Below are 56,885 nucleotides of genomic sequence, written 5' to 3'. Positions count from 1 at the left end.
ATGCGCGCCGCGCTCTCGGAGACGGGCGGCCTTACCTGGATTCATCTCACCACCAACGACGAGCGGGCTCAGCTCTGGCTCAGCGGCGAGGCCCAGCTTTCCCCCTACGTCATCGATTCGCTGACCGCGACGGAGACGCGGCCGCGCTGCGACGCCGTCGGCGACGGCGCGGTGATCAACCTGCGCGGGCTTTCGGCCGAGGCGACCACGGCATCGGATCCGCTCGCCTCGATCCGTATCTATGCCATGGGCGGCTGCGTCTTCTCGGTGACGCGCAAGCAGCTCAACGCGCTCCAGCCGGTACGCGAGGAAGTCGAGAAGGGCACGATCCTCGATCCCGGCGACCTGATCGCCGCGATCGCGCAGGAGATCACCGAGCAGCTCGACCCCGTCGTCGCCGAGCTCGGCGATTCGCTCGACGATTGCGAGGAGCAGATTTCCGGCCACCGCGCCTTCGAGCTGCGGCGGATGGTCAACAAGGTGCGGGTGCAGGCGATCGGCTATCGCCGCTTTCTCAATCCGCAGCGCGCGGCGATCGAGAAGCTTGCCGGACTGCCTGGCGACTGGCTGCGCGAGGATGACCGCCTCCACCTCTCCGCTGCTGCCGACCGCGCCGCGCGCATGGCGGAGGAAGTGGAGAGCATCCGCGAGCGCGCCGCGCTGACCCATGAGACGCTCACCGATCTGCGCGGCGAGCTGCTCGATCAGCGCTCGCTGGTGATCGCGATCGTCGCGATGGTGTTTCTGCCACTGACCTTCCTCACCGGCCTGCTGGGGATGAACGTCGACGGCATCCCCTATGCGCACGAGCCCTGGGCCTTCTGGGGCGTGGTGGGGATGTGCCTCGCGATGGCGCTCGGCATCACCGGCTATTTCCTCCGCCGGCACTGGTTCGAATAGCGGGCCCCAAGGCCGTTATCCCGGCGAAAGCCGGGATACATTCGCCACTCCGCTGCAGCCAGAAGAGCTGCGGAGACCCCAATGAATTCCGGCTTTCGCCGGAATGACGGATGGTGGGTCTAGCGCTTCAGGAAGTCGAAGATCTGCCCGACCATCACGTCGAGCGACTTCTGGCAATGCGCCTCCACGTCCGGCGTCTCCACCGTGTTCACTGCAATCCCCATCGGCGTCGGCCAGCCGCGCAGTGCGTGGGTGATGGTGCGCAGCGCCTGCAGCGTCGAGACCGATGCCTGCCAGCCCGCCGCGGTGGCGATCAGACCCACCGGCATCCCGTCGAAATAGGCGCGGTCGTCGCGGCTGAGCAGTTCGACATAGTCGAGCGCGGTCTTCACCAGCCCGGAGAGCGTGCCGTGATAGCCCGGCGAGCCGATGATCACCGCATCGGCGCTGCGCAGCGTCTCGACGAAGCGCATCACCCTGGCGTCGGTGTCGCCATGCTCGGGCTCGAAATGCGGGAAGACAATGTCCGGCCCGGTGAGCAGGGTGGTGCGCGCACCGCGCGCCTCGGCGCGGGCGAGGGCGGCGGCGAGCAGGCGGCCGGTGCTGGACTGGGCGCGCAGCGTTCCACCCAGCGCGACAATGTGAGGCGTGTGCATGGTACCTCGCTAGAGCAAGCCGGCGCCGGGCGCCAGCACGGGCGCCGTCATTCGGGTTTGCCGCCCGGCTTCCATTCCGGCTTGGCGTCGCTGTTGGCCAGCGCGTGCAGCGGCTCGACCAGCGACTGGATCGCCTTGGTCATGAAGGCGATGTCGATGTTTGCCACCGTATCGTCCTTGCTGTGATAGGTCGGCACCACCGCCCAGCCCGAGATGGTGTGGGCGACGACACCCTTCTTCGCGAGCGAATAATTGTCCGAACGCTGGAAGAAGTTCTGCTCCGGATAGGGATCGGCGGTGACGAGGGCACCGTGCGCCTTGAGCGTCTCGCCCAGGGTCGAGCGCTCGAACCCGGTCATCATCATCGTGCCGGTGGGCAGCTTGGGATCCTGCGCGCCGATCATCTCGACCTCGACATTGGCGACGATCTGGTCGAGCGGCACCGGCGGATGCGCACCGAAATAGGTCGAGCCATAACCGCCGATCTCTTCCGACCCATAGGCGACGAACAGGATGCCGCGCTTGCTCCTGCCCTTCGCCGCCAGCGTGCGGGCGAGCTCGAGGACCGCGGTGGTACCCGAAGCGTCGTCATTGGCGCCGTGCAGGATCGTGCCGTCGGCCTGGACGCCGAGGTGATCGAGATGGGCGCTCAAGAGCAGCACGCCGGCCTTGGGGTCGGTGCCGGGCAGCCAGCCGATCGCGTTGGTGGTGGTGATGATCTTCTCTTCCACCGGCACGGTGAGCGCGACCTTGGGGTCCTTTTGCGCCGCGAGTGCGTCGAAGGCGGCTGCGGGCAGCACCACGATCGAGGGGCTGGGCTCGCGCGATTCGCCGTAGAGTCCGCCAGGCAGGCGCGGTTCGCCGTGGAGTCCCTTGATCATCGCCTTGGTGTCGTCGCTCTCGCGGACCAGCAGCAGTCGCGGCGTCTTGAACGATCGGGCAAGCCGGTAGAGCTGCATCACGGGCATCTCGCCGGTGATCAGCATCACCGGGGCAGGTGCCATGCGCGACATCGCCTTGACGGGCGTGAGCCGGGCGAAGCCCTCGCTGCCGGTGCCGTCGCCGACCAGCAGCACGGCGCCCGGCACGGCCTGGCCGTTGGCGGTGAGGGTGATCGGCGCCTTGAGCTTCGGCCGGCTGATCGGGGCCTTCTGCAGATAGCCGTCCATGCCAGGCGCAGGCTGGAGGCCGAAGCCGCGGAACTGCGCCGCCACATAGGCGGCGGCGATCGCCTCGTCGGGCGTTGCGCTGCCGCGGCCGCGCAGCTCGTCGCCGGCGAGGAAGGTCTCGTGCGCGCGCACCCAGTCGGCACTCACCTGTGCCTGTGCCGGTAGTGCCAGCAGACTCGCGGCGGCCCATGCCGCCAGCAGCAACCCACGCTTCATTCGCCATCCCCCCATACGGTTCGCACCGGGTGATGGGCCAAGCGGGCGCGGCGCGCAACCGGCGCCGCGCCCGCCTGGCCGTCAGAAGAACAGCTTGCGGATGCTGAGGGTCACCGCGCGGCCGGTGGGGTCGAGCAGATCGGGCTGGTAGTTGAGCGGTACCGCCCCGGTCTGGTCGGTCACCCGCTGGCGGCTGTTGAGGATGTTGGAGACACCCAGGCTCACCCGCGTGCCGCGCAGCCAGGGATGCGCGCGCACCAGCTTGAACTGCCGGCCGAGGTCCGCGAACACGCGCAGGTTGAACGTGCCGAGATCGCCGAAGTTGAGCTGGTTGGTGTTGTTCAGCCCGGTATAGACGCTGGTGCTGCTCTGCCACTTGAAGCCGAGCCGCATGCCGACGCCGTCCTTGGTGAAGCCCGCCTGTGCGTCGATCTGGTGCGCCGGCTGGCCGCCATTGTTGCCCGCGGCGTCGCCGTGCAGCAGGTCGAGGATCGGCACGCCGTCCCGGATCTTGATCTGATTCTTGAAATACCAGGTATGGTAGAGGCTGAACTGCAGCCGACCGGCCAGCGCGCCATTGGGACCGCCAAAGCCGCCGCGGCCGCGGAAGCCACCGCCGCCCGGGCCGCCACCGCCCGGTGCCGCGCCCGCCGGAGGGGCCGGCGGCGGACCGAACAGGCTGCCGCCGAACGGCGGACGCTGGCCGTTCTGGCCCTGCCCGAACAGCCGCGCCTGGCCTTCCGCGGGCAACGGCTTGCCCGCGGCGATCGCATCGGCGCGTTCCTTCTCGCGCTGGGCGCGCATTGCGGCGATCTTCTTCTCGAGCGACGACTTGATCGGCACCGACAGGTTGAAGCCCCAGCGCAGCTGCTGGGTGTTGTTCTCGGCGAAGTTCACCGCGCGATTGTCGATGCTCACCAGATCGCCGTCGGGGTCGCGGACGAAGCGATCCGGGAACGCCGCCTCGATCGCCGCCGTGGCGGCGGGGAAGGTGGCGATGTCGTTGCGGATGCGGCTAGTGACATAGTCGGCGCGGATCGAGAGATCGGTCTTCTCGAGCGGGCGCAGTTCCAGGCCCAGCTTCATGACGTGGCGCTTCTCCGCCTGCAGCGTCGGATTGCCGCCGGTGATCGTCGTGACCGTCACGGTCTGGCCGGTGCGATAGTCGAACACGCGGGTGTTCGGGCTGGCGACAACCGGGCCGCCGAGCTGGCTGGTGGTCGGCGCATCCTCGGCATCGGTCCAGGAGGCGAGCAGCCGCACCGGCTTGAACGGCGACCAGTTCACGCCGTAGCCGGTGGTGGTCAGCGTGCCGAAGTCCGACAGGTGCTGCACGGCGACATTGCCGTTGATCGTCAGGTCGCCGAGCGGCTGGAGCACGTCGCGGCGGCGGCTGGCGATCGGCAGGTCGATGTTGAGCTGGCTGCTGGCGATGTTGCGCGAGAGCGAGGCGCCGCTCGCCAGGCCGTTGCGGAAGGCGGTGCTGTCGAAGCCGCTGACGCTGCCGCCGATCCGCAGCGAGGTGGAGACGTCACCCGCCGGCAGCGCGAACAGCGGCCCGCGCAGCAGCGCGTCGAACGTGCCGACATTCGAGGTTGAGTTGCCGCGATCGGCCGGGCGTGCGGCGCCGAGCGAATCGAAGCCGCGATCGGTGATCGTTTTGCTTTCGACGCGATCATAATTGCCGGTGAGCGACCAGCTCCACGCGTTGCTCCAGGGCAGCCCGTCGCCGTTGAGCGTGGTGCCGAAGTGCGCGGTGATCGTGCGGCTGCTCGCGGTGAGCGGGCTGGGATCGGCGGTCAGCGCGAGCGGTGCTGCGCTCTGGGCGAGCGCCAGCCCGCGCAGTGCCTCGCTCTGCTGCACCTCCAGCGTGCCGTTGACCGTCGCGCCCACCTTCTCGTTCAGGTTGCGCGCGTAGCTGCCGTTGATGGTGAGGTCCTGGCTGGGGGCGACCAGCGTGCGATAGGGCGCCTGGTTGACGCCGCTGCCGTCGTTGAAGGTCTGCAGCACGTTGCGCTCGCTCTCCAGCAGGCCCGTCGTGCCCTGGTATTTCACGTCGAGATTGACGCGGCGATCGCGGTTGATCTTGAGGATGTCGGCCTGCACCTGCTGGGTGCTGTTGCCGCCTTCGGTCGGCACGCCGCCCTGCAGCTCGGTGGTGAGCGCGCGGAAGCGCTCGCGCAGCACGAAGTTGACGACGCGCTGGTCCGCCGAATAGCCGAACTTGAGCGCGACTTCCTCCGGCAGAATGTCGACCCGCTCGATCGCTTCGGTGGGTAGGTCGCGGATTTCGGCGAAGCTTGAAATCCGGCGGCCGTTGAGCAGCACCACCGGCATGCCGCTGCCGCGCCCGCTGCCGGTCTGCGGTGCGAGCTGGGTCAGCAGGTCCGAGACGGAGGACGCCGCATAGGCGCGGATATCGGCCTGGTTCAGCTGAATCTCGGGGGGGATATCACCCTTCACAGCACCGCGCGGCTCGCTGGCGGTGACGACGATCTCGTCGGTATAGGGATCGTCCTGGGCCGGCGCGCTCGGCTGGTTCTGGACGGGGCGGCCGCCCGACTGCGGTGTCGACGTTGCCGTCGTCGTCTGTGCCTGCGCCACCAGCGGCGATACGCCCGCCAACAGTCCTGCCAGGGTGGTCCCCAGTCGCTTCATCGTTATTCCGTCCCTTGTTCGAATCATAAGCGGGCCCGCAGGCCCGCTCGTCCATGAACCGGGGTACGACGCACATGTCGCAAAACTGTGCCGGATTATCGGATAAATTGTCGCGGCCGTTGCGCGGATACGAAAATGGGGGCCGGAGCCCCCATCCTCTTCATTCATGGTGCGGTCGAGAAGACTCGAACTTCCACGGCCTTTCGGCCACAACGACCTCAACGTTGCGCGTCTACCAGTTCCGCCACGACCGCACGTGAATTTCCGCCGGCATTTCCATACCAGCGGCTGGTAAGGCAGCGGCCCCTAGCAAAGCGAAATGGGGCTGGCAACCCGCTTTGTGCGGGTTTCTTGCACAAGCACTTGCGCCTATGCCCCCGGCCATGCCCCTTTCCACCCCGCTCGCCGCCGAAACGCGCCGTCTCCTCGCGCTCGCCTGGCCGGTGATGCTGACCGGGCTCAACTGGACGATTCTCCATGTGACCGACGTCGTGGTGGTGGGCCTGGCCGGCACCCATCAGGTCGCGGCACTGGGTGCGAGCCGGACGATCACCTTCCCGGGAATCGTGATCGGGCTGGGGGCGCTCACCGGCGTTCTCGTTCATGTGTCGCGGGCCGACGGCGCGGGGGAGCTGCGCCAGACCGGCCGGGTGCTGCACGAAGGGCTGCTGCTCGCACTGCTGCTCGGTCTGGCGAGCATGGGCATCCTGTTCGGTTTCGCGGCGCCGCTGCTCGCGGGCGTCGGCGTCGCGCCCGATCTGGTGGCGGCGAGCACGCCGGTGGTGCAGGTGATGGCGCTTGCCTATCCCTTCCAGCTGCTCAACATCGCGACCAGCTTCTTCCTCGAAGGAGTCAGCCGGCCGGCGCGGGTGACGGTGGTCAACCTCGCGGTGCTGCCGATCAACGCGCTGCTTGCCTGGCTGCTGGCTACCGGCGCCTGGGGGCTTCCGGCGCTCGGCGCGGTCGGCGCGGCGAGTGCCACCGCCATTGCCTCGGCACTCGGCGCGATCGGCATGCTGGCCGCCGCCTGGACGCTGCCGCGTGCCGAACCGCGCGGGGTTCGCCTGCTCGGCGACTGGGGGCGGGCGGAGACGTGGCGCGGTGCCTGGGCACTCGCCCGGTTCGGCGTGGTACCGGCGGTGGCGTCGGGACTAGAGCTGGTCGGCTTCTCGATCCTGATCGCGCTCTCCACCCAGCTGGGCGAGGCAACCGCGCATGCCTTCCAGATCGTCTTCTCGATCCACAACGTCACCTTTGCGGTGGCGCTGGGGCTGGGCTCGGCGGCGGGCGTGCGGGTCGGCAACGCCGTCGGCGAGGGCGTGCCGCAGGCGGCGGCGGGGCGCGCCGGCATCGCCGCGCTGCTCGCCGCGCTCGCCACCGGGCTGCTCGCCACTTGCCTACTGCTGGTGCCGATGCTGGTGGTCGAGCGCTTCCCCGCGCCGGCGGAGGTGCACGGACTGGCTGCGACCATGCTGCTGCTGTGGGCGCCGTTCATCCTGTTCGACGGCGTGCAGGTGGTGTTCGTCTACGCGCTGCGCTCGCTGGGCGACCAGGTCGCGGCGGGCGTCAACGGCATCCTCGCCTTCTTCCTGGTGACCGGCGGGGTGGGGCTGTGGCTGGTCCAGGCGGGATGCGGGCCGCAGGCGCTGGTGCTCGCCTCGGGGCTCGGCATGGTCGCGGCGGCGCTGCTCGACGGCGGCCGCCTGCTCGTCGTCACCCGTCGAATTCGCTCACGAAGCTGAGCTTCACCGACTTGGCGCCGCTCGGCACGTCGACCTTGGCGCCGTTGAAGTCGAAGCCGCCCTGCGGCTCCAGCGTGCGGACCGGCGGGGTGATCCGCCAGCTATAGACTTCGCGGCGCTCGCCATCGAGCAGCTGGATGCGGATGTCGGGCACATGCTGGGCCGCGCCGCTGTCGTTGAGCACCTTGCCCGAGACGATGAACAGCTTGCTGCCGTCCGCCCGTGCCTGGAGGGCCACGTTCTTCTCGCTGAACACCAGCTGCGCATTCGCGCCCCCGATCGGCAGGCCGAGCTGGGTCAGCACCTGCGGCGCCTTCCAGTAGAGCAGCGCCGCGCCGCCGAGCAGCACCGAGACGAGCGCGACCAGCGCCGCGATGGTCCAGCGGATGCCGTGGCGCTGCTTCGGCGCGGGTTCGTCGAACGGATCGTAGCTCGGCGCCGGCGCCGGATCAGGATCGGCCGCCGCGAAGCTGCGCGGGGGGAGCGGTGCGGGTTCGGGTTCCGGCTCCGGTGCCACGACCGGCGCCGGCGCGGTCAGCTCGAGCGGCGCGCCCGACTGGAACCAGCTATGCTTGCAATTGGCGCAGCGCACCGTGCGGCCGTCGGGGCCGATCGCCGAATCCGGCACCTCGTAGCGCGATCCGCACTGGCTGCACTCCAAGATCATGCCCAAACCCCCTGGTACCCGCCCGAAACGCGACGGGACGTGCGAGTCTAGCGGGGCCGATTCGGGCCAGCAAGCGGCTTGGGACGGACGGCGGCTTGAGCGGCATCCGGGGCTGTGCGATGGCGGCGGGGGTAGCAAAGCGAACAGGAGGCCGGGCCGCACGGCGCATGGGCAACATCGTGCACTTCGAGAATGTCGGCCTGCGCTATGGGACCGGACCGGAGACGCTGTCGGACGTAAGCTTCACGCTGGCGACGGGCGGCTTCTATTTCCTCACCGGCGCGTCCGGCGCAGGCAAGACCTCGCTGCTCAAGCTGCTCTATCTCGCCCAGCGGCCGACGCGCGGCGCGGTGCGGCTGTTCGGCGAGGATGCGGGCGCCCTGCCGCGCGCGCGGTTGCCCGGCTTCCGCCGCCGGATCGGCGTGGTGTTCCAGGATTTCCGCCTGCTCCCGCAGCTCTCCGCCTATGACAATGTCGCGTTGCCGCTGCGCGTGGCGGGCGTGCGCGAGAGCGAGATCGAAGCGCCGGTGATGGAGATGCTCGCCTGGGTGGGGCTGAGCGCGCGCGTCACCGCCAAGCCGCCGACGCTGTCGGGCGGCGAGCAGCAGCGCATCGCCATCGCCCGCGCGGTGATCGCCAGGCCAGAAATCCTCGTTGCCGACGAACCGACCGGCAACGTCGATCCCGAGATGGCGGACCGGCTGCTCCACCTGTTCGAGGCGCTCAACCGGCTGGGCACCACCATCGTTGTGGCGACCCACGATCTCCACCTGATCGGCCGCATCCCGCGCGCGCAGCTGATGCGCGTCGAGAAGGGCAAGCTGGTCGATCCCAGCGGCCTGCTCCGCCATCCGCCGGGGGGCGCATGAACGGCTTCCGGCACCGCGCCGCGATCGACCTGCGGCTGCTCGGGCAACGCCAGCGCGGCTGGGTGATGGCGGGCATCATGGGGATCATGCTGTTCCTCACCGTGCTGGCGGGTGCGCTGGGTCTGGGCGTGGAACGCTCGGCCGTCGGGCTCGATCGCCAGCTTGCCGGGCAGCTGACCGTGCAGCTGGTCGAACCCGATGCAAGCCTGCGCGACGCGCGGGCCAAGGCGCTGGTCGCGGCGCTCGCCAAGGTGCCCGGCGTCACCCGCGTGCGCGAGGCCGATCGTGCTGAACTGGCGGCGCTGCTCAAGCCGTGGCTCGGCGATGTCGGGCTCGATCCCGAGCTGCCGATGCCGGTGCTGATCGACGTGACCGCCACGGGAGGATCGGCCGCGCGGGTGGCCGCTGCCGCCCGCCGCGTGGCGCCGCAGGCGCGGGTGGACAGCAGCGCGCGCTGGCTTTCCCCGGTGCGCGGGCTGCTGGGGGCGCTGGGGCTGGTCGCGATCGGGCTGGTGCTGGTGATCGCGGCCGCGACCGCCGGGGTCGCGCTGCTCGTTGCGCGCGCGGGGCTGGACACGCACCGCGATACCATCGACGTGCTGCATATGCTCGGATCGACCGACCTCCAGGTAGCGCGCCTCCTCCAGCGCCGAATCGCGCGCGACACGCTGCTTGGCGGCGCGATCGGCACGCTGGCGGCGCTGGCGCTGGTCGCCTTGTTCCAGACCAAGCTGGCGCTGACCGGATCGGAAGTGCTGGGCGGCGCGACGCTGGCGCCGGTCGACTGGACCTTGCTCCTGCTGCTGCCGATCGGCTTCGCGTTGCTCGCCACCGTGGCGACGCGGCTCACCGTGCTCCATACGCTGGGGCGCAAGCTGTGATTCGGCGGCTGTTCTTCCTCCTGGTGCTGGTGGCGCTGGCCTGGAGCGCGGGCTTCGCGCTGTTCCTGTTCAGCCTCGGCAAGCCGCTCGGCGCGCACAGCACCGACGCCGTCGTGGTGCTGACCGGCGGGCCTGGGCGAATCCAACGCGGGCTGGATGCGCTGCGGCGCGAGGATGCGAAGCGCATGCTGGTCAGCGGGGTCAATCCGGACGTGCGACCGCGCGAACTGGCCGCACAATTTCCCGACGATCGCGCGCTGTTCCGCTGCTGCGTCGACCTCGGCCACGAGGCGGTCGACACCCGCTCCAATGCCGATGAGACCGGGCGCTGGGTGCGCGACCATGGCTATCGCAGCGTGCGGCTGGTCACCTCGGACTGGCATATGGCGCGGGCGCGGCTGGAGCTGCGCCATGTGCTGCAGGGTATAAGCATCGTCGGGGATGGGGTGCCGAGCCGCCCCGGCTGGCGAATGCTGCTGCGCGAATATCACAAATATCTGGTGCGCCGGGGGGCGCTGCTGCTGGGGGTCGATTGATGGACGTGGTGCGTACGGTGCTGTTCCGCATCTTCTTCTACGGCGTGTCGATCGTGCTGGTGTTGTGCGTGCCGGTCGCGGCGCTGTTCGGCAGCCGATTCCTGCGTGCCTATTCGAACTTCTGGGCGTGGCTGCTGCAATGGTCGGTGCACGCCATCGTGGGGGCCCGGCTGCGGATCGAGGGGCGCGTGCCGGACGGCCAATTGCTGTTCGCTGGCAAGCATGAAAGCTATTTCGAGGCGCTGGAGCTGACCCGGATGCTCGGCAGCCCGGCGACGGTGATGAAGCGCGAGCTGGCGCAGATTCCGCTCTGGGGCTGGGCGGCGCAGCGTTACGGCACGATCGTGGTCGATCGCGAGGCCAATGCGACGGCGCTGCGGGCGATGATGCGGGCGGCGCAGGCGGCGCGGGCGAGCGGGCGCTCGGTACTGATCTTCCCGGAGGGGACGCGAGTGCCGCCCGGCGAGGCGCCGCCGCTGCGTTCGGGCTTTGCGGGGCTCTACCGTGCGCTCGATCTGCCGGTGGTGCCGGTAGCGGTGCGCAGCGGCACGGTCTGGCCGCGCAAGGGGCTGATGCGTCCCGGAGAAATCGTCTTCCGCTTCGGCGAGCCGATCCCGCCCGGCCTGCCCCGCCGCGAGATCGAGGCGCGGGTGCACGCGGCGATCAATGCGCTGAACGGGTAAGGCGGATCAGCGCGGCCGGGTCCACAAGCCGGCCGGACGCGGCGTCGGCGCGCGGCGATAGGCCGCCCCCCAGGCCTTCGCGATCGCGGCGAGCTTCTCGCCGCCCGAAGTGGTGGTGCGGCTGTCCCAGGCATGCGGGCCGCGCGCGCGCACTTTCCGTGCGATCCCGCCGTAGATGTCGGCAGCCGCCAGCACCGCCCAGGCCGAGCGGAACGACAGCGCCGCCGCACCGCCGCGCGCGCTGAGCTCATAGCCTTCCGCCCGATCGGCGAGGCGGGTGCCGAGAATCGCCAGCGCGTTCCGGTCGGCCATCGGGTTCGCTGCCGTCAGTTCGACCTCCGCAAGCCAGTCCGAGGGCAGGTAGCAGCGTCCGGCTTCGGCATCCTCGCGGATGTCGCGGGCAATGTTGGCGAGCTGGAAGGCGAGGCCGAGGTCGCAGGCACGGTCGAGCACTGACTCCTCGTCGGGCGCCACGCCCATCACGACGGCCATCATGCAGCCGACGACGCCGGCGACATGGTAGCAATAGCGCAGCAGATCGTCCTCGGTCTGGGGGCGCCAGTCTTCGGCGTCGAGCGCGAAGCCGTCGATCAGGTCCCAGGCGAAGCGGTGCGGCATGTGCGTCTCGGCCGCGACGATGCGCAACGCGTCGAACGCGGCGTCGCCGACCCATTCCCCTGCCAGTGCCGCCGCGGTGCGCGCGCGCACTTCCGCCAGCCGTGCTGCCGGATCGGCGACACGCGTCATGCCGTGGCCATGGTCCTGCCCGTCGACGATATCGTCGCAGCGGCGGCACCAGGCATAGAGCAGCCAGGCGCGCTCGCGGGTCTTCGGATCGAACAGCTTGCTGGCCGCGGCGAAGCTGCGCGAGCCGCGGGCGATCGATTCGCCCGCGGTCGCGACGATCGCATCGCGGCCGGGAAAGCGCATTACAGCTGTTCGCGGCGCAGCTGTGCGATCGGCACCACCGGCTGGGCCTCGGCCATCTTGGCCAGCAGGCCGTCGATGGTGGAGTCGACCAGCAGCAGCCCTTGGTGCTGCGGGCGGACGAAGCCGATCGTTCCCATATGCTCCCAGAATTCGACCAGCTTGTCGTAATAGCCGGCGATGTTCAGCAGCCCGATCGGATCGGCATGATAGCCGAGCTGCGCCCAGCTCATCGCCTCCCAGAGCTCGTCCATGGTACCGGTGCCGCCGGGCAGGTTGATGAACCCGTCGGCCAGCTCGGTGAAGCGCGCCTTGCGCTCGTGCATCGTCTCGCAGACTTCGAGGCTGGTAAGGCCGCGATGCGCGACCTCGGCATTGACGAGCAGGGTGGGGATCACGCCGATCACCTCGCCGCCGGCCTCCAGCGCCGCATCGGCAACCGCGCCCATCAGCCCGAGGCGGCCGCCGCCATAGACGACGCCGATGCCGCGCTCGGCGAGTGTGCGGCCAAGGGTGCGGGCGGCTTCGATATAGACCGGATCGGCCGGGCTGGCCGAGCCGCAATAGACGGCGATACGCTTCATGACATGCTCCTGTGGCGGGGCTGATAGCGTGTTTTGGCGGGTAGGGAGAGGGGGTACTTAGCCCCTCCCCTTCAGGGGAGGGGTTGGGGTGGGGCTGTGTCTAACCGAGACCAACGTTCGTTCTGGAATCCCTCCACCCCCAACCCCTCCTCCCAGGAGGAGGGGCTTAAGTCTGGCAGCTTACGCCATCTCGCCCAGCATCAGCTCGGCCGTGGCCTTGGCGCTCCCCACCACGCCGGGGATCCCCGCGCCCGGATGCGTACCCGCGCCGACGAAATACAGGTTCGAGATCGCGTCGTCGCGGTTGTGCACGCGGAACCAGGCGCTCTGCGTCAGGATCGGCTCGAGGCTGAAGCCCGAGCCGTGATGCGCGGCGAGATCGTCGCGGAAGTCGGTCGGCGCATAGTGGAACTTGGTGACGATCCGCTCGGCCAGGTCCGGGATCAGCCGGCGCTGGACCTCCGCCAGGATCCGCGATTCGAGGATCGGCCCCACTTCGTTCCAGTCGGCCGGGAACTTGCCGAGATGCGGCACCGGCGCCAGCGCGTAGAAGGTCGAATGGCCTTCGGGCGCCATGCTCGGATCGGACGCGCTCGGGTGATGGAGGTAGAGCGAGAAGTCCTCGCTCACCACGCCGTGGGTGTAGATGTCGTCGAGCAGCCCCTTATAGCGCGGCCCGAACAGGATCATGTGATGCGGGATATCGGGGAAGGTGCCGCGCAGCCCGAAATGCACCACAAATAGCGAGGGCGAGAAGCGCTTGTTGACGAGGCGGTTCGCCGTGCGCCGTGCGCTACGCGAATTGCGGAGCAGGTCGCGGTAGCTGTGCACGATGTCGGCGTTGCTCGCCACCGCATCGACCTCGACCTCGAAGCCGCTATGCGTCCGCACGCCGACGACACGGTCGCCCAGCGTCAGGATCTCGTCGACCGGATCGCCGATGCGTACCGTGCCGCCCAGCCGTTCGAAATGTTTGACCATGCCGGCGATCAGCCGGTTGGTGCCGCCCTCGGCCCACCAGACGCCGCCGTCGCGCTCCAGCTTGTGGATCAGCGCATAGATGCTGCTGGTCGCCATCGGATTGCCGCCGACGAGCAGGGTGTGGAACGACAGCGCCTCGCGCAGCTTCTCGTTCTTCACATAGCCGGCGACCACCGAATAGACCGAGCGCCAGGCTTGGTTCTGCATCAGCGCGGGTGCCGCCTTGAGCATCGACTTGAAGTCGAGGAACGCCTTGGCGCCCAACTTCACATAGCCTTCCTGATAGACCCGCTCGGAATATTCCAGGAACTTGCGATAGCCGGCGATGTCGCTGGCATCGAGCTTGGCAATTTCGCCCGCCAGCACGGCGTCGTCATTGGTATAGTCGAAGGTCGTCCCGTCGGGCCAGGACAGGCGGTAGAAGGGCGTAACCGGTTTGAGGTTCACGTCTTCCGAAATGTCGTGGCCGGACAGGCGCCACAGCTCCTTCAGCGCGTCCGGATCGGTGATCACCGTTGGGCCGCCGTCGAAGGTGAAGCCGTCGCGCTCCCAATAATAAGCGCGGCCGCCCGGCTTGTCCCGTGCTTCGATCACGGTGGTGTCGACGCCTGCCGACTGGAGGCGAATGGCGAGGGCGAGGCCGCCGAACCCGGCGCCGATCACGACTGCGCGGCGCATCAGCGGCCCCAGATCGCGGAGAGGGCGCGGCCCACCGGCACTGGAGGCTTGCCCGAGAGCACGCGGACGCGGTCTCCCCAGGTCGATTGCGCGGCGTAGAAGCGCTGGATCAGTCCTGCATCCAGACGGTAGAATCGTTCCAGCACGCGATAGCGCTCCTCGGGTTCGGCCGCCTTGAACAGCATCGCGGCGAGCATGCGATAGAAGCCGCGCTTGCGCCAGAGCGCGCGCGAATAGCCATACAGCATTTGGTGCAGCGCCTCGCCCGAATAGTCGTACGCGTCGGCGATCGTGGCGGCGGTGCGGATGGCATCGGGGAAGGAATAGCCGGTCATCGGGTGGAAGAGCCCCGCCTTCATCCCCGCCTTGGCGATGCCGCGGCCGCCGGCGGCCCAATAGGCGGCATGGTCGCCGCCCATCGCCACGGGCAGGCTGCCCACTTCCTCGCGCAGCACGCGATCGACCTGCCAGCCTGCGGCGTCGGCGTAGGCCTCGATCCGGTCGCCGGTGGCGAGCACGTCGATCGACGGCGTGTCGCTGTAATAGGTGTCCTCGACGAACATCCGCGTCGGGCTGAACGGCAGGCAGTAGACGAAGCGATAGCCGTCGATCTGCGGCACTGTCGCGTCCATGATTACGGGCCTCGTCACGTCGTGCAGGTCGCTGAGCACCAGTTCCGCGCCGTGGAATTTCTGCCAGCCGAGCTGGAGCGCGCTGGTATCGCCGACGCCGCGGCAATCGATCACGCCCTCGGCCTCGACGAGGTCGCCGTCCGCCAGCGCTACAGCGGTGGGGGTGATGTCCGCCGCCTCGCGTTCGAGCAGCAGGCTCTTCTCGCCGAGCTCGGCGCGCACCACGCGATCGAAATGCTCGGACTCGACCGAGTAATAGCGCGAGGGCAGGCTGCGGAAATGGCCGGGAAAAGCGACGTCATAGCCGTTCCAGCCATGGCCGATCAGCGGCGCCGACAGCCAGCGATGCTCGGGCGCGACATCGTCGGCGAAGAACGACCAGAGGTGATTGCCGCCGATCCGTGCCGAGCCTTCGATCAGGCGGACGGTGCAATCGGGTTTCTTCTTCCGGATTGCCAGCGCGATAAGCCCGCCGGCAAGGCCGCCGCCGACAATGGCGACGTCACAACTGATGGTTGAAGGCATGGCCGCCCGCCTAGCCCAAGCCCGGGGGTGTGGGAACCCCACCCTTGGGGACGCGGCGCGAAACGGTCGCTGGCGGGGGGCGCCCCGGCGCAGTCCCAAGCCGTTCATTTTATTTTAACTATCGTCACATGGCTTGCACACTTCGTCCCTAAAGCCGGTCAGCCGCGCTTGCGGTTTGTGAAGTAGGGGAACCAAAGCAATGCAGAAGAAGCTTTTTGGCGCGACGCTGGTCGCCGCCACGCTGCTCGGCGCGCCTGCCGCGCAGGCCCAGGTCGCGCTGACGGCCAAGACCTACAGCCAGAATTTCGACACGCTGGCCTCCAGCGGCACCAGCAAGGTGCTGCCGACCGGCTGGAAGCTCGACGAGCGCGGCAGCAGCACCGCGGGTTCGGACGACGCCTATGCGACGACCAACGCCAACGCGGGCACCGCCTATGCCTTTGGCACCGGCAGCGAGCGGGCGCTGGGCAGCGTGACCTCGGGTAATGCCACGCCGATCCTGTTCGGCGCCTTCTTCACCAACGCGCTGGGCAGCGCGATCCAGTCGTTGACGCTCGACTATGTCGGCGAGCAGTGGCGCCTCGGCACCGCGAGCAGCGATACGCTGCGCTTCGAATATTCGCTCGATGCGACGTCGCTGTCGAACGGCAGCTGGATGGCGTTCAACGCGCTCGACTTCGCCAGCATCAAGAACGGCACGGGTTCGGGCAGCGCGAGCAGCGCACTCGACGGCAATGCCGCGGGTAACCGCAAGGCAATCAGCGCGACGATCGGCAACCTGCTGATCGCCGATGGCGGCGGCTTTGCGATCCGCTGGACCGATCGCGACGTCGGCGGCTCGGATCATGGCCTGGCGATCGACGACCTGACGCTTACCGCCACGCTGGCGCCGAGCGCGGTGCCCGAGCCGGCCGCCTGGGCAATGCTGATCGGCGGCTTCGGCTTCGCCGGCGCGGCGCTGCGCCGGCGGGCAAAGAAGGCGGTACTTGCCTGAAGATCGGGAGGCGCCGGGCGGACCGGCGCCTCCTCCACGGCTCAGAAGTCGAGCTTGGCCGATAGCGAGACGGTGCGGCCGTTGATCGAACGGCCCCAGCCGATGCCGTTGGCGGGCACTTCACTCTGGTTGAACTCGAAGAAGCCGGCCTTGTCGAACAGGTTGCTGGCGTTGAGCATCACCCGAACGCGGTCGATCGGCTTCACCACCAGGAAGGCGTTGACCACGGTGAAGCCCGGCATCTTGAGCAGGTTGCTGTCCTGCGCATAGCTGCTGGTGATCGTCACGACGTTCGCGCCGAAGGTTGCGTTGCGCAGCTCGATCTGCGGCGTCGCCTCCAGTGTCCAGGCGGGCTGGTGGCGCGGTTCCTTGCCGGTCAGCGTCGCATCCAGGAAGTCCTTGGTGATTTTGGCGGTGGTGTAGGTAGCGCCCGCGGTGATGCTGAAGATGCCCCGGCGATAGCCGCCTTCCATCTCCACGCCGGTCGCGCGGTAGCTGCGGATGGTCTGGTTGGCCGATCCGTTGAGGACGTTATGGTCGTCCGCGGTCGCGCGGAAGGCGGTGACGTTGAGCGTCGCGCCGGCATGGCGGAACTTGAACCCGCCTTCGAGCTGGCGGACCTCGTCATATTTGTCCGCCGCGTTGGGTACGCTGCCGTCGATCGCGCTTACCGCGGGGGTGAACAGGATCTTGTCGGCATTGGCGCGCGCACCGCGGCTGTAGCGGGCGAAGACCGAGAAGGGCTCGGCGACGCGGTAGTTGATGCCGCTCGAATAGCTCCAATAGCCGTAATTGTAGTTCACCGGCGCGGGCGTATCGAGTGGCAGGAAGGCCACGCGGGTTTCAGGGGCCGAGATCACGCCGTTGCCGTTGATGTCGAACTGCTTGATGCCGACGCGGCCGCCGCCCAGGTCCGCACCGATCAGCGAGCCGCGCACCCGGCCGCGATCATAGCGGACGCTGCCGCCGATCGAGAGCTTGCCGACATGGTAGTTCACCGAGCCATAGGGCGCGAGGATGTCGTACGACACGTCGAAGATGCGGCGGAATTTGCTGCCGTTGCGGCTGAAGGTGTAATAGCCGTTCTGGGTTTGCGCGACGCCGCTGGCGCTGGTGACGTTGACCATCGCGGTCTGGCCGTCGCCCGCCACATCGGTGTCGATGCCCGAGTGCAGCCAGGTAGCGTACAGCTTCTGGTTGGCCTTGTAGAGGCCTCCGGTCACCGTCAGGTCGCCCTGGCCGAGCTTCCACACCTTGGTCGCGCGGACGTCGTTCGTGAAGTTGTCGAGCGCGCCGATTCGGGTCTGCGCCATGTAGTTGAACGACAGCAGGCCGTTGCCGTTGGCGTTTGCCGGCACCAGCTTGCCGATGTTCGGGCCGCTGGCATAGGTCGCCACTGCACCTGCGCCCGCCTGCGAGGCGGCGATCGTCGCGATCGGCCCGACGGCGGAGGGGAAGACGCGCAGGAAGTCGCCCGAATTGGCGGAGTAGCGCGCGCGCTCGCTGATCGTGATGCCGGCGACGTCGAACTGCGCCTCCAGGCCGATCGTCTTGCTCTTGGCGTGCATGCCGTTGGCGACGTCATAGCGGGCGAGCTGGTTGTTGCCGTCCAGCGTCGTCACCGGGCCGATGAACGGCGAGAGCAGCGAGTCCTTGCGGATGTCGAAGCCGCTGACGCTGCTGACCACGGGCTTGTCGTTCGTGCCGGTGATCCTGATCGGATAGGGCGCGAAGGTGGGCGAGCGGTCGTCCAGCCACTTGCCGCTCACCCGCACATAGCCGGCGGCGAACTGCTTGGTGACGTTGAAGCGGATCTGGCCGCCCTTGTACCCGGTGAAGCCGATGTCGCGGGGGCCCTCGCCCGAGCGGTAATAGCCGCCGACATGGAAGCGCCAGCCATTGCCGAGCGGCTGGCCGTAATCCATGTCGACGCGCTTCTCGCCATAATCGAGTCCGACCGTCGCCTGCACGGCGCCGCCGCGGGTCTCGCCGGTCTTGGAAATCAGGTTGATCAGACCACCGGGCGCGTTGGACGAAAAGGTGGAGCCGGAGCCGCCGCGAATCGATTCGATCGCGGCGACGTTGAAATCGGCGCGCATGAACACGTCGACGCCGACGTTGAAGATGTCGCCGAATTCGAGCACCGGCAGACCGTCTTCCTGGAACTGCATGTATTTCGAGCCGCCCGCCGCCAGCGGCAGGCCGCGCACGGTGTAATTGGCGTTGCCCTCGCCGATGCCGCTCTCGACGCGCAGGCCCGGCATCGTGCGGAGCACGTCGCCGAGCGGCCGCGGCCCGAGCTTCTCGAACTCGCTGGCGCGGAAGGCGCTGGTCGAGGTTGCGCTGTCGAGCCTGTCGCGGCCCTTGGCGACGCCGGTCGAGAAGACTTCCTTCTCAGGCACCTGCGTGGCTTTGGCAGGCTTGGGTGCATCGTCCTTCGACTGGGCGAGTGCAGGATGGACGATGACGCTCGAGCAGAAGGCGAGCAGTAGATACCGCAGTTTCACGACAAACTCTCCCGACCCGTGAATATTCTTATTGGGGCGGTGCAGTCTATGCGGCGGGGTGTTTAGATTCTGGTGCCAAGATTCTTCGTAGAAGTACGAATGTTACAGCGAAGCAACAGTTCGCGCCGGCGAGCAATCGTGTTTGCGCCGCATTGCCGCTCGCCGCGCGAAGGGGTAGCAGCCGGAGACATGGACATCGCCCTCGCCATCCTCGCCTCCGCCATCGCCATGACGGTGATCGTCGGGGTGCGCTATGTCGCCGCCTCGGCGGGATTCGCATGGGCAACCCGGCTGCGCCATCCCGGCCTCTATGCGGGCCAGGGCAAGCAGATCCGCATGGAGATCGGCTGGAGCCTCGCCTCGGCGGCGATCTACGGCATCCCCGCCGGCATCGTCGCCTGGGGCTGGAAGGCAGAAGGGTGGACGCGGATCTATGCCGATGTCCATGCGCTGCCGCTCTGGTACCTGCCGCTATCGGTGTTCCTCTACCTGTTCCTGCACGACACCTGGTTCTATTGGACGCACCGGGCGATGCACGTGCCTGCGCTGTTTCGCCGCTATCACGCCGTCCACCATGCCAGCCGCCCGCCCACCGCCTGGGCGGCGATGAGCTTCCATTGGGGCGAGGCGCTATCGGGCGCGATCGTGATTCCGCTGCTGGTCTTCGTAATTCCCATTCATGTCGCCGCGCTCGGCTTGGTGCTGACGATCATGACGGTTATGGGAGTGACCAATCATATGGGCTGGGAGATCTTCCCGCCCTGGATGTGGCGGGGGCCTCTGGGTGCATGGCTGATCACGGCGAGCCATCACCAGCGGCATCATGAGCGATATGGGTGCAACTATGGATTATATTTCCGGTTCTGGGACCGGCTGTGCGGGACCGACCAGGGGTTGGGGCAGTTCGATCCTGCGGCGCGGCGCATGGGCACTCGTCGCCTTGCCGCTGCTGACCAGCGCCGCGCCGCTGGCGACGCTGGAGCTTGATTTCACCAAGCTGCGCTCGACGCGCGGGCTGCTGCAGATCTGCATCGCGCCTGCCGCCAGCCAGTTCCCCGATTGCCGCGACGGCCACGGCGCGATCAAGCGGACCATTCCCGCCGCCGACGGCAAGCTGCGCCTGAGCGGGCTCGCCCCCGGCGACTATGCCGTGGCCGTGATCCATGACGCCAACGGCAACGGCAAGCTCGACACCTTCATGGGAATTCCGCGCGAAGGCTTCGGCTTCTCGCGCAACCCGGTGATCGGCTTCGGGCCGCCGCGCTTTTCCGCCGCGCAATTCCCGCTCGAAGGCGGCAGCGATCGGCAGGAAGTGAAGCTGCGCTACCTGCTCTAGGAACTGCGCGAGATTGCAGGCGTTCCCCGGGTTCTGATCCTCATGATCCCGTTCCCGGAGTACCTGCATGCCTTTCCTGCGCACCGCGACGCGCGCCGCGCTCGCCTCGCTCCCGCTGCTCGCGGCGGCGCCTGCCTTCGCCCAGCAGAACGCCGATTCGCCGCCCGACCTGACCCGCGACACCGTGACGCTCGGCGTCGGCGCGGCGACGGTGCCGAGCTATGACGGTTCGGACAAGAACGTCGTGACCGCCGCGCCGCTGGTCCGCGGCCGCGTCTCGGGCATCAACTTCGTCGTGCTGGGCAGCCGCGCCTGGGCCGACGTGATCGCCGACAACAATGGTCCCGGCTGGGACTTCCAGGCCGGTCCGGTCGTCAACGTCAACCTTAACCGCACCTCGCGGATCGAGGACCGGCAGGTCGAGGCGCTGGGCAAGGTGAAGACGGCAGTCGAGGCGGGCGGCTTCGTCGGCATCGGCAAGCAGGGGCTGATCACCAGCGACTATGACAAGCTGACGGTAAGCTTCTCCTATCTCCACGACGTCGGCAACGTGCATAAGAGCTATGTGATGTCGCCGTCGGTCAGCTACGGCACCCCGCTCAGCCGCAAGGCCTATGTGCTGCTCAACCTCTCGGGCAATTACATGGGCAACGGCTATGCCCAGACCTATTTCGGCGTGACGCCCGGCGGTAGCGCGCGCAGCGGCCTGCCGGTCTACTACGCCCGCAAGGGCTGGAAGGACTGGACGCTGGGCGCAATGGGCAATGTCGCGCTCACCGGCGATCTCACCCATGGCCTGTCTGCGGTGGGCGGCGTTGCCTATCGCCGCATGCTAGACGACGCGGCGGATTCGCCCGTGGTCCGCATCGCCGGTTCGCGCAGCCAGTGGTTCGGGGCGGTGGGCCTTGCCTATACGTTCTGACGCGTCCCGAAATTGCGACGAAACGTCCCGCTTTTGAACGACTTGTGAATTGCGAAGCACTGTCGGGGGGATTAGCCTGCAATTCTGAGAATCACGCCGCATCTATTTGCGGAGAGACAAGAAGGGGGAGGTATATGAACGTTGCTGCACTATTCGGCGCCGTTGCTCTGCTCGGCGCCACGATCGCGGCGCCCGCCGCGGCATCCGCGATCGATACCAGTGGCGGCTACGCGGCGAAGATCGACTATTTCGGGGCGCGCTACACGCCCGCTTATGGTCAGACCTTCACTGTCGGCAGCGACAATGCGCTCAACGGCTTCACCTTCTATCTCGGCGGCGGCGCGGCGAGGGTGCGCGCCTATGTCTATTCCTGGAGCGGCGTCGGGGCGCTCGGCGCGGCGCTGTACGCCAGCGACGCGCGGAACTTCGGCGGCACCGCGGGCGATGCGTTCGAGGCGCTGCGGTTCGACGTCGGCGCGCTCGATCTGCGCGCCGGGCAGCGCTATGTCGCCTTCCTCACCACGGCGGGGCTGAACCAGCCCGCCGGCAGTGAGAGCAGCTGGATGCCCACCGCAGGCAGCTTCGGCAGCAATGCCTATCGCGACGGCGACTTCGTCTTCAGCAACGCCGGCGACAGCCTCGATGCGATTGTCGGCCAGCCCTGGGACGACGTCCATGGCGTGTATGGCGACGTGCAGTTCACCGCCGATTTCAGCCCCGGCGCCACGGCCGGTGCCGGCGTACCCGAGCCCGCGGCCTGGGCGATGCTGATCGGCGGCTTCGGCCTCGCCGGGGGCGTGCTACGCCGTCGCCGCACGCGGACGAGCGTGCGTTTCGCCTGATCTTCCTAACCTTTGGCAGGCACGCGGCGCGTCGGGATTGCCCGGCGCGCCGCTTGCGCGTAGATGACTATGCATTCCCCGGGGGACCGCTGGTGCAGCGGTTGAGAGGAAGGCTGCAGCCTTCGACCCGCTGAACCTGATCCGGTTGACACCGGCGTAGGGAGGGAGGGTCTTGTTTCCCGAGGTCCGTCTACTCCCTGCGTTTCGCCCGAAGGAGTAGACGAGCATGGCCGACATTCCCGCCAAGACCGAAATCGGCGTTACCACCGGCCCGATCCGCGGCAGCCGCAAGATCCATGTCGGCAAGCACCGCGTGGCGATGCGCGAGATCCATCTCGAGCCGGGCAGCGGCGAGGCGCCGGTGCGCGTCTACGACACCTCGGGCCCGTACACCGATCCGAACGCGCAGATCGACATCATGGCTGGCCTGCCGGCGATCCGCCGCGACTGGATTCTCGGCCGCGGCGATGTCGAGGCCTATGATGCGCGCGAAGTCCGCCCCGAGGACAATGGCCTGAAGGGTCCGGACCGCTCGGCCGGCGTGCCGCAGTTCCCGAACGTGGTGAAGCGCCCCTTGCGCGCCAAGCCGGGCATGAACGTGTCCCAGATGCACTATGCCAAGCGCGGCATCATCACGCCCGAGATGGAATATGTCGCCGAGCGCGAGAATCTCGGCCGCGAGCGGCTGGCCGAATATGTCCGCGACGGACAGGACTGGGGCGCGTCGATCCCCGATTACGTGACGCCTGAATTCGTCCGCGACGAGGTCGCGCGTGGCCGGGCGATCATCCCCAACAACATCAACCACCCGGAAAGCGAGCCGATGGCGATCGGTCGCAACTTCCTGGTCAAGATCAACGCCAATATCGGCAACTCGGCGGTCGCCAGCGACGTGGCGTCGGAAGTCGACAAGATGGTCTGGTCGATCCGCTGGGGCGCGGACACGGTGATGGACCTCTCCACCGGCCGCAACATCCACGACACTCGCGAATGGATCCTGCGCAACTCGCCGGTGCCGATCGGCACGGTGCCGATCTACCAGGCGCTGGAGAAGGTGGGCGGCATCGCCGAGGAGCTCACCTGGGAGATCTTCCGCGACACGCTGATCGAGCAGGCCGAGCAGGGCGTCGACTATTTCACCATCCATGCGGGCGTCCGGCTGCCGTACATTCCGATGACCGCCAAGCGCGTCACCGGCATCGTCAGCCGCGGCGGCTCGATCATGGCCAAGTGGTGCCTCGCGCATCACCGCGAATCCTTCCTCTACGAGCGGTTCGACGAGATCACCGAGATCATGAAGGCCTATGACATCGCCTATTCGCTGGGCGACGGCCTTCGCCCCGGCTCGATCGCCGACGCCAATGACGAGGCGCAGTTCGCCGAGCTCTATACGCTGGGCGAACTGACCAAGCGCGCCTGGGAGCAGGACGTGCAGGTAATGATCGAGGGCCCCGGCCATGTGCCGATGCACAAGATCAAGCAGAACATGGAAAAGCAGCTCGAGGCGTGCGGCGAGGCACCCTTCTACACGCTCGGGCCGCTGACCACCGACATCGCGCCGGGATACGACCACATCACCAGCGGCATCGGCGCGGCGATGATCGGCTGGTACGGCACGGCGATGCTCTGCTACGTCACGCCCAAGGAGCATCTGGGGCTGCCCGACCGCGACGACGTGAAGGTGGGCGTGGTCACCTACAAGCTGGCGGCGCATGCGGCGGACCTCGCCAAGGGCCATCCGGCCGCCAAGGTGCGCGACGACGCGCTCAGCCGCGCGCGCTTCGAGTTCCGCTGGCGGGACCAGTTCAACCTGTCGCTCGATCCGGACACGGCGGAGCAGTATCACGACCAGACGCTGCCGGCGGAAGGCGCCAAGACCGCGCATTTCTGCTCGATGTGCGGGCCGAAATTCTGCTCGATGAAGATCACGCAGGAAGTGCGCGATTTCGCCGCGAAGCAGAACGCATCGGCCGATACCTTCCTGGCGGCGACACCGGCGGCTCCCGCGGAGGCCGAAGCTGGCATGGCGGAGATGAGCAAGGTGTTCCGCGAGACCGGCAGCGAGCTCTATATGGGCGCCGGCGGCCGCGAGCACGATTGAGGACCGAAGCGGGGCGATTCTCAAGTCGCCCCGCGTTCGTTGTCGCACCTGATAGATTGAGCGCGGTTGCGCGATCAATTCGTACCGGACTGGAGCAAATACGAGCGTCCAATCCCATGCCCCGCTCCAGAACGGAGCGGCTCGCGCAACAACATCCTCACCGCTTCGGCTAAAACCGTTTTGTCGTTCAGGCAATAGGTGGAGGGGATTGGCTATGTCGAACTATACGGGTACCTTTTCGGTTCAGAACAATACGGGAAGCACGATTACCAATGTGATCGTTGTTCATACCTGCGCCGACTTCGTGAACACCATCGCTGCAGCGCAACTCGCGAATGGGCAGGCGACTCCGACATCGACCCTGCAGTCGCAGACGGGATCCAATGATCTCTGGAGCGTCTACTACACGTTGGGTTCCACGCTCTATTACCGTGTGGGAAAGCAGTGCAACTATGAGCAGTCGGATTCTCCGCAGAATTGCTCGATTACGCTGACGGTAGGAGAATTCTCCGTAAATACCCCAGTGAGCTCTTCGTGCACGAACAACTACATGGATTCGACGTCACAAGGTTGAGACCGAAGTGCCACCGCTCGCAGCGGTGGCACCATACGTCAATCCAGTGCCGGCAACGCCCAATCGATCGGCTTTTGCCCGATGCTCTCCAGAAACGCGTTCGCCTTGCTGAAATGCCGGCTGCCGAAGAACCCGGAATGCGCCGAGAGCGGGGAGGGGTGCGGCGCCTTGAGCACCAGATGGCGGCCGCCCTTGTCGATCGAGTCGACGAACGCCGCTTTCTTCTGCGCATGGCTGCCCCAGAGCAGGAACACCACGGGCTCCGCCTTCGCGTTGACCAGCCGGATCACCGCATCGGTGAAGCGCTCCCAGCCGCGGCCCTGATGGGCGGCGGCGCGGCCCATCTCCACCGTCAGCACCGCGTTGAGCAGCAGCACGCCTTGCTCCGCCCAATGCTCCAGGAAGCCGTGCTGCGCGCGCGGGATGCCGAGGTCGGTCTCCATCTCCTTGTAGATGTTGACCAGGCTCGGGGGCACGCGCACCCCCGGCTTCACCGAGAAGCACAGGCCGTGTGCCTGGCCTTCGCCATGATAGGGATCCTGCCCGAGGATGACGACGCGCACCTGCTCCAGCGGCGTCAGGTCCAGCGCCCGAAACCAGTCGCTACCGGCCGGAAAAATGCGCTTCCCCGCCGCCTTCTCGGCGCGCAGATAGTCGCGCAACGCGGCCATATAGGGCTGGGCGAATTCCTCCTCGAGCGGGGCCAGCCAGCTCGGGTGCAGCTTGATCGTCGGCATGGCGGCATGCTGTCCGCCGCCGGCGCCGGTGTGTCAATGACCCGCTATTGACAGCGTTGACGCCTGCGATAGCGTGCAGCGTAACGAAAACAAGCAGGAGGGGTGCCATGAAGATTTGGCCGATGGCGGCCGCGTGCTGCCTGTCGATGCTGGCGTCGCCGGCGCTGGCGCAGGCGCAGCAGCAGGGCGACATTTCCAAGCAGATCATCAACGTGCCGACGCCGGAGGCGTTCACCGTCTACGGCCTCAGCGCCAAGCCGGGGGTGGTGAAGGACAAGAACGTGCAGGGCGGGCGGGCGTTGCGGGTGCCGATCCTTACCGCATCGGACCAGCCATGGAGCGTCGGCCTGATCTCGGCGATCACCCAGCCGGTGAAGAAGGGCGACAAGCTGGTGATCGCCGTCTGGGCGCGGGCGGAAAAACTGCCGGAAGGTGCCACCAGCGCCAGGCTCTCGACGATCCAGATCGGCCTTACCAAGGAGCCCTATACCCCCGTGTTCAAGGGCGAGGCCGAGATCGACGGCACGTGGAAGATGGTCCACGTCGTCGGCACCGCGGACCGCGACTATGCACCCGGCGACATCTCCGTATCGCTTCACCTCGCAAGCGCCAAGCAGGTGCTCGATATCGGGCCGATCCTGCTGCTCGACCTCAGCAAGTGAGCCTTGGCCGCCGTCCGCGGCTCAGGCGCGGACGGCGGTGACCAGATAGTTGAGCGCGTCGTGCTCGTTCACTACGAAGCCGCGAGTGGGCGAGAAGGTCAGGCCGCGGCGATCGAATACCTTCAGGCCGGCGTCGATCAGCAGTGCCTCGAGCTCCTCGGGCTTGAGGAAGCGGCTCCAGTCGTGGGTGCCCTTGGGGATGGCGCCGGTGCCCTCGGCGAGCGTGATCATTGCCAGGCGCGAGAGTGGCGTGCGGTTGGGGGTGGAAAGGACCATCAGCCCGCCCTCGGCCAGCGCACCGGCCAGCCCGCGCACGAAGGCGGCGGGATCGCTCACATGCTCGATCACTTCCATCGAGGTGACGAGATCGAAGGTCCGCCCCGACAGATCCTCGATGCCGCCATGGACATAGTCGATCGGCAGCCCGGACAGTTCGGCATGCGCGCGCGCCGCGCCGATATTCTCGGCCGCCGCGTCCACCCCGGTTGTCCGCGCGCCGAGTCGGGCAAGGGGCTCGCACAAGAGGCCGGCGCCGCAGCCTACATCGATCGCAGTTTTGCCGGTCAGCGGCATGAAGTCCGCGGAATCGCCTCCCCAATGCGCATCGATCGCTCGGCGGATATAGCCCAGCCGCGCAGGATTCAGCCTATGAAGCATCGCCGAGGAACCCTTTGGATTCCACCAATCGGCCGCGAGACGACCGAAATGTTCAGCTTCACGGGGGTCAATCGTAGCTATTGTTGCGTTCGGCATCCGTGGCTCCTATCAGGCTCGCCCATCTCTCCCAAGGGCAGGAAACAAGCAACCAGCCATGGCGCGTATCGTAATGAAGTTCGGCGGCACATCGATGGCCGGGATCGAGCGTATCCGCAGCGTCGCCGCCCGCGTCAAACGCGAGTGGGAGGCGGGCAACCAGGTCGCGGTGGTCGTCTCGGCAATGGCGGGCGAGACCGATCGGCTGGTCGGCTTCTGCCGCGAGGCTTCGTCGCTCTACGACCCCAAGGAATATGACGTCGTCGTCTCCGCCGGCGAGCAGATCACCAGCGGGCTGCTGGCGATCGCGCTGCAGGCGATCGGCGTGCCCGCGCGCTCGTGGCTCGGCTGGCAGCTGCCGGTGCAGACCTCTGACGCGTTCGCCAAGGCACGGATCGAGGATATCGGCACCGACGCGCTGCTCGCCAGCATGGGCAAGGGCGAAGTCGCGGTGATCCCCGGCTTCCAGGGCGTGCACGAGGACCGGATCACCACGCTCGGCCGTGGCGGCTCGGATACCTCGGCAGTGGCGGTGGCGGCGGCGGTGAAGGCCGATCGCTGCGACATCTACACCGATGTCGACGGCGTCTACACGACCGACCCGCGCATCGTGCCCCGCGCACGCAAGCTGAAGCGCGTGACCTATGAGGAAATGCTCGAACTCGCCAGCGTCGGCGCCAAGGTGCTCCAGACCCGTTCGGTCGGCCTGGCGATGAAGGAAGGGGTTCGCGTGCAGGTGCTGTCGTCCTTCACGGGCGACGATGCGCCGATGGCAGATACATTGCCCGGGACGATGATCGTGGGCGAAGAGGAGATTCAGGACGTGGAACGCCAGCTCATCACCGGCATCGCGCACGACAAGAACGAAGCCAAGATCACGCTGACCGCGGTGCCGGACAAGCCCGGCGCGGTGGCGTCGATTTTTACGCCGCTTGCCGATGCCAGCATCAACGTGGACATGATCATCCAGAACATCGCGCACCAGAGCGCCGGCAGCGCCAGCGCGACCGACGTGACCTTCACGGTGCCGGCAGCGGACCTTGCCCGTTCGCTGGAGATCCTGGCGCAGCAGAAGGACGCGATCGGCTTCAGCGGCGTCAGCCACGACACGCGCGTGGCAAAGGTGTCGGTGGTCGGCGTCGGCATGCGCAGCCATGCCGGTGTCGCCGCGACGATGTTCCAGACGCTGGGCGCGCGCGGCATCAACATCCAGGCGATCACCACCTCGGAGATCAAGGTCTCGGTGCTGATCGAAGAGGATTACACCGAGCTGGCGGTGCGCGTGCTGCACACCGCTTATGGCCTCGACGCGGACGACGTCGCCGCCTGATCTTGCGCGGGGGCGTAGCCGGTCCGGCTAGGCCCCCGTCGTCACGACGAGGCGCTGCAGGACGACATTGTCGTCGATGCGCCAGACCTTCACGACAAGGGCGCCAGCCGCCACCGCGGGGAAGCGCGCGGTAAGCGTGCGGCCGTTTTCCTCGACCGCCTTGTTCCAGTCGCGCTGGGCCTGGGTCTTGGTGTCGTTGGGGGCGGGGACGAGCGTGTCGGTGAGGATCTGCACCGGACCGTCGTTCACCGACACGCCAATGCGCTGCTGGTTGCGGCCGGTGGTGTCGAGCGTCGGCACCAGCTCCAGTGCGACGGTGAGCGGGCCACCCTTCGGTAGCACCACTGCATAGTCGACATGGACGCCGTCCGCCGCAGCGGTGGCGGGGCGACCCTGCGGGAAGGTCGTCACCGCGCCCTGGGTACGGCCGAGGTGCGGCACGCGCCGCCAGCTTAGCCCCTTGCCGCCGCTGGCCGCTGCGAAGTCCGGCGCCTCGATCAGGATCTGATCGGCGGGGGCGGAAGGCGCGACGAAGACGATCGGCCCCGCCTTGCCGACGACCCGGCGCACCGTCGGCATCACCTGCTGCTTGGGCTCCTGCCAGTTCGTGTAGCCGATATGGGTCTGGGCCATCATCCCGTCCCACTTGCCGCCGTTCAGCGTATGATAGGCGGCGGTGATCTCCGCATCGCGGGCGAAGGCGCGCTCGGCCTGTTCGGCAAAGACGTTGGCGCGGGCATCGCCGGCAGCGGCCAGACGGAGGTTCCAGGCGACGGCGTAATAGAGCCGGTAGACGTTCGCCACGGCGATAATCGGGTGCTCGACCAGCTGGAACCATGCGTCGCGCGCATCGGCGGCGATGCGCGGCTTCACCGCCGCCATGTCGCGCTCCAGCGCCTCCCATTCGGCAATGACACGGCCGAAGTCGCCGCCATCCAGCTTGCCATCGCTGCGCACCGGGCCGAGCGCGAAGCTGTCGGCATCGAGGAGTTCCGGTTTCCGCCGCGCGGCGAGCTGGCCGTAGCGGGTGAGCAGCGCGCCGACCTTCTCGCCCAGCGCCGGCCCGAACGCCGCGCCTGCCCAGCGCGCCGGATAGGCGGTCATCGCCTCCAGCGTCATTGCCTCCGGGTTCCACGCCTGATCGAGGAAGAAGCTCAGCGGATATTCCATCGGCTTGAGGTCGCCGACATTGACGATCCAGATCGTCCGCGCGCCCCGCTGCCAGGCGAGGTCCATCTGCTGCCAGCTCTTCTCGATCTGGTTGGTATTCAGCCACTTGTAGTTGCGCGGCGCGCCCACGTAATCGAAGTGATAGTAGACGCCGTAGCCGCCCTTGCGGTTTAGATCAGCGGTGGCGAGGCGGCGGATCTGGCCCCAGTTATCGTCGGCGAACAGTAGCGTCACGTCGTCCGGCACCCGCATGCCGTGGTCGTAATAATCCTGCACTTCCTTGTAGAGCGCCCACATCTGCGGCGTCGCCTCGGCCGGGCGCTTGGTCACATCGGCCAAAATGCTGCGCTGGTCCGCCACGATCTTCTCGAGCAGCTCGGTCGCGGTGCCCTCCGCCATCGCCTCGTCACCGTCGCCGCGCATGCCGACCGTGACCAGGCAGTCATAGCCCTTGCCGTCGCCCTTCGACATCATCCGCTCGATCCCGCCGCGCCAGAAGCGGCGGAGATTCTCGGCATTGGTCGCATAGTCCCATTTGCCGCCGGTGACGCCCTTGTCGGTATTGCGGTGCCATTCCTCCTGCGCGCGGGTCATCGGCTCGTGGTGCGAGGTGCCCATTACCACGCCCATCGCGTCGGCGAGCACCATGTTCTGCGGATCGTCGTCGTTGAACGCCTTGCCCCACATCGCCGGCCACAGATAATTGCCCTTCAGCCGCAGCAGCAGCTCGAAGACATGGGCGTACATCGCGGCGTTGATCCCGCCGAAATGCTTCTTGGCCCAGCCGCTGAAGGCTGGGTCCTCATCGTTGATGAAGAAGCCGCGATAGCGCACCCGCGGCTGGTCGCGCCGGCTGCCGGGGGCGAGCGTCACGTCGGCGCGGCGGCGGACCGGCACGTCGGCGAACCAGTGCCAGGGCGAAACGCCGATCCGCTGGGAGATGTCATAGGTGCCATAGACGGCGCCGCGCCGATCCGACCCGATGATCACCAGCGCCTGGGGGATACCGGGGGCAGGGTGGTCGAGGACGATCTGGCGATAGGCTTCCCATTCGCCAGCCAGGTCGCGCACGTCGATCCGGCCGTCGCGCACCAGCGCGTCGAGAATCGGCGAGCGGCCGAGCTGGGCGATCAGCACCACCGGCCCCTTGGCGTCCGAAAGTGTCTGGACGCGGCGCGGGGCGGTGCCGCCGACGCGGGCCAGATCCTGCGCGAAGGCGTCGGCGACATGGGCGAGCGCGGGGTCGGCACCCGCCTCGACAAGCAGCGTCGCGGGGACGCCGCCGCGGATCAGCGGGAAGCCGGCGCCCTTGTCCTCCATCAGCCGCAGCGGCTCCGGTGCGGTGCCCGCATGCGCGCTTGCCGTAGCCAGCGCGGCGGCAGCGGCCGAGGCTTGCAACAGCGTGCGGCGATCGACCGCGAGGGTGGGATCAACGGGGGAGGACATCGCAACTCCTGGATTTTCTTATCATTGATAGCGCTATCATGCGCATTTGCGGCATGGCGGGCAAGGACGAAACCGGCACAGCGCGATGCTTGCGGCCCCTTGCAGAGTCCGCCCGCACGGGGCTAGGCGCGCGGGATGATCAGCACCTCTTCGATCGGCGCCGAGCGCCTGGCCCGCCGCATGGCGCGCGGCTGCGAGTTCCTGGGCAGCGAGGTCGCCATTCTAGGCGGCGCGATGTCCTGGGTATCCGAGCGCAATCTCGTCGCCGCCATTTCCAATGGGGGCGGCTTCGGCGTGATCGCGTGCGGCGCGATGAGCCCCGAACTGCTCGATGCCGAGATCGCCGCGACCAAGGCGCTGACGGACAAGCCCTTCGGCGTGAACCTCATCACCATGCACCCGCAGCTGTTCGAGCTGATCGACGTGTGCGGCAAGCACGGCGTCGGCCATGTCGTGCTCGCGGGCGGACTGCCGCCGGCGGGCTCGCTCGATGCGATCAAGGGGCACGGCGCCAAGCTGATCTGCTTCGCGCCGGCGCTGAGCCTAGCCAAGAAGCTGATCCGCTCGGGCGTCGACGCGCTCGTCGTCGAGGGGATGGAAGCCGGCGGGCATATCGGTCCTGTCTCGACCAGCGTGCTCGCGCAGGAGATCCTGCCGGAAGTGGCCGCCCAGGTGCCCGTGTTCGTCGCCGGCGGCATCGGCCGCGGCGAGGCGATCGCCGGCTATCTCGACATGGGCGCGGCGGGCGTCCAGCTCGGCACCCGCTTTGCGGCGGCGACCGAGAGCATCGCGCACCCCAATTTCAAGAAGGCGTTCATCCGCGCCTCCGCCCGCGACGCGATCGCCAGCGTGCAGATCGATCCGCGGCTGCCGGTGATCCCGGTGCGCGCGCTCAAGAATGCCGGCGGCGAGCTGTTTACCGCCAAGCAGCGCGAAGTGGCGCAGGCGCTGGACCAGGGCGGAATCGAAATGGCCGAGGCGCAGCTGCAGATCGAACATTACTGGGCGGGCGCGCTGCGCCGCGCGGTGATCGACGGCGATGTCGAGCATGGCAGCGTGATGGCGGGCCAGTCGGTCGGCATGGTCACCAAGGAAGAGCCGGTCGCCACGATCATCGCAACGCTGATGGCCGAGGCCGCCCACGCGCTGGAGAAGCGCGCGGCGTAAGGGGCCGCGCCTTCCACAAACCCACCGTCATCCCTGCGAAGGCGGGGATTCATTGGCGCTGAACCCGAGGTTCCTGCCCCGAGCGCCCTGGCAAATGGATTCCCGCCTTTGCGGGAAGGACGATGGTTGGTTCGGCGGGCATTCTCTGCCTGCCGCGACGTTCGCGGTGCCGCTTTCCGCGCTTTTGCTGCGCACCCGGCTTGGCGCGGGTGCGCACAATCTGTTAGCGCTGTCGCATGGCCTTGACCGCAGCCGCCTCCGCCCGGGAAATCCTCACCCGCCTTCACGATCTGATGGCGAAACGGCTGCCGGTCCAGTCGAAGCTCAATTCGGTCGTCAACATCATCGGCGAGGCGCTGCACAGCGAGGTCTGCTCGATCTACCTGCTGCGCGAAGGCGTGCTGGAGCTGTTCGCGACCCGAGGCCTCGCCCAGGAGGCGGTGCACGTCACCAGGCTGGGGCTGGGCGAGGGGCTGGTCGGCACGATCGCCGCCCATGTCGAGACGCTCAACCTCGACGAGGCGACCAGCCACCCCAATTTCGTCCATAACCCCGAGACGGGCGAGGACCGCTTCCACAGCTTCGCCGGCGTGCCGATCATCCGGCGCGAGCGGGCGGTGGGCGTGCTCGCTGTCCAGCATGTCGATCCGCGGCGCTATGCCGATATCGAGATCGAGGCGCTGCAGACCGTCGCGATGGTGCTGTCCGAGCTGATCGCCAATGCCGAGCTGATCGATGCGGCCGGCGGCACCTCCACCCGCCTCCAGCCGACCGCGGCGGGCACGATCCGCGGCTTCCGGCTCGTCGAGGGGATGGCGCGCGGCGTCGCGGTGTTCCACCAGCCGCGCATTGTCATCGAACATACCGTCGCCGAGGATACCGAGGCCGAGCGTCACCGCGTCTATGCCGCGTTCGACAAGATGCGCGAGCAGATCGACCGCATGACCAGCCAGGCCGAATTCGGCGTCGGCGGCGAGCATGAGGAGATCCTCGCCACCTACAAGATGTTCGCCTATGACGAGGGCTGGAGCCGCCGCATCAACGAGGCGATCGATTCCGGTCTGACTGCCGAGGCGGCGATCGAGCGCGTCCAGCAGCGCACCCGCCAGCGCATGCGGGAGATCGACGATCCGCTGCTACGCGACCGGATGCACGATCTGGAGGACCTGTCCAACCGGCTGCTGCGCATCGTCTCGGGCCAGCTCGGCACCGCCGCGCAACTGGGGCTGCGGCAGGATTCGATCCTGATCGCGCGCAACCTGGGGCCGGCCGAGCTGCTCGAATATGACCGGCGGCGGCTGAAGGGCGTGGTGCTCGAGGAAGGCTCGCTGACCGCGCACGTCACCATCGTCGCGCGCGCCATGGGCGTGCCGGTGCTCGGCCGCGTCCGCGAGATCCGCCGCGAAGTGGCCGAGGGCGACCTGCTGCTGCTCGACGTGAGCGAGGAAAGCGTGTTCGTCCGGCCCTCGCTGGCGATGGAGGAGGCGTTCGAGGCCAAGCTCGCGCTCAGCCAGAAGCGGCGGGCGGCGTTCGCGCAGCTCAAGAACGTGCCGCCGGTGACCAAGGACGGGCACAGGGTGACGCTGATGGTCAATGCGGGCCTGCGCGACGATGTGTCCGCGCTCGACCTGACCGGCGCCGACGGCATCGGCCTGTTCCGCACCGAATTCCAGTTCCTCGTCTCCGCGACCCTGCCCCAGCGCGAGGCGCAGCGGCGGCTGTACCGCGACGTGCTGGAGACCGCGGGCGACCGGCCGGTGGTGTTCCGCACCGTCGACATCGGTGGCGACAAGGCGCTGCCGTACCTCAATCACGACGAGGATGGCGAGGAAGAGAACCCCGCCATGGGCTGGCGCGCGCTGCGGTTGGCGCTCGACCGCGATGGGCTGATGAAGGCGCAGGCGCGCGCGCTGATCGAGGCGGCGGCGGGACGCACGCTCAACGTGATGTTCCCGATGGTCTCCGAACCCTGGGAGTTCGACGAGGCACGGGCGCTGTTCGAGGCGCAGCATGCCTGGCTTGCCGCGCGCGGGCGCAAGATGCCGACCGAGATTCGCTACGGCGCGATGCTCGAGGTACCGGCGCTGGCCGAGGTGCTCGATCTGCTGCTGCCCAAGCTGCAGTTCCTGTCGATCGGCACCAACGACCTCACCCAGTTCCTGTTCGCCGCCGATCGCGCGCATCCCAAGCTGGCGCTGCGCTACGACTGGCTGAGCCCGGCGATCCTGCGCTTCCTCAAGCGGGTGAGCGACCAGGCGCGCGCGGAAGGTGTGCCGGTGGCGGTGTGTGGCGAAATGGGCGGGCGGCCGCTGGAGGCGCTGGCGCTGATCGGACTCGGCATTGACCGGCTGTCGATCACGCCGGCCGCGGTCGGCCCGATCAAGGCGATGCTGCGCTCGCTCGATCGCGGGGCGGTGATGGCCGCAATGGAGGACATGCTGCGGCACCCCGAGGCACCCTTGCGCGACGTGCTGACCGGCTGGGCTGAAGCGCAGGGCGTCGAACTGGCCTGACCATCCACCGGAATGATTTCCTCCCGGCGTTGACAGCAACACGGCCGGGAGGGCATCCCCTGCAGCATAAGGCGGACGTTCCAGGGTCTAACGCGTTCGCCGGAGGACAGAATGCAAGGCGACATGCCCGAAGAATCCACCCCGTCCACCGTGCGTCCCGGCGAACGCCTGCGCGCCGCACGCGAAGCCATGGGGCTGGATCTCCCCGAGATCGCCGCGCGTACCCGCATTCCGCAGCGCCACCTCGAAGCGATCGAGCAGGGCACCTATTCGGGGCTGCCGTCGATCACCTATGCCAGCGGCTTCGCCAAGGCTTATGCCCGCGCGGTCAACGTTGACGAGGTGTCGATAGCGCACGACGTCCGCGCCGAGCTCGGCCAGATCGAGCGGCCGGCGATCACCCCCGAATATCCGCTGCAGGAGCCGTCGCGCGCAGCCCCCGGCGGAATCGTCTGGTTCGGCGTGATCGTCGCGCTGGTGATCGTCGCCGGCATCGGCATCTGGTATGGCACCGACTGGTTCCGCGGCGGCAGCGCGTCGCAGGGCGACAGCCTGGTCCAGCAGCTCGAACCGACCCCGACCCCCACGGCCGCCGCCTCCGCGCCGACCCCGACGCCGACTGTCCCCGCGGTCGAGCACGTGACCCTCGTCGCGCGCGGGCCGGCCTGGATTCGCATCACCGATGCGACGGGCAAGAAGCTGGCCGAGAAGGAGCTGGCCGCCGGCGAGCGCTACGAGGTGCCCGACGACGCCGATCATCCGCGCATCCGCACCGGCCGTCCGGACCAGCTGCAGGTGCTGCTCAACGGCAGCGAAGTCGCCCCGCTCGGCACCGAGGTGAAGGTGGTCGAGGCGGAGCTGACCTCGGCTGCGCTGCGTGCTCGCGGCCAGCCGGGTGCCACGCCCTCGCCGACGCCGGACGCGACCGCCGCCGCGACGCCGCTGCGCGAACGCCCGGTCCGTCGCCGCAGCACGCCGCGGTCCGAAGGCGCCGATGCGACCGCCGCGCCGGCGACTGCTACGCCGGCGGGTGACACGCCCAACCCCTGAGGGGGTGGCGCAAGCGGGCGCCGCTTGGCTATAGCGGCGCCACGCCTCCGTTCCCCGGGAGGCGCGTAAGGATTGATCGACGATGCGTATTGCTCTCGCAGCGGCACTCGCCTTTGCCGCGTTCGGCTTCAACGGCACCGCCATGGCGCAGGCCCAGGACGGCAATGTCGGCCAGCGCGTCGACAAGCTGGAGCGCGAGATGCGCGCGGTGCAGCGCAAGGTCTTCCCCGGCGGCGCCGGCATGACCGTCGAGCCGCAGATCACCCAGCAGGTCGACAACACGCCCCCGGGCGTGCCGGCGACCACGCCGCTGGCCGACCTGACCGAACGCGTCGCCGCGCTGGAAAGCCAGATCCAGACCATGACGGGTCAGATCGAACAGAACCAGTATCGCATGCGCCAGCTCGAAGAGGCGTTCGGCGCCTACAAGGCCGCCACCGACGCGCGGGTGAAGGCGCTCGAGACCCCGCCGCAGCCTGTCGCCGACGCGATGCCGACCGACGGCGCCGTCGCCGCCTCGGGCGATTCGGCCGCGGCCCCGGCGCAGCCGTCGGGCGACCGCGCTGCCAAGGTCGCGGCGGTGGGCAAACCGAGCACCGGCGATGCGGGCGAGGACCTGTATCTCTACGGCTTCCGCCTGTGGCAGGCCAAGCTCTACCCGGAAGCCGCCAAGGCGCTGGAGCAGTACAAGGCCAAATACCCGACCGGCAAGCGCGCCAGCTTCGCGCGCAACCTGCTCGGCCGCGCCTATCTCGACGACAACAAGCCGAGCCTCGCGGCGGTTGCGCTGTACGAGAACTACACCAAGGACCCGAACGGCGAGCGCGCGCCGGACAGCCTCTATTATCTGGCGCAGGCGCTGGTGAAGCTGAACAAGCCGTCGGGCGAGGTTTGCAAGGTCTATGACGAGCTGAACAAGGTCTATGGCCCCGGCCTCTCGGCCGAAATGCGCGCGGGCGTCGCCAAGGGCCGTGCGGATCAGCGCTGCAAGTGACGCGTCGCTGATCGACGCGATCGCGGGCGCGGATGTTGCCCGCTTTACCGCCGACTGGCGCGCGGTAGCCGGGCGGATGCCCAGCGCCGAGGCACCGGTCGGCGTTGCCGTTTCAGGCGGCACGGACAGCCTGGCGCTGCTGCTGCTCGCCCGCGTCGCCTTCCCCGGGGCCGTCGTCGCCGCCACGGTCGATCACGGCCTGCGCGCGGAATCGGCGGCGGAAGCGGCGTTCGTCGGCACGCTCTGCGCGCGGATCGGCGTGCCCCATGCGGTCCTGCCGCCGCGGTCCGAAATGCTCGCGGGCGGCAATCTCCAGGACCGCGCGCGGGCGATGCGCTATCGCTGTCTCGCCGACTGGGCGACGGCCGCCGGTGCCCCGTGGGTCGCGGTGGCGCACCAGCAGGACGATCTCGCCGAAACCTTCCTCCTCCGCGCCCGGCGCGGGGCGGGGCTGGGCGGCCTCGCCGCGATGCTGCCAAGCCGGCCGCTGCGGACCGGCGCGCCGACAATGCTGATCCGCGCGCTGCTCGGCTGGTCGCGCGCCGAGCTGGCCGCCCTGGTCCACGCCGCCGGCATCGACCCCGTCGAGGACCCGTCCAACCGCCACCCCCGTTTCGACCGTAGCCGGGTCCGGCGCCTGCTTGCCGAAACCCCCGAACTGCCGCCGTCGCGTCTCGCCCTCGCCGCCACCAATCTGCGCGATGCCGAAGCGGCGCTCGACTGGGTGGCCGCGCGCGAATGGGCCGCCCGTGCCGAGGTCGAAGACCGCAAGGTCATGCTCGACCTCGCCGATCTCCCCCGCGACCTCCGTCGCCGTCTCGTCGCCCGTGCGCTCAAAACGGTGGTCGACGCGCCGCCCCCGCGCGGTTCCGGGCTTGACCGGCTGATCGCCGCGGTGGATGCCGGGAAGGTGGCGACCTTGGCCGGAGTCGTGGTGCGACCGGGGCCCCGCTGGCGCTTCGCGCCGGCGCCCCCGCATCGATCACCATGATCGACGTTGTTCCATTGTCATTGACGCCGCCGCGCCTATCTTAGGGCTTGAAAGGTACCGGGTACACGATGAGCGATAACGGCAAGCAGCAGGGTCCGGAAAACGGGGGCAACAACCCCTGGATGAAGAGCCTGCTCATCTGGGTGGGTATTCTCGCAGCCCTGGCGCTGTTCGTCACCTTGTTCGACACCCGCACCGCGCAGCCCACGGGCAATGCGATTCCCTATTCGACCTTCCTCGACAAGGTGCAGTCGGGTGACGTGAAGGACGTCAACATCGCGGTCGGCTCCGGGGTGATCACCGGCAGCACCAGCGAGGGCAAGTTCCGCACGAACAACCCGGGCGATCCCAAGCTGGTCGAGACGCTGCGCTCGAAGGGCGTCGTGATCAACGCGCGTCCCGAGGACAGCCCGTCGATCTGGCAGTATATCCTGGTCCAGTCGCTGCCCTTCCTGCTCTTCCTCGGCATCGCCTTCTTCGTGCTGCGCCAGATGCAGAAGAATTCGGGCTCGGGTGCGATGGGCTTCGGCAAGAGCCGCGCCCGCCTGCTGACGCAGAAGGAAGGCAAGGTCACCTTCGACGACGTCGCCGGCATCGACGAGGCGCGCGAGGAGCTGCAGGAGATCGTCGAGTTCCTCAAGGACCCGTCGAAGTTCGCGCGGCTGGGCGGCAAGATCCCCAAGGGCGCGCTGCTGGTCGGCTCGCCCGGTACCGGCAAGACGCTGCTCGCCCGCGCGATCGCCGGCGAGGCGGGCGTGCCCTTCTTCACCATTTCGGGTTCGGACTTTGTCGAGATGTTCGTCGGCGTCGGCGCGAGCCGCGTGCGCGACATGTTCGAGCAGGCAAAGAAGTCGGCGCCATGCATCGTCTTCATCGACGAAATCGACGCGGTCGGCCGTTCGCGCGGCGCGGGTCTGGGCAACCAGAATGACGAGCGCGAGCAGACGCTGAACCAGCTGCTGGTCGAGATGGACGGCTTCGAGGCCAACGAAGGCATCATCATCGTCGCCGCGACCAACCGCCCCGACGTGCTCGATCCCGCCCTGCTGCGTCCGGGCCGTTTCGACCGCCAGGTGCAGGTGCCGCGTCCCGATATCGAGGGACGCGTGAAGATCCTGCAGGTCCACATGAAGAAGGTGCCGATCGCGCCGGACGTTGATGCCCGCGTCATCGCGCGCGGCACGCCGGGCTTCTCGGGTGCCGATCTCGCCAACCTGGTCAACGAGGCGGCGCTGCTCGCGGCGCGTCGCGGCAAGCGGCTGGTGGCGGCGCAGGAATTCGACGACGCGCGCGACAAGGTGCTGATGGGCGCCGAGCGCCGCTCCATGGTTATGACCGACGACGAGAAGCGGATGACCGCCTATCACGAAGCCGGCCACGCCCTGGTGTTCGCGCACGAGCCGACCGCCGATCCGATCCACAAGGCGACGATCATCCCGCGCGGCTTTGCCCTCGGCATGGTGCAGCCGCTGCCGGAGCGCGATTCGTACAGCTATCACCGTGACAAGATGCATGCCGACATCGCCGTGGCGTTCGGCGGCCGCGTCGCCGAGGAACTGATCTTCGGCTATGACAAGGTGAGTTCGGGCGCCTCGAACGACATCATGCAGGCGACCCGCCTCGCCCGTGCGATGGTGACCAAGTGGGGCCTGTCGGACAATCTCGGCCCGCTGGACTTCTCGGAGAGCGAGGACAGCTTCACCGGCTATTCGGTGCAGCGCTCCAAGCCGATGTCGGACGAGACCGCGCGGCTGATCGATGCCGAGGTGAAGGCCTTTGTCGAGAAGGGCCTGAACCGCGCGCGGCAGATCCTGGGCGACCATACCGACCAGCTCCACACCATCGCGCAGGCGCTGCTCGAGTACGAGACGCTGACCGGCGAGGAGATCAAGAAGCTGATCGCCGGCGAGACGCTGGATCGCGGCGACCCGACGGGCACGCCGGGCATGCCCGCGGTGGGCGGCACCTCGATCCCCAAGACGCGCAAGCTCAAGGATCCGTTCGGCAACCCGGCACCGCAGGGGGCCTGAAGCGCCCCGGCATTGCCAGGTTCAGCTTCGCACCGATGAAGAACGCTCCCGGGAACCCTTTCCGGGAGCGTTTTTGCATGCGACGACTGTTTCTGGCGGCCGGTGGACTGATGCTGGTGGCGGTCCCCGCCCAGGCGATGAGCGTGGCCGACTTCGTCGCCAAGGTGAGCGCGCTCAAGGCCAAGGGCGCGATGGCGATGTTCTCGTCCGACATCGGAGTGCTCAAGCAGGAGATCGAAGGCGCATCGACTGCCTATCGCGGCGACCTCGCCGCGGAGGCTGCTGCGGGCAAGAAGCCGAGCAGTTGCCCGCCGCCCAAGGGGCAGGCGAAGATGAGCAGCAACGATCTGATCGCGGCGTTCGAGAAAATTCCGCCGGCGCAGCGCGGCATCAGCGTGAAGGCGGCGTTCGCTGCGATGATGCAGCAGCGCTTCCCCTGCAAATGATCCTGTAAACATAGGATAGTATTGGCGAAATCCTCGGAACGCCGATTGTTTCCGGGCGGTTGGTTGACCGCCGTCCGGCACCGAATGCCGGGCGCATCGATCACACGAAGCGCAAGGAGCGGACCGATGGACTATCGCAAGCTGGGATTTGGACTGGGCGTTTTCTCGATCGGGCTCGGCATCGCCGAACTCGCCGCCTCGAAGCGCATCGCGCGCGGGCTGTCGGCTGAAGACCATGACGGCGTGGTGCGGACCTTCGGCGCGCGCGAGCTGTTCGCGGGCGCGGCGCTGCTCGCCGGCCCGGCGCACAGCGTCCGCGTGTGGAACCGGGTGGCCGGCGACGCGATGGACATCGCCGCGCTGGGCTTGGCGGCGCGGCGGGCACCCCAGAACAAGGCGGTGTGGGGCGCGATCGCCTTCGTCGCCGCGGCGACGGCGCTCGATATCGTGACGGCGATCGGACTGGATCGTACCACGGGGAAGACGCTGCCGGTCGGGCAGGAGGAGGAAGCCGAGCGCGCGGCAGTAGCGGAGACACCCTCGGTGACCGCGGACAAGCCGACGTCGATCGAGCCGGGCGGCGCACAGGCCCTCGCGCCAGCGGTGGGGTGACGCCGCTCCCCCTCCCGCCTGCGGGAGGGGGGCGGGGGGAGGGTGTGACGTGGAGGCTCTTTCTGCGAGGCCTTCGCCTGCTACCCTCACGCACCCTCCCCTAGCCCCTCCCGCAAGCGGGAGGGGGACTAAAAGGCAGGTGGATATCTCCTACTCCCCCTTGGTAGTCGCGTTGGGATTCGGGCCGCCCTCATAGTTGATATGGCTCTGCCCACCATGGCCCATCAGATGGCCAGGGCCTTCCTTCTCGGCCTTGTCCGGATAGGGGTTCGGATAGGCGCCGCCTTCACTCTCGCCCGCGCTGCGGCCATGGGTGTCGGCGTCCGAGACGCCGTCGGGCGCGCCCTTGCGCGCGTCGCCGCCGCTCGCTTGCATCGGTTGTTTGTCGCTCATCTGGCAAGCTCCTGATGTTCCGTGCTTCTCTCGTCGGTCAACGAAGGGTCGCCGCTCCCCGTTCCGTTGATCGGCTGGCTCGTTCAGCGCGCAAGCGACAGCTATGTTGAAGAAGCCGGAACGACCCGCGCAGTCCTGCGCATGAGGGTGCGTAGTTAATTCAGATCAATCACAAATAATCGATCAACGCAGAAGTATCTGAACCATGTGCACGGCCATCCGCTGTCTTCCCGTACGCAATGCTCAAGGAGAGACTGCATGTTCATGCACAACAAACGCCTGCAATATACGGTGCGGGTGGCCGAGCCCAACCCGGTCCTCGCCTCGCTGATGCTCGAGCAGTTCGGTGGGCCCGACGGCGAGCTGGCGGCGGCGATGCGCTACTTCACGCAAGGCCTCGCCGAGGACGATCCCGGCCGCAAGGACATGCTGCTCGACATCGCTACCGAGGAGCTGAGCCATCTTGAAGTGATCGGCTCGATCGTCGCGATGCTCAACAAGGGCGTGAAGGCGCATATCTCCGAAGGCGATATGGAAGAGGCCGAGCTCTACATGTCGCTGACGCAAGGCGGCAACAGCCACACCCAGGCGATCCTCTATGGCGGCGGCCCGGCGCTGACCAACTCGGCGGGCGTGCCGTGGACGGCGGCCTATGTCGACAGCCGCGGCGATCCGACCTGCGACCTGCGCTCGAACATCGCCGCCGAGAGCCGCGCCAAGATCGTGTATGAGCGGCTGATCAACATCACCGACGATGCCGGCATCAAGGATGCGCTCAAGTTCCTGATGACGCGCGAGGTGGCGCACCAGAAGTCGTTCGAGAAGGCGCTCTATTCGATCGAGGACAATTTCCCGCCGGGCAAGCTGCCGGGCGTGCCGGAATATTCGAGCATGTACGTCAACACCTCGCAGGGCGAGGGCGACATGCGCGGTCCGTGGAACGACGGGCCGGAATGGGACCGGGTCGACGATCTCCAGCAGACGCTGCCCGCCGACAATGGCGACGGTATGCCGACGGTGACGCTGGGTTCGGCCGACACCGCCGCGCTGACCCAGCTGGCCGAGCGGACCAAGTCCGATCCCTCGACCAACCCCACCACCGGCGCCGATCTCGCCGCCGGCCCGGGCGCGGGGCGGACGAAGACCGACGTGGAAGCCTGAACCTTCCGCTTCCCGGCCGGGCACTGCTCGGCCGGGACCCGTTCAGCGGCGCTCCAGCTTGTCGAGCCAGGCACCGAGCTTGCCACGCGAATAGGTGAGCGCCTGGTAGAGGCCGAGCGACACCCTGGCCCAGCGGATGTACAGACCCGGCGCGCCGAACCGATCCGCCGCCCAGGCGATACGGTGGCTCCAGGCCGCGATCCCAGCGCGGGTGCGATAGACGAGCTTGCGTCGCCACCCGATCCCTGCCGCACTCGGGGCCACGCGCTTCTTCGGGCGAATCCCACGCCGCGCCCAGGTCAGCCGATAGGCGAGTCCCTCGCGGCGATGGCGCAGCCCGGCATCCTGGGTTCCCGCAATGAAGTCGGCGTCCACCGCATCCAGCGCCAGCCGCCCGTCGCCGATCGCCGCCGCCACCACGTCGCGCAGCTGCGGCGACCGGACGATCACGACATTGGTGCCGCGGCCGTCGGAGGAATAGGGCTCCACCCAGGCGTCGCCGAATGCGATGTCGGCGGTCTCGGCAACGACGTCGTCGCACATGTTGCACGCGCTGTTCTGGAAAAAGCCGGCACCCCAGTCGCCGTCCGCCAGATGCCACCAGTCCTGCCAGCGTGCGCTGCCGTCGGCGAGGGTCAGGTGCGCGGTGTACCAGTTGGCGGGACGATCGGCATCCTTGCGGCGATACTCCACCGCGGTGACCGCGTCGGGATCCACATCCAGCTGCCAGGCGAAGCTGTCGACCAGCCGCCCGCTCTTCATATGGCCGCAGAACAGCCCCAGCGTAGCGGTGATCCGCTCGGCGAGTACCGGCTCGGCGGCGCGGGCGAGGTGGACCGCCTTCACGAAGCAGGGAATGCCGACCACCGCATAGCGGCCGGGGACGCGGCGGATCTCGTCGAGCACATGGGCGAGGTGGACCGGATGGTAGCGCGAGCGCGCGCCCTCGGCGATCTGCTCCAGGCTGCGCGAGATGCGATAGCCGAAATGCGGGGCGCCGGGACCCGGCAGCGGCACGACATGCGCGACGCCGTCGATCAGCCCGCGCCGCAGCAGTTCGGCGGCGACCCAGCTGACCATGCCGCCCGAGCTGCCGCCGGCGCGGAAATCCCCCTCGGCGACATGGCCGACATAGGCCGTCTCGAACCGGCCGATCCGCTGGTCGGCGATCGGCGCGCTTGGAAAGCGATCTTCGGCGATCGCATTCTCGTCCACGGCTTCCGGCGAGAAGGGGCAGGTGGCGGCGAAGCGCGGCGTCGGGGTCTCGTGCCAGCCGGGCGGCCCCTGGGGCTTGAGCTGGCGATAGCCGTCCCATCCCATATGCCCGCCGCCGCCGTCCGACGCGCAGCCGCCGCAGCCGATGCACAGTCCCGAGCGAATGATGGCGGCCGGGCTGGGCGCCTCAGCCAAGCACCTTGTCCAGATAGGCGTTCGACCGGTCGCGCATCGCCTCGATCCGGCCGCCGATCGCCGCGTCCAGCGGCACGTCGAGGATCGCGCCGAGATCGATCCGCGCGCCGGGCACCAGCAGGTGCCGCTCCGCGCCGAGCAGCTCGGTCAGGTCGCGCACCTTGTTCATCCGATAGGGCGAGGGCGCGCAGGCAAAGGGCGTGTCGTTGAGCAATGCGAACACGCAGCCATGGAAGAAATTGGTCAGCACCGCCTGCGCGCCCGCCATCGCCGCGGCGAAGTCGTGCGGGCCGGCATCGAGCCACTGCTCATCCGCCCAGTCGTTGCGATAGCCGATGCTGATCAGCCTTATGCCGCGTGCCGACGCCCAGCTGCGGGCGGCTGCGGCGAAGTCCTCGGGCATGCCATGGCCATAGACCAGGGCATAGTTGCCCTCGGGCACCGGCGTCGCGGCATCGGGCTGGGGCGGGAATTGCAGGCAAGGATCGAGCACCAGCGGAGGCGACTTGCCGGTCGCCTGCGCCACCAGCCGGCGGCTGTTCTCGTCGCGCACCGCGATCGTGTCGAACCGGCGCAGCTGATCCTGCCAATAGGGGTCGAGCCCGGCATCGGCATCATAGCTGCCGAAGCTGGCGGCATAGGCGGCGACGCATTCGGCGTTCAGCCCCTGGCCGAAGAAGATCGAAGCGCCGCCATACCAGGGGTGGCGCAGGTTCCACACCTCGTCGCTGCCGACCAGCACCGTATCGACACGCGGCATCTCGAGCGGATCGACCAGGTCGAAGCCGGGCGAGAGCGGCAGCGCATCGAAGGCGCAGAGAAACTTGCGGAGCTTGGCGCCGTACAGCCGGCGGTCCTCGGCGCTGGATCGTACCGGCAGCGTCGGCTGCAGCGCGTTGCGCCACTCGGCGCGGGTGACGTGCGGCGATTCATGATCGAGCAGCATCACCCGGTGGCCGCGCGCATGCACGCCCTCGGCGAGGCAGCGGGCCTGCCAATAGGAGCCGTAGTTGATGCAGCGATGGAAGGTGAGGATGCCGACGCTGCGCGTATCGCTGCGCAGGTCGTAGAGAAGCGTCGAAGAATCGTCGGACCCCGGAAGTTTCATGCGCGCGCGCACCCGGTGCCGAAAACGGCCGAAGCCATGTGGTGTCCTCCCTCTGGTTTCGCCTTGAACGAGGGGGAGGGCGTGCGGTTGCGCCTTAAGCCTAAATATTGAAGGTTAACGTTATCCTGACCAGGTCTCGGGCCAGTACAGACGCATCGGATTGGCGACGAGCAGCTTGTGCTGGAGCTCCGACGTCGGCGCGATGCGCGGAATCATGTCGACCAGCGCGCCGTCGTCGGGGATCGCATCCTGCATGTTGGGGTGCGGCCAGTCGGTGCCCCACAACACGCGGTCCGGATAGTCGGCGACCAGCGGCGCCACCGCAGCCGCGAAATCGTCCCAGGGCGGCCCCTTGGCGTCGAGCCGGTCAGGGCAGGTGACCTTGGTCCAGATATCGTCGCGGCTGTCGAGCAGCGCGCGGAACGCCTGCATGTCGGAGCCATGCGCCCCCTGCGCCACGTCCGGGCGACCCATATGGTCGATCACCAGCAGCGTCGGGATCGCGTCGAGGAACGGGCGGAGCTCGGCGAGGATATCGGCCTCGAAATAGACGACGACGTGCCAGCCGAGCGGCTGGATGCGGCGGGCGACCTCGAGGAACTTGTCCTTGGGGGCGTCGTCGACCAGGCGTTTGAGGAAGTTGAAGCGAACACCGCGAATGCCGCCTGCGTGCAGCGCTTCCAGCTCCGCGTCGCTGATCGCCGGATCGACCACGGCGACGCCGCGTGCCTTGCCGTCCGACTTCGCGATGGCATTGAGCGTCGCGGCATTGTCGGTGCCGTGGCAGCTCGCCTGGACGATGACGTTGCGAGAAAAGCCGAGCCGGTCGCGCAGGGCGAACAGCATCTCCGGGCCCGCATCCTCGGGCAGATATTTGGCCTTGGCGCTGAACGGGAAGTCCGCCATCGGCCCGAACACATGGCAATGGGCGTCCACCGCGCCGGGAGGCGGGCTGAAGTGCGGCACGCTGGGATCGGCGTGCCAGCTGGTGATGCGGCTCATGCGAAAACCTCTCCGTCCATCAGCTTGCGCGCGGTGCGCAGCATCGCAGCGGTGACGACCGTGCCGCGCGCGTCCAGTTCCATCACGCAGGTCGTCTCACCGGTGGGGTGCTCGACCGAGAGCGTCTTGCGGCTGCCCTCGGCAATCTCCGCCACCTCCGCTGCGGGCGAACCGGGCAGCAGACAGGCGGTGGCGACGCTCACCGCGCCGAGCACGCCGATCGAAGCATGGGCGCGATGGGGGATGAAGCTGCGTACCGTCACCGCCCCGCCGTTCCGGGGTGGGGCGACCAGCATCATCTTGGGCACCGATTTCTCGCGGACGTCGCCCAGGTTCATCCGTTCGCCCACGGCGAGGCGGATCGCTTCGATACGGGCCTTGAGCGCGGTATCGGCGTCGAGCGTGTCGCGGTCCTCATAGCCGGTGACGCCCATGTCCGCCGCCTTCATCACCACGCAGGGCATGCCGTTGTCGATCAGCGTGACGGGCACGCCTTCCACCACGTCCACGGCATTGCCCGTGGGCAGCAGCGCGCCGCAGGAGGAGCCGGCGGTATCGCGGAACTCGAGCGGAATCGGCGCGGCGGTGCCGGGCACGCCGTCGATCCGAGCATCACCGGCATAGGTCACGCGGCCCTGCGGCGTCTGCACCGTGGCGACGGCGCGCTGGCCGGTATTCTCCAGATAGACGCGGATGCGCGTCTCCCCCTCCTGCGCCTCGACCAGCCCGCGCTCGATCGCGAACGGGCCGATGCCGGCGAGGATGTTGCCGCAATTCTGCGCGTCCGAGACGATCGCCTGGTCGACGAACACCTGGAGGAACAGATAGTCGACATCCGCCCCCTCGCGGGCGGATTTGCGGACCACCGCCACCTTGCTGGTCAGCGGATCGGCACCGCCCATGCCGTCGATCTGGCGCGGATCGGGCGAGCCCATGATCCGCAGCAGGAAGGCATCGCGCGCAGCGGGGTCGGCGGGCAGGTCCTCGGTGAGGAAGAACGCGCCCTTCGAGGTGCCGCCGCGCATCCACATGACGCGGGCCGAAGCGGGCTCAGACATATTTCAGGCCCATTGCTTCGAGCTTCGGGCGCATAGCGTAGATGTCGAGCCCGAGTTCGCCCGCCGCCAGCCGCTGGCGCCGCGCCTCCTCGGAGGCCTCGCGCGCCTGTGCCTTTTCCAGCACCGCCGCCGCAGTGGCGCGGGGAACCACGCAGACGCCGTCGTCGTCGGCGACGATCACGTCGCCGGCGTTGATAAGCGCATTGGCGCAGACCACCGGCACGTTCACGGAGCCGAGCGTCGCCTTGATCGTCCCTTGCGCATGCACCGCCTTCGACCAGACCGGGAAGCCCATCGCGGTCAGATCGCGCACGTCGCGCACGCCCGCGTCGATGATCAGCCCGCGGCAGCCGCGCGCCTGGGCCGAGGTGGCGAGCAGGTCGCCGAAATAGCCGTCGGTGCACGGGCTGGTGGGGGCGAGCACCAGAATATCGCCGTCGCGCAGCTGCTCGATCGCGACATGGACCATCCAGTTGTCCCCCGGCGGCGCGGAGATGGTGACGGCGCTGCCCGCGATCCGCGCGCCTGCATAGATCGGCCGCATATGCGGGGCGAGCAGCCCGGTGCGGCCCTGCGCCTCGTGGACGGTGGCGACGCCGGCATGGGCGAGGCCGTCGATCACCGCAGGATCGGCGCGTTCGATGTTCTGGACGACGATGCCCGACATGGCAGCTCCTCTGGTCTTTTGCCGATGGAGGTGCGCGTGTGGGGCGGCGGCATCCAATCGGAAGGATGCCAGGGCCATTAGTTTTTGCTAATTGTATTCCGTGCACGTCGATCAGCTCAATATCCGCCATCTCGCCGCCATGGCCGCCGCGGTGCGGCTGGGCAGCGTCAGCCGCGCGGCGGAGGCGGTAAATCTCACTCAGCCGGCGGCGACGCAGGGAATCGCCAAGCTGGAAGCGCAGCTGGGGACCGCCCTGTTCGAGCGGCGCGCGACCGGCATGGTACCCACCGAGGCCGCCCACCGGCTCGCCCCGCGGGTGGAAGTCGCGCTGCGACTGATTGGCAGCAATCGGGTGACGGCGGCGCAGCTGCGTGCGTTCGTCGCGCTGGCGCAGCAGGGCAGCTACCCCGCGGCGGCGCAGGCGGCGGGCGTGACTGTCTCCTCGCTGCACCGCGCGGTCGGCGATCTCGGGCTGGCGCTGGGCCAGCGGCTGGTCGACCGGCGGGGGCGTGGGCTGGTGCTCACCCATCACGGGGGGCAGGTAGCGCGGCGGCTGCGACTGGCGCTTGCCGAGCTGCGCGCGGGGGTGGAGGATCTCGGCGAACTGCTCGGACGCAGCGCGGGCCGCATCTCGATCGGCGCGATGCCGCTCTGTCGGGCGCGGCTATTGCCCCATGCGATCAACGCCTTCCGCCGCGACCATGCGGGTATCGACCTGCTGATCCACGAGGGCGCGCATGGCGAGCTAGTCGGCCCCTTGCGCGACGGGGAGGTCGACCTGATGATCGGCGCGCTGCGCGATGCCGAGACGCTGGGGCCGGACCTCGTCCAGGCGCCACTGTTCGACGACCGGCCGACGATTATCGCCCGCGCCGGGCACCCGCTGGCGACCGCGCCGGACCGGCTCGCGGCGCTCCATCGCTTTGGCTGGATCGTGCCCCCCGAGGGCACGCCGCTGCGTACCTTGTGGCGCAACCTGTTCGCCGCGATCGGCGGGCCGCTCCCCCCGGTGCCGATCGAATGCGGTTCGGTGATGACGATCCGCGAGCTGCTCCAGGCCGGGGACGAGCTGACCCTGCTCTCGGTCGACCAGCTCTCGGTGGAGCTGGCCAGCGGGCTGCTCGTCGATCTGGGACCGGCGCCGGGCGCCGTCACGCGGACCATCGGGGTGACCTACCGCGCCGACTGGCGGCCAACCCGCGCGCAGGCAGCGTTTCTGGCCACGCTCCATGCTTCCGCGGCAACGCTATATACGTAAAAACTTATAGCGTGGCGGCGGATTCGATTGGAGACCCCGGCGCGGCTCGGCCATGCCGGGCCCATGCAAGACAGGATCGCCCTGATCGGCTTTGGAGAGGCAGGCTCGACCTTCGCGCGCGCTGGCGGCTGGGAAGCCGATGCGCGGGTGTTCGATCGCAAGACCGACGGCGCCGATGCCGCCACGATGCGCGCGCGCTATGCCGATGCTGGAGTGGAAGGCGCGGCGACGCTGGCCGAAGCACTGGCCGACCGCCCGCTGGTCCTCTCGCTCGTCACCGCCGACCAGGCGCTCGCCGTGGCGCAAGCCGCCGCGCCGCATCTGGCCCCTGGTGCCCTGTACTGCGACGGCAACAGCGTCGCGCCGCAGACCAAGCAGGCCGCCGCCCGTGCGGTGGAGGCGGCGGGCGCGCACTATGTCGATTGCGCCATCCTCGCGCCCGTCGATCCCGCGCGGCTCGCGGTGCCGCTGCTAGTGAGCGGGGCGCAGGCCGAAGCTGCGGCGGCGGTGCTGGCCGCGCTAGGCTTCCAGAATATCAGCATCGTGGGCGATGCGGTCGGCCGCGCCTCGTCGATCAAGATGATCCGCTCGGTGATGGTGAAGGGGCTCGAGGCGCTCACCGCCGAATGCCTGCTCGCGGCCGAAGCAGCGGGGGTGCGCGACGCGGTGCTCGCTTCCCTAGATGCCAGCGAGCGGCCGCGTCCTTGGGAAGTGCGCGCCGACTATAATCTCGACCGCATGTTGGTCCACGGCCTGCGCCGCGCCGCCGAGATGGAGGAAGTGGTCAAGACGATTGAAGCGCTGGGCACCGGCGCCGCGATGACCCGCGGCACCGTCGAGCGCCAGCGCGCGATCGGCACGCTCGGGCTCGGCACCCCGCCCGAGGGGCTGGCGCCCAAGCTCGCCGCGATCGAGGAGAGGACGAAATCGCAATGACGATGATCATCGACTGTCACGGCCATTACACCGTGCTCCCCAAGGCGCACGACGCCTGGCGCGAGGCGCAGAAGGCAGCGTTCAAGGCCGGCACCTGCCCGCCGCCCTATCCCGAAATCAGCGACGACGAGATCCGCGAGACGATCGAGGCCAACCAGCTGCGCCTGATCAAGGAGCGCGGCGCCGACCTCACCATCTTCTCGCCCCGCGCCTCGGCGATGGCGCCGCATGTCGGCGACGAGAAGGTGGCGAAGGAATGGGCGCGCCGCTGCAACGACCTGATTGCGCGCGTCGTCGACCTGTTTCCCGAAACCTTCGTCGGCGTGTGCATGCTGCCGCAGAGCCCCAAGGCGGACATGGCGGGTTCGATCGCGGAGCTGGAGCGCTGCGTCACCGAACTCGGCTTCATCGGCTGCAACCTCAATCCCGATCCGGGCGGCGGCCACTTCACCCATCCGCCTCTGACCGACCGCTACTGGTACCCCTTCTACGAGAAGATGGTGGAGCTGGACGTACCGGCGATGATCCACGTCTCGGGCAGCTGCAACCCGGCGATGCACGCGACCGGCGGCTATTACATCGCAGCCGACACGATCGCCTTCATGCAGCTGCTGGAAGGCGATCTGTTCAAGGATTTTCCGACGCTGCGCTTCATCATTCCGCATGGCGGCGGCGCGGTGCCCTATCACTGGGGGCGCTATCGCGGCCTTGCGGACATGCTCAAGAAGCCGTCGCTCGACGAACATCTGATGCACAACATCTTCTTCGATACCTGTGTCTATCACCAGCCGGGCATCAATCTGCTGGCGGATGTGATCGACAAGAAGAACATCCTGTTCGGTTCGGAGATGGTCGGCGCGGTGCGCGGCATCGATCCCACCACCGGCCAGTATTTCGACGACACCAAGCGCTATGTCGACGCGCTCAACCTGCCCGAGGCGGAGCGCCATGCGATCTTCGAGGGCAATGCCCGCCGGGTATTCCCGCTGCTCGACGCCAAGCTGAAGGCGCGCGGGCTGTGAGCGGGCCGCGCGACATCCACGCCTATCTGGCGGAGTTCGACGACATCCCCGGCACCCGCGTCTACACCGCGGCGCGGGCGCGGCAGGGATATTGGATGAACCAGTTCGCGATGAGCCTAATGACGGCCGAGAATCGCGAAAAGTTCAAGGCCGACGAGCGCGCCTATCTGGACGCGTGGCCGCTCACCGAGGCGCAGAAGCAGGCGCTGCTCGACCGCGATTACAACCGTTGCCTCGATCTGGGCGGCAACATCTATTTCCTCGCCAAGCTCTTCTCCACCGACGGCCTAAGCTTCCTCCAGGCGGTGGGCACGATGACGGGGATGCGCCCTGAGGAGTATCAGGCGATGATGGTCGCCGGCGGCCGTAGCCCAGAGGGCGTCCGCTCGATCCGGGAGAAGCGTTGATGGCTCGGATTACCGCGGGCGTCGCCACCAGCCATGTCCCCGCCGTGGGCGCGGCGATCGATCTCGGCAAGACGGCCGAGCCCTATTGGCAGCCGGTGTTCGCCGGATACGACTGGTCGAAGCAGTGGATCGCGGGGGAGAAGCCCGACGTCGTGATCCTGGTCTATAACGACCATGCCTCGGCCTTCGACATGCGGATCATCCCCACCTTCGCGATCGGGTGCGCCGAGCGCTACGGCATCTGCGACGAGGGCTGGGGGCCGCGTCCGGTGCCCGACGTGATCGGCCATCCCGATCTCGCCTGGCATATCGCGCAGAGCTGCATCCTCGACGAGTTCGACCTGACCATCGTCAACGAGATGCAGGTCGATCACGGCCTCACCGTGCCGATGAGCCTGATGTTCGGCCAGCCCGAGGCGTGGCCGGTCAAGGTGGTGCCGCTGGCGGTGAACGTCGTCACCTATCCGCCGCCTTCGGGCAATCGCTGCTGGCTGCTCGGCGAGGCGATCGCGCGGGCGGTGGAAAGCTATCCCGAGGACCTCAACGTGCAGGTCTGGGGCACCGGCGGCATGAGCCACCAGCTCCAGGGGCCCCGCGCCGGGCTGATCAATGCCGCATGGGACAATCGCTTCCTCGATATGATGAGCGGGCCCTATGGCGACGAACTGCGGGCCATCCCGCATATCGAATATCTGCGCGAGACCGGCTCGGAGGGGATCGAGATGGTGATGTGGCTGATCATGCGCGGCGCGCTGGGGCGCGACGTGCGGGCGCTGCACCGCCATTACCATGTGCCTGCTTCCAACACTGCGGTCGGGCATCTCGTGCTCGAACCCGTCCGCTGATCCAAGACTTACAGGAGACACCCATGCGTATTGCCCTGGCCGGTGCCGGCGCGTTCGGCGAAAAGCATCTCGACGGCCTGCAGAAGATCGACGGCGTCGAGATCACTTCGATCATCAGCCGCACCGCCGAGCAGGCCGCCGCCGTCGCCGAGAAATACGGCGCCAAGCACCATTCCACCGAGCTGGCCGATGCGCTGGCCCGCGACGATGTCGATGCGGTGATCCTGTGCACCCCCACCCAGATGCACGCCGAGCAGGCGATCGCCTGTATGAATGCGGGCAAGCACGTCCAGGTCGAGATCCCGCTGGCGGACAGCTGGGCGGATTCGCAGGCCGTGCTCGCCAAGCAGCAGGAGACGGGGCTGGTCTGCATGGTCGGACACACGCGGCGCTTCAATCCGAGCCACCAATGGGTCCACAACCGCATCACCGCGGGCGAGCTCGCCGTCCAGCAGATGGACGTGCAGACCTATTTCTTCCGCCGCAAGAACATCAACGCCAAGGGCCAGCCGCGCAGCTGGACCGACCATCTGCTGTGGCACCACGCCGCGCACACGGTGGACCTGTTCGCCTATCAGGCGGGCAAGATCGTCCAGGCGCATGCGGTGCAGGGGCCGATCCATCCCGAGCTGGGCATCGCCATGGACATGTCGATCCAGCTGAAGAGCGAAAGCGGCGCGATCTGCACCCTGTCGCTCAGCTTCAACAATGACGGGCCGCTGGGCACCTTCTTCCGCTATATCTGCGACAACGGGACCTATATCGCCCGCTACGATGATCTGGTGAACGGCAAGGAAGAACCGATCGACGTCAGCAAGGTCGACGTGTCGATGAACGGCATCGAGCTGCAGGACCGCGAGTTCGTGTCGGCAATCCGCGAGGGGCGCGAGCCGAACAGTTCGGTGGGCAAGGTGCTGGATTGCTACCGCGTGCTCGGGCAGCTGGAGACGCAGCTGGCGGGTTGAGCCGTCAGCGCACGCCGAGCAGGGTCAGCGCGCGGGCGAGGTCGGCCTGGCGGAAGGGCTTGGGGAGATGCGCGAAGTCGCGCCCCAGCCCTTCGACATCGGCATAGCCCGAGACGATCAGCGTCGGCAGCGTGCCGAGCCGCGCCTGTACGGTGCGCGCCAGCTCGGTGCCGGTCATCCCCGGCATCAGGTGATCGGTGACGAGCAGATCGGGCACTAGCCCCCTGTCGAGCATCCCCAGCGCCGCCTCGGCCGAATCCGCCAGCTGCACCTGATAGCCCAGGGCCTGCAGCATCTCCGCCGCCGTGCCGCGGACGATATCCTCGTCGTCGACCAGCAGCACCGTGCCGGCGCCGTCATGCGGCTCGTGGCGCTGCGGCGCGTCGGTCATGGCAGGCGCCTCGGCGCTGACCGGCAGCCACAGCTCCACCTCGGTGCCTTTACCCGGGCGGCTCGACAGGCCCATGGTGCCGCCCAGCTGGCTCGCCAGGCCGTGCACCATCGACAGGCCGAGCCCGGTGCCGCGCCCGACCCCCTTGGTCGAGAAGAAGGGCTCGATCGCGCGGGCAAGCGTGGCGGCGTCCATTCCCGATCCGGTATCGCGCACCGCCAGCCGCACATAGTGACCCGCGGCGAGCGGCGTCGGCGCATCGCCCGCATCACCCAACCCGAGCCGCACCTCCAGCGCGCCGCCTTCCGGCATCGCGTCGCGCGCATTCACCGCCAGGTTGAGCAGCGCCATTTCGAGCTGGTTGGCATCGGCATGGGCGGGCGGCAGCGTCTCGGGCCTGGTCACCGACAGCGCGATCTTGGGGCCGAGCGTACTGGCGAGCAGCGGCACCATGCCCTCGACCAGCGCCGCCATGTCCACCGGCGCGGGCTGGAGCGGCTGGCGCCGGGCGAAGGCGAGCAGACGCTGGACCAATGTGCTCGCCCGCTCGGCCGAGCGCATCGCGCCGTCGAGCAAGCGGTGGAGCACCGGATCGTCGCCGCGCTTGCGCAGGATCAGGTCGAGGCTGCCGATGATCGGGGTCAGCAGGTTGTTGAAGTCGTGCGCGACGCCGCCGGTCAGCTGGCCCATCGCTTCCATCTTCTGGCTCTGGCGCAGCGCCGCCTCGGTCTCGTGGAGCGCGGCGGTGCGTTCCTCGACGCGGCGTTCGAGCGTCTCGTTGGCGGCGCGAACATCGGCGAGCAGCCCGGCATTGTCGATCGCCACCGCGGCCTGCGCGGCGAGGCTGCGCGCCAGTTCCTCGTGCCGTGCGGTGAACCGGCCGGGCTGGGGATGGCCGAACAGCAAGCCGCCCAGCACCGAGCGATCACGCGAGACCACGGGCACGCCCAAATAGCTGGTGATTACCGGATGGCCTGCCGGCATGCCGCGATGGGGTGCGTTCTGGCCGTACTCGGGCTCGCGGGTCACGTCGTCCGAACGGATCACGACATTGCGGAAGATGGGGCCGAGAATGCCGGTCGCGCGGGGACGGCCCATCTTCTCGAAACGGCTGCGATCCTCGCCCGACAGGGTGAACAGGTGGAGCCGCTCGCCGCTCTCGTCCATCACATTGTGGAAGAAGGCGCCGACCGTGGCGCCGGTCAGTTCTACCCCCGCATCGGTGAGCATCTGCACCAGCCGTTCGAGGTCATGCTCCGCCGAGAGCGCGGCGCCGACCCGGTTGAGCGTTTCCAGCGCCGCCTGGGCGCGGCGTTCCTCGGTCACGTCCTCGCACGAGATGGCGATCTGGTGGACCTTGCCGTCCCAGTCGTAGATCGGCACCCAGTTCTGGCGCCAGCTGGAGTTTCCGTCGGGCCGCCCGCGGGTCGGCCCGCTGATCTCGATCCCGAGCTGCGGCTCGCCGCCCAGCACCCGGTACAGCGTCTCCACCACCTGGTCGCTAAGCTCGGGGACGATCTCGCTGACATGCCGGCCGATATGCGCGGCCACCGACAGGCCGTTCCATTCGGCGAGCTGGCGGTTGATCCGCAGGTAACGCAGGTCGGTATCGAGCACCGCCAGCCCGACCGGCGAGTTGTCGTACATCACCGCCAGTTCGTCGGCCTGCTCGCGGGCGAGCGCCTCGCTGGCGCGCAGCGCCGCCTCGCTCTCGCGCAGCCGGCGATCGCCCTTCACCCGCTCGGTCGTTTCGGAGACGACCGACATCACGCCGCCGACCACGCCGTCTTCGTCCCGCACGGGGGAGACCGAGATATCGAAATAGACGATTTCGCCGAAGCCGTAGCGCTCGGTGTAGAAGCGCCGGTCGCGTGCCGACAGTGTCTTGCCGGTCGTGCGGACATGGTCGAGCATCGGTCCCAGCTCGTCCCAGGTCTCGGCCCAATGGGGCTGCGCCGGGTTGCCGAGCGCCTCCGGGTGCTTGTTGCCGATCGTCTGGGCATAGGCGGGGTTGTAGAGCGCGATGTACTGGGGGCCCCAGAAGATCGCGACTTGGGCGTGCGACGGCAGCATCAGCGCCAGCGCGTCGCGCAGGCTGCGGGGCCAGCATTCGGGCGGACCGAGCGGCGACCCCGACCAGTCACGCGCCGCGATCAGCCGATCGAGCGGCGTCGCGCCGGGGGCGTCGAGGCCCGCCGGCGGGTTCATCCCTCGGCGGGCACGATCGGATTGACGTCGCGGCGGGGACCCGTGGTGCGCCGGTCGAGCGCGGCGCGGATGCGATCGGCCAGCTGCTCGCGCCGATAGGGCTTGCCGATCACGTCGAGGTTCGAGCCGCGCGGAATATCGGCGACGAGATCCTCGTTATAGCCGGTGGTCATCAGCACCGGCGTGTCCGGGTGGGTTTCGCGGAACTGCTCGACCAGTTCGAGCCCGCTCATGCCGCCGGGCATGACGATGTCGGTGAACAGCAGGTCGATCGTCTCGGTCTTGAGCCGCTCCAGCGCCTCCTCGCCGCTCGATGCGAGCACCACGCGGTAGCCCAGGGCCGCGATCTGCTCCTGCGCCAGCGCGCGCACATCGTCGCTGTCCTCGACCAGCAGGATGGTTTCGCTGCCGCCGGTGGCACCCTGGCCGCTGGCGCGCTTCGGCGCAGGCGCGGGCGGTGGGGTCGCGCCGGCCATCGCACTGGTAACCGGAAACAGCATGCGGATCTCGGTTCCTTCCCCCGGCGCGCTGTCGATCTCCAGCCGCCCCAGCGATTGCTGGACGAAACCATGGACCATCGCAAGCCCCAGCCCGGTGCCCCGCTCGGCGCCCTTGGTGGTGAAGAAGGGCTCGGTCGCGCGGCGGCGGACATGGTCGGGCATGCCGTCGCCTTCGTCGCGGATGGTGAGGACGACATAGTCCCCCTCGGGCAGCTGGTGCATCGGCGCGTCGCCGTTGAGCTTCCACAGCCGGGTCGCGATGGTAACGGTGCCGCCCTTGGGCATGGCGTCGCGTGCGTTGAGCAGCACGTTGAGGATCGCCATTTCGAGATGGGTGGGATCAATCTGCACCGCCGGCAGCCGCCGCTCGAGCGCGGTGACCAGCCGGATCTGCGCGCCGACGGTATTGTCGAGCAGATCGCCGAACTCGTGGATCAGCTCGTTCATGTCGACGGTCTTGGGCTCGAGCCGGGTCTTGCGCGCGAAGGCGAGCAGCTGGCGGGTGAGCTTCGATCCGCGATCGGCGGCGCGCGCGGCGTTGTTCAGCAGCCGCTGGTGCCGCTCGTCCTCGACCTGGCTCGCAACGATGTCGACATTGCCCGAGACGACCTGGAGAAGGTTGTTGAAGTCGTGCGCCAGACCGGCGGTGAGCTGGCCGATCGCCTCCATCTTCTGCGCCTGGCGGAAGGCCTGTTCGGACTCGCGTCGCCGCGTCACATCGAGCTGGCTGGCGAAGAAATAGAGCAGCTCGCCGTCCTGCCCGAGCACCGGCGCGATGAACACCGCGTTCCAGAAGGAGCTGCCGTCGCGGCGATAGTTGATCAGCTCCAGTGCGATCGCTTCCTTGCGCGCGATCGCTTCGCGCAGCTCGGCCACCGAATCCCGATCGGTCTCGGCGCCCTGAAGGAAGCGGCAGTTGCGGCCGAGGATCTCGCTTTCCTCATAGCCGGTCAGGTCGAGAAACGCCTTGTTGGCGAAGACGATCGGATTGTCGTCCTGCCGCGGATCGGTGAGGATCATCGGCATCCGCGTCATCTGCAGCGCGGCGAAGAACACCGTGCTGCGATCGCCAA

At 68.1% G+C, this 56,885-nt stretch carries 50 protein-coding genes, 1 tRNA gene and 1 riboswitch (2 of these 52 only partly in view); of the genes, 30 read left to right on the top strand and 21 right to left on the bottom strand.

The features are described 5' to 3' along the window. Positions 1–900: the 3' portion of a zinc transporter ZntB gene (locus QZ670_RS14960; RefSeq protein ID WP_294256772.1), read on the top strand. It extends 51 nt beyond the left edge of the window; only the last 900 of its 951 coding nucleotides appear in the window; its start codon lies beyond the left edge, outside the window; the stop codon is at positions 898–900. Positions 901–1,019: 119 nt separating this feature from the next. Here QZ670_RS14960 and QZ670_RS14955 read toward each other — a convergent pair whose 3' ends face one another. From QZ670_RS14955 to QZ670_RS14940, 4 genes are all read right to left on the bottom strand, one after another. Beyond that, positions 1,020–1,556, bottom strand: a complete 537-nt coding sequence (locus QZ670_RS14955) for an NADPH-dependent FMN reductase (RefSeq protein WP_294256771.1) — start codon at positions 1,554–1,556, stop codon at positions 1,020–1,022. Between the two features lie 47 nt (positions 1,557–1,603). Then, positions 1,604–2,941 (bottom strand): M28 family peptidase, encoded by a 1,338-nt coding sequence (locus QZ670_RS14950; RefSeq protein WP_294256770.1) that lies wholly within the window; start codon positions 2,939–2,941, stop codon positions 1,604–1,606. An 81-nt stretch (positions 2,942–3,022) separates the two neighbouring features. Beyond that, the gene (locus QZ670_RS14945; RefSeq protein WP_294256769.1) at positions 3,023–5,599 is read right to left on the bottom strand and encodes a TonB-dependent receptor; all 2,577 of its coding nucleotides are present in this window, start codon (positions 5,597–5,599) and stop codon (positions 3,023–3,025) included. Positions 5,600–5,766: 167 nt separating this feature from the next. Further along, positions 5,767–5,853 (bottom strand) — tRNA-Leu (locus QZ670_RS14940). 129 nt (positions 5,854–5,982) lie between these two features. On the opposite strand from QZ670_RS14940, the gene QZ670_RS14935 reads away from it, so the two are divergent. After that, positions 5,983–7,341 carry an MATE family efflux transporter gene (locus QZ670_RS14935; protein ID WP_294256768.1) on the top strand — a complete coding sequence of 453 codons (1,359 nt, stop codon included), beginning with the start codon at positions 5,983–5,985 and terminating at the stop codon, positions 7,339–7,341. Here QZ670_RS14935 and QZ670_RS14930 read toward each other — a convergent pair. Next, complete coding sequence (locus QZ670_RS14930) at positions 7,313–8,008, bottom strand: zinc-ribbon domain-containing protein (RefSeq protein WP_294256767.1); 696 nt, start codon at positions 8,006–8,008, stop codon at positions 7,313–7,315. The genes QZ670_RS14935 and QZ670_RS14930 overlap by 29 nt on opposite strands. Before the next feature lie 167 nt (positions 8,009–8,175). Between QZ670_RS14930 and ftsE the strand changes: the two genes are divergently transcribed. Genes ftsE through QZ670_RS14910 form a run of 4 tightly spaced genes read left to right on the top strand, consistent with a single transcriptional unit; the run spans position 8,176 to position 10,977 of the window. Continuing rightward, complete coding sequence (gene ftsE / locus QZ670_RS14925) at positions 8,176–8,877, top strand: cell division ATP-binding protein FtsE (RefSeq protein ID WP_294256766.1); 702 nt, start codon at positions 8,176–8,178, stop codon at positions 8,875–8,877. After that, entirely contained in the window at positions 8,874–9,758 is an 885-nt protein-coding gene (locus tag QZ670_RS14920) for an FtsX-like permease family protein (RefSeq protein WP_294256765.1), read from the top strand. Before ftsE ends, QZ670_RS14920 begins: the two co-directional genes overlap by 4 nt. Then, the gene (locus QZ670_RS14915) at positions 9,755–10,294 is read left to right on the top strand and encodes a YdcF family protein (RefSeq protein WP_294256764.1); all 540 of its coding nucleotides are present in this window, start codon (positions 9,755–9,757) and stop codon (positions 10,292–10,294) included. The genes QZ670_RS14920 and QZ670_RS14915 overlap by 4 nt, the downstream gene beginning before the upstream one ends. Continuing rightward, entirely contained in the window at positions 10,294–10,977 is a 684-nt protein-coding gene (locus tag QZ670_RS14910) for a lysophospholipid acyltransferase family protein (RefSeq protein WP_294256763.1), read from the top strand. The genes QZ670_RS14915 and QZ670_RS14910 overlap by 1 nt, the downstream gene beginning before the upstream one ends. A 6-nt stretch (positions 10,978–10,983) precedes the next feature. Here QZ670_RS14910 and QZ670_RS14905 read toward each other — a convergent pair whose 3' ends face one another. From QZ670_RS14905 to crtY, 4 genes are all read right to left on the bottom strand, one after another. Then, positions 10,984–11,907, bottom strand: a complete 924-nt coding sequence (locus QZ670_RS14905) for a phytoene/squalene synthase family protein (RefSeq protein WP_294256762.1) — start codon at positions 11,905–11,907, stop codon at positions 10,984–10,986. After that, on the bottom strand, positions 11,907–12,488 hold the full coding sequence (locus QZ670_RS14900) for a TIGR00730 family Rossman fold protein (protein WP_294256761.1): 582 nt from the start codon (positions 12,486–12,488) through the stop codon (positions 11,907–11,909). Before QZ670_RS14900 ends, QZ670_RS14905 begins: the two co-directional genes overlap by 1 nt. 180 nt (positions 12,489–12,668) lie before the next feature. Then, positions 12,669–14,147, bottom strand: coding sequence for a phytoene desaturase (locus QZ670_RS14895; protein ID WP_294256758.1), 1,479 nt, complete (start codon positions 14,145–14,147; stop codon positions 12,669–12,671). Continuing rightward, complete coding sequence (gene crtY, locus QZ670_RS14890; protein WP_294256756.1) at positions 14,147–15,304, bottom strand: lycopene beta-cyclase CrtY; 1,158 nt, start codon at positions 15,302–15,304, stop codon at positions 14,147–14,149. The genes QZ670_RS14895 and crtY overlap by 1 nt, the downstream gene beginning before the upstream one ends. Positions 15,305–15,503: 199 nt before the next feature. On the opposite strand from crtY, the gene QZ670_RS14885 reads away from it, so the two are divergent. Then, positions 15,504–16,298, top strand: a complete 795-nt coding sequence (locus QZ670_RS14885) for a PEPxxWA-CTERM sorting domain-containing protein (protein WP_294256753.1) — start codon at positions 15,504–15,506, stop codon at positions 16,296–16,298. A 41-nt stretch (positions 16,299–16,339) separates the two neighbouring features. On the opposite strand, the gene QZ670_RS14880 is transcribed toward QZ670_RS14885, so the two are convergent. Further along, positions 16,340–18,805 carry a TonB-dependent receptor gene (locus QZ670_RS14880; RefSeq protein ID WP_294256751.1) on the bottom strand — a complete coding sequence of 822 codons (2,466 nt, stop codon included), beginning with the start codon at positions 18,803–18,805 and terminating at the stop codon, positions 16,340–16,342. 189 nt (positions 18,806–18,994) lie between these two features. Here QZ670_RS14880 and QZ670_RS14875 point away from each other — a divergent pair, with 189 nt between their 5' ends. The 6 genes from QZ670_RS14875 to QZ670_RS14850 all read left to right on the top strand — a co-directional run bounded on the left by QZ670_RS14875 (position 18,995) and on the right by QZ670_RS14850 (position 24,580). After that, positions 18,995–19,792 carry a sterol desaturase family protein gene (locus QZ670_RS14875; RefSeq protein ID WP_294256750.1) on the top strand — a complete coding sequence of 266 codons (798 nt, stop codon included), beginning with the start codon at positions 18,995–18,997 and terminating at the stop codon, positions 19,790–19,792. Continuing rightward, positions 19,746–20,141 carry a DUF2141 domain-containing protein gene (locus QZ670_RS14870; protein WP_294256748.1) on the top strand — a complete coding sequence of 132 codons (396 nt, stop codon included), beginning with the start codon at positions 19,746–19,748 and terminating at the stop codon, positions 20,139–20,141. The genes QZ670_RS14875 and QZ670_RS14870 overlap by 47 nt, the downstream gene beginning before the upstream one ends. A 67-nt stretch (positions 20,142–20,208) precedes the next feature. Continuing rightward, positions 20,209–21,063 (top strand): MipA/OmpV family protein, encoded by an 855-nt coding sequence (locus QZ670_RS14865; RefSeq protein ID WP_294256746.1) that lies wholly within the window; start codon positions 20,209–20,211, stop codon positions 21,061–21,063. Positions 21,064–21,197: 134 nt separating this feature from the next. Next, on the top strand, positions 21,198–21,905 hold the full coding sequence (locus tag QZ670_RS14860) for a PEPxxWA-CTERM sorting domain-containing protein (RefSeq protein ID WP_294256745.1): 708 nt from the start codon (positions 21,198–21,200) through the stop codon (positions 21,903–21,905). Positions 21,906–21,974: 69 nt separating this feature from the next. Beyond that, positions 21,975–22,085, top strand: a riboswitch (TPP riboswitch). A 46-nt stretch (positions 22,086–22,131) separates the two neighbouring features. Beyond that, positions 22,132–24,006, top strand: a complete 1,875-nt coding sequence (thiC, locus tag QZ670_RS14855; protein ID WP_294256744.1) for a phosphomethylpyrimidine synthase ThiC — start codon at positions 22,132–22,134, stop codon at positions 24,004–24,006. 214 nt (positions 24,007–24,220) lie between these two features. Then, positions 24,221–24,580 carry a hypothetical protein gene (locus tag QZ670_RS14850; RefSeq protein ID WP_294256742.1) on the top strand — a complete coding sequence of 120 codons (360 nt, stop codon included), beginning with the start codon at positions 24,221–24,223 and terminating at the stop codon, positions 24,578–24,580. A gap of 38 nt (positions 24,581–24,618) precedes the next feature. On the opposite strand, the gene ung is transcribed toward QZ670_RS14850, so the two are convergent. Then, positions 24,619–25,317, bottom strand: coding sequence for a uracil-DNA glycosylase (ung, locus tag QZ670_RS14845; RefSeq protein ID WP_294256740.1), 699 nt, complete (start codon positions 25,315–25,317; stop codon positions 24,619–24,621). 107 nt (positions 25,318–25,424) lie between these two features. Between ung and QZ670_RS14840 the strand changes: the two genes are divergently transcribed. Continuing rightward, entirely contained in the window at positions 25,425–25,979 is a 555-nt protein-coding gene (locus tag QZ670_RS14840; RefSeq protein ID WP_294256738.1) for a hypothetical protein, read from the top strand. A gap of 21 nt (positions 25,980–26,000) precedes the next feature. Here the strand turns inward: QZ670_RS14840 and ubiG are convergent, their stop codons facing one another. Next, positions 26,001–26,732, bottom strand: coding sequence for a bifunctional 2-polyprenyl-6-hydroxyphenol methylase/3-demethylubiquinol 3-O-methyltransferase UbiG (gene ubiG / locus QZ670_RS14835; RefSeq protein ID WP_294256736.1), 732 nt, complete (start codon positions 26,730–26,732; stop codon positions 26,001–26,003). A gap of 58 nt (positions 26,733–26,790) precedes the next feature. Between ubiG and QZ670_RS14830 the strand changes: the two genes are divergently transcribed. Then, entirely contained in the window at positions 26,791–28,062 is a 1,272-nt protein-coding gene (locus QZ670_RS14830; protein ID WP_168847901.1) for an aspartate kinase, read from the top strand. A gap of 27 nt (positions 28,063–28,089) precedes the next feature. Here the strand turns inward: QZ670_RS14830 and QZ670_RS14825 are convergent, their stop codons facing one another. Continuing rightward, positions 28,090–30,678, bottom strand: a complete 2,589-nt coding sequence (locus tag QZ670_RS14825; protein ID WP_294256733.1) for a glycosyl hydrolase 115 family protein — start codon at positions 30,676–30,678, stop codon at positions 28,090–28,092. A gap of 135 nt (positions 30,679–30,813) precedes the next feature. Between QZ670_RS14825 and QZ670_RS14820 the strand changes: the two genes are divergently transcribed. From QZ670_RS14820 to QZ670_RS14785, 8 genes are all read left to right on the top strand, one after another. Then, entirely contained in the window at positions 30,814–31,845 is a 1,032-nt protein-coding gene (locus QZ670_RS14820; protein WP_294256731.1) for a nitronate monooxygenase, read from the top strand. A 236-nt stretch (positions 31,846–32,081) separates the two neighbouring features. After that, positions 32,082–34,358, top strand: coding sequence for a phosphoenolpyruvate--protein phosphotransferase (gene ptsP, locus QZ670_RS14815; protein WP_294256729.1), 2,277 nt, complete (start codon positions 32,082–32,084; stop codon positions 34,356–34,358). Between the two features lie 123 nt (positions 34,359–34,481). Then, positions 34,482–35,408: a helix-turn-helix domain-containing protein gene (locus QZ670_RS14810; RefSeq protein ID WP_294256728.1), complete on the top strand. Its 927-nt coding sequence runs from the start codon at positions 34,482–34,484 to the stop codon at positions 35,406–35,408. A gap of 82 nt (positions 35,409–35,490) precedes the next feature. Then, positions 35,491–36,402: an outer membrane protein assembly factor BamD gene (gene bamD / locus QZ670_RS14805; protein ID WP_294256726.1), complete on the top strand. Its 912-nt coding sequence runs from the start codon at positions 35,491–35,493 to the stop codon at positions 36,400–36,402. Then, positions 36,380–37,393, top strand: coding sequence for a tRNA lysidine(34) synthetase TilS (gene tilS, locus QZ670_RS14800; protein ID WP_294256724.1), 1,014 nt, complete (start codon positions 36,380–36,382; stop codon positions 37,391–37,393). Before bamD ends, tilS begins: the two co-directional genes overlap by 23 nt. A 68-nt stretch (positions 37,394–37,461) precedes the next feature. Further along, positions 37,462–39,423: an ATP-dependent zinc metalloprotease FtsH gene (ftsH, locus tag QZ670_RS14795; RefSeq protein WP_294256722.1), complete on the top strand. Its 1,962-nt coding sequence runs from the start codon at positions 37,462–37,464 to the stop codon at positions 39,421–39,423. 77 nt (positions 39,424–39,500) lie between these two features. After that, the gene (locus QZ670_RS14790; RefSeq protein ID WP_294256721.1) at positions 39,501–39,869 is read left to right on the top strand and encodes a hypothetical protein; all 369 of its coding nucleotides are present in this window, start codon (positions 39,501–39,503) and stop codon (positions 39,867–39,869) included. 126 nt (positions 39,870–39,995) lie between these two features. Then, complete coding sequence (locus QZ670_RS14785) at positions 39,996–40,481, top strand: hypothetical protein (RefSeq protein ID WP_294256720.1); 486 nt, start codon at positions 39,996–39,998, stop codon at positions 40,479–40,481. Between the two features lie 150 nt (positions 40,482–40,631). Here QZ670_RS14785 and QZ670_RS14780 read toward each other — a convergent pair whose 3' ends face one another. Then, the gene (locus QZ670_RS14780) at positions 40,632–40,874 is read right to left on the bottom strand and encodes a hypothetical protein (protein WP_294256718.1); all 243 of its coding nucleotides are present in this window, start codon (positions 40,872–40,874) and stop codon (positions 40,632–40,634) included. A gap of 258 nt (positions 40,875–41,132) precedes the next feature. On the opposite strand from QZ670_RS14780, the gene QZ670_RS14775 reads away from it, so the two are divergent. Next, positions 41,133–42,035, top strand: a complete 903-nt coding sequence (locus tag QZ670_RS14775) for a manganese catalase family protein (RefSeq protein WP_294256716.1) — start codon at positions 41,133–41,135, stop codon at positions 42,033–42,035. A 42-nt stretch (positions 42,036–42,077) separates the two neighbouring features. Here QZ670_RS14775 and QZ670_RS14770 read toward each other — a convergent pair whose 3' ends face one another. The 5 genes from QZ670_RS14770 to ligK form a co-directional block, all read right to left on the bottom strand. Further along, the gene (locus QZ670_RS14770; protein ID WP_294256714.1) at positions 42,078–43,445 is read right to left on the bottom strand and encodes a Coenzyme F420 hydrogenase/dehydrogenase, beta subunit C-terminal domain; all 1,368 of its coding nucleotides are present in this window, start codon (positions 43,443–43,445) and stop codon (positions 42,078–42,080) included. Further along, positions 43,438–44,553, bottom strand: a complete 1,116-nt coding sequence (locus tag QZ670_RS14765; RefSeq protein WP_294256701.1) for a polysaccharide pyruvyl transferase family protein — start codon at positions 44,551–44,553, stop codon at positions 43,438–43,440. The genes QZ670_RS14770 and QZ670_RS14765 overlap by 8 nt, the downstream gene beginning before the upstream one ends. Before the next feature lie 120 nt (positions 44,554–44,673). After that, positions 44,674–45,555 (bottom strand): amidohydrolase family protein, encoded by an 882-nt coding sequence (locus QZ670_RS14760; protein WP_294256700.1) that lies wholly within the window; start codon positions 45,553–45,555, stop codon positions 44,674–44,676. Further along, positions 45,552–46,613 carry a 4-oxalomesaconate tautomerase gene (locus QZ670_RS14755; protein WP_294256699.1) on the bottom strand — a complete coding sequence of 354 codons (1,062 nt, stop codon included), beginning with the start codon at positions 46,611–46,613 and terminating at the stop codon, positions 45,552–45,554. Before QZ670_RS14755 ends, QZ670_RS14760 begins: the two co-directional genes overlap by 4 nt. Beyond that, complete coding sequence (ligK, locus tag QZ670_RS14750; protein WP_294256698.1) at positions 46,606–47,280, bottom strand: 4-carboxy-4-hydroxy-2-oxoadipate aldolase/oxaloacetate decarboxylase; 675 nt, start codon at positions 47,278–47,280, stop codon at positions 46,606–46,608. Before ligK ends, QZ670_RS14755 begins: the two co-directional genes overlap by 8 nt. Positions 47,281–47,380: 100 nt before the next feature. Between ligK and QZ670_RS14745 the strand changes: the two genes are divergently transcribed. From QZ670_RS14745 to QZ670_RS14720, 6 genes are all read left to right on the top strand, one after another. Further along, positions 47,381–48,538, top strand: a complete 1,158-nt coding sequence (locus tag QZ670_RS14745; RefSeq protein WP_294256696.1) for a LysR substrate-binding domain-containing protein — start codon at positions 47,381–47,383, stop codon at positions 48,536–48,538. A gap of 63 nt (positions 48,539–48,601) precedes the next feature. Continuing rightward, entirely contained in the window at positions 48,602–49,474 is an 873-nt protein-coding gene (locus QZ670_RS14740; protein WP_294256693.1) for an NAD(P)-dependent oxidoreductase, read from the top strand. Then, positions 49,471–50,496, top strand: a complete 1,026-nt coding sequence (locus tag QZ670_RS14735) for an amidohydrolase family protein (protein WP_294256692.1) — start codon at positions 49,471–49,473, stop codon at positions 50,494–50,496. Before QZ670_RS14740 ends, QZ670_RS14735 begins: the two co-directional genes overlap by 4 nt. Further along, positions 50,493–50,903, top strand: a complete 411-nt coding sequence (gene ligA, locus QZ670_RS14730; RefSeq protein ID WP_294256690.1) for a protocatechuate 4,5-dioxygenase subunit alpha — start codon at positions 50,493–50,495, stop codon at positions 50,901–50,903. Before QZ670_RS14735 ends, ligA begins: the two co-directional genes overlap by 4 nt. Further along, positions 50,903–51,748, top strand: coding sequence for a class III extradiol dioxygenase subunit beta (locus QZ670_RS14725; protein ID WP_294256688.1), 846 nt, complete (start codon positions 50,903–50,905; stop codon positions 51,746–51,748). The genes ligA and QZ670_RS14725 overlap by 1 nt, the downstream gene beginning before the upstream one ends. A gap of 23 nt (positions 51,749–51,771) precedes the next feature. Then, positions 51,772–52,713: a Gfo/Idh/MocA family oxidoreductase gene (locus QZ670_RS14720; protein WP_294256685.1), complete on the top strand. Its 942-nt coding sequence runs from the start codon at positions 51,772–51,774 to the stop codon at positions 52,711–52,713. 4 nt (positions 52,714–52,717) lie between these two features. Here the strand turns inward: QZ670_RS14720 and QZ670_RS14715 are convergent, their stop codons facing one another. Beyond that, positions 52,718–55,312, bottom strand: a complete 2,595-nt coding sequence (locus QZ670_RS14715; protein ID WP_294256683.1) for a PAS domain-containing protein — start codon at positions 55,310–55,312, stop codon at positions 52,718–52,720. Continuing rightward, on the bottom strand, positions 55,309–56,885 hold the 3' portion of the coding sequence (locus QZ670_RS14710) for a histidine kinase famiy protein (protein ID WP_294256680.1). The gene runs 136 nt beyond the window's last position; 1,577 of the gene's 1,713 nt are visible here — the last part of the coding sequence; the start codon falls outside the window, past its right edge; it ends in the stop codon at positions 55,309–55,311. Before QZ670_RS14710 ends, QZ670_RS14715 begins: the two co-directional genes overlap by 4 nt.

It is taken from the genome of uncultured Sphingomonas sp. (assembly GCF_913774285.1).
Lineage (GTDB): Bacteria > Pseudomonadota > Alphaproteobacteria > Sphingomonadales > Sphingomonadaceae > Sphingomonas.
The sequence above is the reverse complement of the archived record's forward strand: the minus strand, read 5'-3'. Positions and strand labels throughout refer to the sequence as shown.

Coding starts and splice junctions, on each gene's coding strand:
- QZ670_RS14920 (WP_294256765.1), top strand. CDS start 8,874: ATGAACGGCTTCCGGCACCGCGCCGCGATCGACCTGCGGCTGCTCGGG.
- QZ670_RS14930 (WP_294256767.1), bottom strand. CDS start 8,008: ATGATCTTGGAGTGCAGCCAGTGCGGATCGCGCTACGAGGTGCCGGAT.
- QZ670_RS14860 (WP_294256745.1), top strand. CDS start 21,198: ATGAACGTTGCTGCACTATTCGGCGCCGTTGCTCTGCTCGGCGCCACG.
- QZ670_RS14735 (WP_294256692.1), top strand. CDS start 49,471: ATGACGATGATCATCGACTGTCACGGCCATTACACCGTGCTCCCCAAG.
- QZ670_RS14725 (WP_294256688.1), top strand. CDS start 50,903: ATGGCTCGGATTACCGCGGGCGTCGCCACCAGCCATGTCCCCGCCGTG.
- ubiG (WP_294256736.1), bottom strand. CDS start 26,732: ATGCCGAACGCAACAATAGCTACGATTGACCCCCGTGAAGCTGAACAT.
- QZ670_RS14895 (WP_294256758.1), bottom strand. CDS start 14,147: ATGCGCCGCGCAGTCGTGATCGGCGCCGGGTTCGGCGGCCTCGCCCTC.
- thiC (WP_294256744.1), top strand. CDS start 22,132: ATGGCCGACATTCCCGCCAAGACCGAAATCGGCGTTACCACCGGCCCG.
- QZ670_RS14840 (WP_294256738.1), top strand. CDS start 25,425: ATGAAGATTTGGCCGATGGCGGCCGCGTGCTGCCTGTCGATGCTGGCG.
- QZ670_RS14765 (WP_294256701.1), bottom strand. CDS start 44,553: ATGAAACTTCCGGGGTCCGACGATTCTTCGACGCTTCTCTACGACCTG.
- QZ670_RS14900 (WP_294256761.1), bottom strand. CDS start 12,488: ATGAAGCGTATCGCCGTCTATTGCGGCTCGGCCAGCCCGGCCGATCCG.
- ftsE (WP_294256766.1), top strand. CDS start 8,176: ATGGGCAACATCGTGCACTTCGAGAATGTCGGCCTGCGCTATGGGACC.
- ung (WP_294256740.1), bottom strand. CDS start 25,317: ATGCCGACGATCAAGCTGCACCCGAGCTGGCTGGCCCCGCTCGAGGAG.
- QZ670_RS14850 (WP_294256742.1), top strand. CDS start 24,221: ATGTCGAACTATACGGGTACCTTTTCGGTTCAGAACAATACGGGAAGC.
- QZ670_RS14780 (WP_294256718.1), bottom strand. CDS start 40,874: ATGAGCGACAAACAACCGATGCAAGCGAGCGGCGGCGACGCGCGCAAG.
- QZ670_RS14830 (WP_168847901.1), top strand. CDS start 26,791: ATGGCGCGTATCGTAATGAAGTTCGGCGGCACATCGATGGCCGGGATC.
- ftsH (WP_294256722.1), top strand. CDS start 37,462: ATGAGCGATAACGGCAAGCAGCAGGGTCCGGAAAACGGGGGCAACAAC.
- QZ670_RS14785 (WP_294256720.1), top strand. CDS start 39,996: ATGGACTATCGCAAGCTGGGATTTGGACTGGGCGTTTTCTCGATCGGG.
- QZ670_RS14775 (WP_294256716.1), top strand. CDS start 41,133: ATGTTCATGCACAACAAACGCCTGCAATATACGGTGCGGGTGGCCGAG.
- QZ670_RS14875 (WP_294256750.1), top strand. CDS start 18,995: ATGGACATCGCCCTCGCCATCCTCGCCTCCGCCATCGCCATGACGGTG.
- QZ670_RS14950 (WP_294256770.1), bottom strand. CDS start 2,941: ATGAAGCGTGGGTTGCTGCTGGCGGCATGGGCCGCCGCGAGTCTGCTG.
- QZ670_RS14715 (WP_294256683.1), bottom strand. CDS start 55,312: ATGAACCCGCCGGCGGGCCTCGACGCCCCCGGCGCGACGCCGCTCGAT.
- QZ670_RS14905 (WP_294256762.1), bottom strand. CDS start 11,907: ATGCGCTTTCCCGGCCGCGATGCGATCGTCGCGACCGCGGGCGAATCG.
- crtY (WP_294256756.1), bottom strand. CDS start 15,304: ATGCCTTCAACCATCAGTTGTGACGTCGCCATTGTCGGCGGCGGCCTT.
- QZ670_RS14760 (WP_294256700.1), bottom strand. CDS start 45,555: ATGAGCCGCATCACCAGCTGGCACGCCGATCCCAGCGTGCCGCACTTC.
- QZ670_RS14910 (WP_294256763.1), top strand. CDS start 10,294: ATGGACGTGGTGCGTACGGTGCTGTTCCGCATCTTCTTCTACGGCGTG.
- QZ670_RS14955 (WP_294256771.1), bottom strand. CDS start 1,556: ATGCACACGCCTCACATTGTCGCGCTGGGTGGAACGCTGCGCGCCCAG.
- QZ670_RS14935 (WP_294256768.1), top strand. CDS start 5,983: ATGCCCCTTTCCACCCCGCTCGCCGCCGAAACGCGCCGTCTCCTCGCG.
- QZ670_RS14740 (WP_294256693.1), top strand. CDS start 48,602: ATGCAAGACAGGATCGCCCTGATCGGCTTTGGAGAGGCAGGCTCGACC.
- ptsP (WP_294256729.1), top strand. CDS start 32,082: ATGGCCTTGACCGCAGCCGCCTCCGCCCGGGAAATCCTCACCCGCCTT.
- ligK (WP_294256698.1), bottom strand. CDS start 47,280: ATGTCGGGCATCGTCGTCCAGAACATCGAACGCGCCGATCCTGCGGTG.
- bamD (WP_294256726.1), top strand. CDS start 35,491: ATGCGTATTGCTCTCGCAGCGGCACTCGCCTTTGCCGCGTTCGGCTTC.
- QZ670_RS14720 (WP_294256685.1), top strand. CDS start 51,772: ATGCGTATTGCCCTGGCCGGTGCCGGCGCGTTCGGCGAAAAGCATCTC.
- QZ670_RS14945 (WP_294256769.1), bottom strand. CDS start 5,599: ATGAAGCGACTGGGGACCACCCTGGCAGGACTGTTGGCGGGCGTATCG.
- QZ670_RS14790 (WP_294256721.1), top strand. CDS start 39,501: ATGCGACGACTGTTTCTGGCGGCCGGTGGACTGATGCTGGTGGCGGTC.
- QZ670_RS14820 (WP_294256731.1), top strand. CDS start 30,814: ATGATCAGCACCTCTTCGATCGGCGCCGAGCGCCTGGCCCGCCGCATG.
- QZ670_RS14810 (WP_294256728.1), top strand. CDS start 34,482: ATGCCCGAAGAATCCACCCCGTCCACCGTGCGTCCCGGCGAACGCCTG.
- QZ670_RS14755 (WP_294256699.1), bottom strand. CDS start 46,613: ATGTCTGAGCCCGCTTCGGCCCGCGTCATGTGGATGCGCGGCGGCACC.
- QZ670_RS14885 (WP_294256753.1), top strand. CDS start 15,504: ATGCAGAAGAAGCTTTTTGGCGCGACGCTGGTCGCCGCCACGCTGCTC.
- QZ670_RS14825 (WP_294256733.1), bottom strand. CDS start 30,678: ATGTCCTCCCCCGTTGATCCCACCCTCGCGGTCGATCGCCGCACGCTG.
- QZ670_RS14865 (WP_294256746.1), top strand. CDS start 20,209: ATGCCTTTCCTGCGCACCGCGACGCGCGCCGCGCTCGCCTCGCTCCCG.